The following is a 56,278-nucleotide window of genomic DNA, read 5'->3' on the forward strand; positions in this document are numbered from 1 at the left end:
TGCAACGGACCTCGGCAAAGACATTCTGTTGACGGTCGATGTGCAGACACTGCTTGAGCTGATATCGGCGCTGGGTTCCAGTGGCGACCAGGTACTGGACGGGAAACTTCAGCTCAATCACCAGCTGGTGCTTAAGTCCGTGCAGCAGACCGATGCCAACGTTATCGCATTCTATTTTGGCGAGGATGACGGTGTGATTGACGTCGCTATCAAGGCCACCGGTACTGTCGACAATCGCGGGCAGATCGCGATTAGTGTCCGCGATGATACGGGGAACCTGATTAATGTGATAACGGTCGATGGGAATAGCAAGGCTGTGCTTTTCCATCCTGACTACAAGATTTATATGGGCAGTAGTTCAGTCGACCTCAGCAAAATCACGCCGTTCGGCGGCCAGCTGCTGGCCTGTCAGGATGCAGCTGCGGTGAAAACACTTCTCGGTATTTCGGGGTAATTATGTCAACTGAACGAATCGTCCTGAACCAGACCTGGGCCCAGATTAGTGCTGACACGACCAGTAAGCTGGTGGAGTGCGTATCGGGTACAGGCGTGATCGTCGCCGGTGATTCAGCGCCGCCGCCAGAGCAGACGTGGGGCCATCCATTACGTGGTGGCGATCCCATTCGGGTTACTGAATCTGTCTATGCGCGTGCGTCCGAAAACTCGCCTCAGTGCGTCCTCATCATAACCTGACGTTCCGGTACCAATGAAAAAAACGTTTATTTGTGTCGCCAGTGGCCCGTCGCTGACGGCGAACGACTGCGCACTGGCCTCCGGCTCTGGTTATCCGGTCATTGCGGTTAATTCGAGCTGGAGGGCTGTGCCTGATTGCCAGCACATCTACGCAGCCGACTTTGCATGGTGGGATCACTACCACGATTCACTTCAGACTCGCGCCGAACTCTGGACCCAGAGCAAACGGGCGCACTCCCGGTTCGGCGTTAAGCTTTTCACCCCATCAGATAACGGCCCGTTCAATTCCGGGCAGCGTGCCATTCAACTGGCTGCACACCTCGGCGCTAAGAGGGTGATTCTTCTCGGCTACGACTGCACCCTGGCGAACGGCGCACACTGGCATGGCCGCCACCCGGCAACGATGCACAACCCGGTACCGCGAGAAGTAGGGCGCTGGCACTCCGACTTTTCTTCTCTCGCTGGCGCTTTGCCAGGCGTGGAGATTATCAACGCGTCACGCGAGACCGCGCTGACATGCTTTAAACGTTTACCACTTGAGGCGGCACTTTATGCCTGGAAAACTGTACTTCGACGGGATGCACGGCATCGGTGACAATATTAATCAGCGCTGCTTCATCAAAGCGCTGGCGCAAAAAGGCCACGAAATCTGGCTGAAAACACCTTTGCCGGAAATTTACGCCGGAATTTCTAACCTTCACTTCGTTCACGCAAACTCCCCGCTGCGCACCCAGAAGAAAAGCGAGCAGTCTTCCACCGCGATGTTCGAGCGCGAGCCGCCAGGCATCCCGCGCACCCGGATTTTCTACGGAAATGGTCACCTGCAGACTGGCAGCATCTTCGACGCGATGGAACAGCAGTTCGGTACCGCGCCAGCGCGGATGGATTTGCCCAGCTATGCGCCTGCAGATATCCGCATTCCGGCGGGTAAGCCGGTGGCAGTGATTCGCCCAACAACGGAACGCACCGAATGGCATAACGCAAGCCGCGGCCCACTGAACCAGCACATTGACGACGTTGCGCGTCGCCTGGCCATCTGTGGATTTCACGTCATCAGCGTTGCCGACGTGCAGGAAGGGAAGGAATGGATCCCAGACGGTGAGCCGTTTGCACACCAAAAATTCCACAATGGTGAACTGACCATCTGGCAAATGCTTGCGCTGGTGGAGCGTGCCGACATCGTGCTGACCGGGCCCTGCGTCATCATGCACGCGGCGCTGGCCTACCAGCGACCGATGGTTTGTCTCGCTGGTGGTAATGGCGGTAACAACCACCATCTGAAGGTCACCGACCCGCGCTGTATGGATTTGTCCCGCGCTTTATTCGTCTACCCGGATAATTACTGCCGCTGTCAGGAAATGATCCACGACTGCGACAAAACGATCACCGAACTTCCAGAAAAAGTGGAGGGGTTCATCACCACGGTGTACCAGCAGGCTCGCAGGCGGAACGCAGCATGAAACGTTTTTCTCAGGAAATTAAGCGCGGGCTGGTCTGGCTGCCGGAACTCGGGATGGGCCGGTACCCGGTACCGAAAACACGCCCATACGATGCGGATTATTTTTCCCGTTACCAGGAGATGGCCGACACGGACCTCGGGCGCGAACTGACGGCGGCGCGTATTCGTCTGGTGGCCCGGCACTATACCGGCCCGGTCCTCGACGTAGGGATTGGGGCAGGGCAATTTGTCACGGCCAGACCGGAAACGAAGGGGTTCGACGTAAACCCGGCAGGGATTGAGTGGCTGAAAGAGCGCGGGGCCTGGGCGAACCTGTACCGGGATCGTTATCCTGCGCTGACGTTCTGGGATAGCCTGGAGCACATCGACCGCCCGGACGTCGCCGTCGCACGAGCGGAAAAATGGGTTTTCGTTTCGGTACCCATTTTCTCCGGCGCTGAGCACGTCATCCGGTCCCGCCACTTCCGCCGGGATGAACACATCTGGTACTGGACCCACGACGGTCTCGTGGCCTGGTTCGGAGAGCAGGGCTTCGAGCTGATGGAAAGCAACGGAATTGAGACGCAGCTCGGACGCGAGGGTATCGGCAGTTATGCGTTTGCCAGGGTAGAATAATCTCCTTAACTCAAGGAGATATTGATGAACATAGCGGCAGTTTGGGACATGATTTTATCCTGTGAATGGGGGAAAATTTGGTGGGGCATAACACACGCGCATTGGGCAAATGTATGGGCCTCAATTTCAGCAATTTTTACTGCCTTAGCTGTAATCGTTGCTGGGTGGGCGATGTTTCGCTGGAAGAAGCAAGATGAGTTGAAGGCTAAAATGGAATTTAAGCAGGCTGTTGCTGATTACGTTTATGCGCTACTCAAAATGCCAATACATTTAGGGGCTACTCCGCAGGACAGAGCTAAGCATAAAGAAGCAATAACTGACTTAATCAATAAGTTCAGCCATTGCCGAAACACACTTCTCTACTGTGAAGCTGCCCTGGATAAAGAATTAGACGTTCTAGCCCACTGGAAAAATATTTACGACAGCCATGCTCCTTACCTTGATGGCAAAAAATCTTCGGTTGATTTGGTCTCTGCGGGCGACGGGATTCTGAAAACCAGATTCGTGTTCAAATAAAAGCCGGGTTTCCCCGGCTCCGCTTTAGAACATGTCTAGCTGCGGTGTGGCGTGGGGATTGTACTCTTCAACAGCAATCCCCAGCTCTTTTCTGAACCACCGCGCAACCAGCTGCCGATGGCAAAACTCTCCCGGCGGCTCCCAGCACAGCAGCACAGGCTCACAGCCTGCCAGCAGGTGCAATTCGTTCCACGTCTGTTCCGGATTCAGCTTCGCCAGTATCTCGTTCTCATAGAGTTCGATATAGCGGGAAACTGAAACCGAGTTAAACCATTCCCCCGGTGCCAGCTTTTTAAACGTGTGATATCCCGCCGGGGTATTGCGCGGCGCGTAGCGGGCAATGCTGATTCGGCCATCGCCGCGGTAGAGAGAAAAACAGGACGTTTTCATCGTTACTCCTTCCTATGAAAAACAATAACTTACGTTAATAATTATAGCATAAGTTGCTGATATATAACGGTAAATGTATGTTTATAGGCTCGATTCCGAAGAAATTGATCACCCAGATCCTGGGTAATATCCAGCTGAAACCTCGTATCTTTATAGGCTGCTCAGGCTCGTTTCGTACAGAGCACGCCATTAAAAACCTCATGCCCGACCGGGCGGTGTACGGGAATGACGTTTCGTTGCTGTCCTGCGCCGTCGGCAACCTGCTGACCGGGCAGAAACTCGACGTGGAGTTTTCCGGTCGCCTCGAACCTCTCAACCAGCTGCGCGGCGACGCGGTGGCAAACACCTCTGCGATCTGCCTTGCCATCACCCTGGCCCGGTTCAAAGGGAATAATCAGTACAGTCAGGCCCACTTCGCACACATTATGCGAAACCTTTCTGATTACCACCGCATCGAGCGGGAGAAGCTGTTGCGCTATACCGACGGGTTCACCATTGACGGGTTCCACGCCGGAGACTTCCACCACCAGATTGACGCCGCGCGGGAGCATGACGGCACCGTGATCATGTTCGCGCCGACGTACAAAGGTGGGTATGAAAATATCTATAAATTCGTCAACACCAGTGTTACCTGGGCGGCGCCTGAATATGGCGTCTGGGATCCGGAAGGAACCGAAGCGCTGATTCAACGGCTGCTGGATGAGAACCAGAACTTTGCCATCGTTTCTGATCGGCGCATGGAGAACATCGAACCGCGGATCATGTTCGCCGGCAGCAATAAGCCGATTTACATGTACGCAAATGATGCCCGGTCATCACTTCGGCGTGAGGTGAAAAAATCTCAGCCGTTCCGGTATCGGCTGGTGGACGTCACGGCGATAACAGAAAACAGCAGGGTGGAGATTGCGTTACTCAACGCGCAGCAGCTGAACTTCCTGAAGAATATCTACCTGGCGAAAGGCATCAACCACAAGGCGGGGATGATGAATTTCGCGGTGCTGGTGGACGGCATGCTGGCGGGCGCATTCATTTTCTCGATGGCGCAGTACGGCGACAAGATCCACAACATCTACATGCTCAGTGATTTCTCAACGTCGCGGCACCGGAAGCTGTCGAAACTTATTCCCATGCTGGCAACGAGCCGGGACGTCATTGCTCACGTAAACCGTCAGTACCTCATCGACATTCAGGAGGTGTACACCACTGCGTTCACCACCAAACCGATATCGATGAAGTACCGGGGGATCTACAAACTGGCGAAGCGCGGGGAAGGATTCCTGAATTATTCGTCTGCAGTACGTGAGCTGTCGCCGCAGGAAATCTTCAGAGAGTGGTACCGAAAATATGCCAATTGAAACCGCTATCCGGCGCGTCGCGCTGGCAGAACTGACGCTGCTGGAAAAGAACGCTCACTACATGGACCCGGATGAATTCGCCCGACTGGTGGCGAACATCAAAGCCGACGGCGTGCTTACCAGCCTGCCTGTTGTGTATCGCGGTACCGTGTTGTCCGGTAACCACCGAACCCAGGCAGCTATTAAAGCCGGGCTGGTGGAGTCAGACGTTATCGAGATTGTGAGCGAACTGACCGCCGACGAGCAGCTGGCGATCCAGCTCAGCCACAACTCGATCAAAGGGAAGGATGACAGCAACATCCTCCGGGAGCTGTACGACTCGATCAACAGCCTCGACCTCAAGCTTTATTCTGGCCTGACCGACGATGATTTCAAAATCTCCGACGTTGAGGTGCAGACACTCTCGTTCGTTCAGCCCGTTTATGAAGACCTGGTGATCGCCTTCCTCCCGGAAGAGAAAACCTTGTTTATCGAGGCGCTGGAAAAAGTAGGGAAAAAGGCAAAAGACCGCCTGATTGTGGCCGGACGCGCCAGCGATTTCGACCTGGTTTTCAAAGCCGTCATCAACGCAAAGAGCAAGCTGAACATCATCAACACTGCCGAAGCACTGAAGACAATCGCGGAACTCGCGCTTCAGAAGCTGGAGGACATTCCTGATGAGCCAGCGGATCCATTACGACAAAGCGAAGGCTGAAGCACTGGCTGCGTGCCGGATGACAGCCCAGCAAATCGCTGACGTTCTGGACATCGACTTTGACGTGATGAAGCAGGACAAGGACCAGCTCGATGAGTTTTACGTTGCCATCCGAAAAGGACGTGCACGCGGTGAAGCTGAACTCAGAACGGCGCTCTATAAACTCGCCCGGGAAGGCGATGCGTTTGCGCTGCGCGAACTGCTTAAGGTGGAGAAGAACCAGGAATAATCAATGAGCAAACCGGATCGGGAGGCGCTACAGCAACAATATTCTGCTGCTTACCTGCGCTCCGGTATCTCGCTGGAAGCGTGGTGTGATGAGCAGGGGTTGGTATACAACAGCGTCAGACGCTACGTAAAAAAGCCTCATAAAAATGCGCAAAGCGCAGGTGATAAATCTGCGCAAAATGCGCAAAAAACTGCGCAAAAAAAAGTGCGCAATTCTGCGCAAAAAACTGCGCAAAACTGCCCTGAAAAATCTCCTAAAAAAAAGCCTGAGAAAGTCGTTACCCCTCTCCATTTCGATGAGCAGGAGGAGTCCTTCAACCCCAGTGATTTCGGGCTTTCTGGAGCGGAAGGCAAATTTGCTGAGGCGGTTGCTAAGGGAGCAAAACTCATTGATGCATACCTCGATGCAGGATACAGCGACAATCCCAAAACCGCCTATGCGCAGGCGAGCAGAATGGTTAGAAAACACAACATTTCGCAAGCCATACGCTGGCTGCGCGATCGTCGTCAGAAACGCCTTGCGTTGACCGAGCAGGAAATCATTCATCAGCTCTCTTCCATCGCTTCAGCAGACCCAAACCTGATTTCTCATATCCGTCGCGTTAACTGTCGCTATTGCTGGGGTGATGACCACCACTACCAGTGGCGTGACATTGACGAATACGAGCGCGCCTGTGCCTCGGCACTGGCTGAGAGCCGGACGCCGCCAGCGTTTGACGGCGGGGTAGGTTTCGTTGAAACCACCATACCTAACGAAGCATGTCCGCGTTGTAATGGCGATGGGCAAATGGATCTGTTCTTTGCCGATACCAGCATGCTCGACGGGCCCGAGCGCTGGCTTGTGACAGGCGTCGAACAAACCATGAATGGCCTGAAGGTCAGGATGGCAAGTCCCGAGGCGGCCCGTAAGGAGCTTCTGGCCTACCTCAAAGCCACGAAAGGGAAACTGCCTGCAGGTGGTGCAGGTGGTGCAGGAGCTGCAGGAACTGCAGGCGGCGAATATGAAGACGATTACGATCGCGAATGGAAGCGGCTGCGTAACGAGAAGATTCAGGCCGAGATCGAGCGCATACGTACCGGGGATAAAGAGAGCAGCCTGATTGTGGTTCACAACGCGCTGCAGGTTCCCGGCGCGGTTCAGCCCACGCAGGAGGATATCGACGAGGGCGATGAATAATGGCGGAGATATTCTGCAAAAAGCTTCACACCGCTCAGTCACGCGTCTGGACCGAAGGCAGCCAGCACCAGTACAACGTTGTCCGTTGCGGCCGACGCTGGGGTAAAACTGCCATCCTGGGCAACATCGCGATTTCCTACGCAACGTCACTTTTCAAAGAGACGGGAGGAGAACGGCTGCAGGGGGGCAGGGTTGGTATCTTTACCGCTGAATACCGCCAGCAGCAGGAAATTTTCGATTATCTGGAAGAAGCACTGCTGCCGCTGATCAAAAGCAAATCGCGCAGCGACGGTCGAATCATCCTGAAGAACAAAGGCCGCATTGACTTCTGGGTAACGAACAACAACCCGCTGGCCGGGCGTGGGCGTGAATACGATGTGGTGCTGATCGACGAAGCGGCATTTACCAAATCGCCGGAAATGCTGAAGGAGATATGGCCTAAGTCGATTAAGCCAACACTGCTGACCCGTCGCGGTCGCGCATGGGTGTTCTCCACACCGAACGGCAATGACGACGACAACTTTTTCTACGCCATCTGCAACGATAAATCGCTGGGCTTCCATGAGCATCATGCGCCGACATCGAGCAACCCGTATGTTCCGCCGGATGAACTGGAGAAAGAGCGCCAGGCTAACGACCCGCGCGTCTTCCAGCAGGAATTTCTGGCGGAATTCGTGGACTGGTCAGCGGAGGCGCTGCTCGACGTCAACAAACTGATGATCGACGACCTGCCAGTCGCGATGCCAACCACCTGCGACATGATATTCGCTGTGATGGACACCGCGCTGAAAGGGGGGACTGAGAACGACGGGACAGGCGTTGTCTATTACGCCTACGAACAAACGTACTCAGAGCCGCGTTTAACCATCATCGATTACGACCTCACCCAGATTAAAGCGTCACTGCTGCCGGAGTTTATGCCGGGGGTTTACGCCAACCTGGAGCGCCTGGCGAAAATATGCCGTCCACGTATGGGCAGTCAGGGCGTGTTCATGGAAGACGCCGCGATGGGTGCCATCCTGAACCAGAAAGCAGAGACAGAAGGATGGGACATGAAGCCCATCAAGTCGGCGCTGACCGGGAAGGGCAAGGACGAACGTGCGGTGCTGGCATCCGGCCACCACTACCTCGGTAAATGCAAAATCACGAAGGAAGCCTACGACAAAACGGTCACGTTTAAGCAGGTCACGGCTAACCACCTCATCAAACAAATCGCCGGGTTCCACCTGGCCGATCCGAAGGCGCACAAACGCGCTGACGACCTATTCGATTGCTACACGTACGGCCTGATCATCGTGTTCGGCAACTACGAAGCACTGTAACAGGGAGCCTTATGGCAGAGATTCAGATTGACGCGGCTCTTAGCTCTGCGCTGGCGAAGATACTGGAGTCTGATGAAATTCAGCCCGGTACCGACGTTGGCTATGAGGTCTGTAAGCTGCTCTGGCAGTTCCATCCGCTTGGCGGAAAACTCGTTGAAAAGCCCATTTCTATGGCGATGTGTAAGCCACGGCAATACAGCGTTGACACGGACCCGGATGAACGCGTAGTTCGCCGCTTCCAGGAGGTCTGGGAACGGATGGAGCTAAACGAAAAAATCAAAAATTTCTTCTTCATCTCCCGGTGTTACGGGGCCGCGGCTATCGGCGTGGGAACGACGTCCACACCCTGTAAGGATCCGCTGCCGACTTTTGGGCTTACCGAAGAAGAAGTCTACGTAAACGTGTGGGACCCACTGAATGCTTCCGGCAGCATGGTTACCGACCAGAACCCGAATAGCCGGTACTTTCAGCAGGCGAATGCAACGCTAAAAATAGCCTCAAAAAGCTGGCATTCATCCCGAACGCTGAAGGTTTTCAACGGCACACCAATCTATCTGGAATACCAGAATTCAGCGTTTGGGTTTACCGGGCGCAGCGTGTTCCAACGTGTTCTGTATTCGATGAAATCCTATATCGGGACAATGGTTGCCAATGACCTGGTTAGCCAGAAAGCGGGCGTGTTGGTCGCCAAAGTTCAGCAGAACGGCTCGGTGATGACCGGCATCATGAATGCCGCAACCGGGAAAAAACGCGATTTTGTTAAAGAGTCCAGGAACAAAGGTGTGATCAGTATCGGGCAAAACGACGATATTGAATCTCTTAATCTGCAAAATATCGATAAAGCGCTTACCACATCCCGCGACAGCATCATTTCTGATATTGCTTCCGGTAGCGACGTCCCTGCAATCCTCATCAAAGAAGAGGCTTTTTCCAAGGGCTGGAGCGATGGGGCGGAAGATTCGAAGGCCATAAGCCAGTATATCGACGGTGTACGCCAGCTTATTGAACCTGTCATGGACTACTTCGAGCGCCTGGTTCAGTACATCGCCTGGAGCGAGGATTTTTACAATTCCCTCAAGAACGACTACCCGGACATCATCACAGAGGACTACCAGACAACGTTCTTCATGTGGCGCCGCGAGTTTACAGCGAAGTGGCAAGAGCTTGTCGAAGAGTCACCGGATAAACGCCGCGAGGCCGACAGTAAGGTGATTCAGCAGGCAAAAGACCTTTTCACGGCGTTAACCACCAATATCGATCCAGAGAACCGCGCTATCGTCGCTGAATGGCTGGCGAGCATAGTCAACGCCACTCAGACCTACGGCGATGTTCCTCTCATCATCGATACAGACGCACTGGCGAACTACGTTCCGCCGCCACCCCAGGAGCCACTGAATGACAGCAATCATCCGGGCGGGGAAGAAAAGGAGGAGTAAAAGCCTCTATGAGGTACTGACGGACGCGATCAACTACTACGTGAAAAATGGCTGGGATTCTGAGAAATCATTGCTCGATTGGTCCCGAAAGCTTCGCGTAGCCGCCACACGGGAAGCGCCCGACGCGGATGTCGCCCGTAAGCACCTCACCGCCATTTATAGCCGCCTTGTTGTTGACGGTGGCGCACTCAAAGACCAGCCGCCTGACGGCCCTACGAAAGTCACCCTCGATAAGCTGAAACCGCAGTTCCGCGAAGAACTCAATAAACGCATTTTTTCCAGCGCCAACCTGATCCAGTTAAACAGGGAGCAGGCTATTGAACGCACGGTACAGCGTTTTCAGGGGTGGGTGACGTCGATACCGCCGGACGGCGTTAGCGAAATCGACAAAAACGCCCAGAAACAGGCAATGCGAAAGTCGGTTTCCGATCTCGACTACATCAGCCGCCGGGTGGCAATAGACCAGGGCCATAAACTCGCCAGCAACGTGAAATACCTGCTTTCAGTACAGAGCGGGGCAATCGCCTTTGTTTGGCATTCCAACTGGCGCCGGCCCGGTTACAACTACCGCGTTGACCATAAAGACCGTGACACATTGATTTACCTGCTGCGCGGCTCATGGGCCGTCGAACAGGGTCTGATCAAACCCATGCACGGTTTTTACGACGAAATCACCGCGGCCGGCGAGGAGGTTTACTGCAGCTGCCAGGTATTCCCGATTTATGCGCCTCAAAAACTGCCCATCGAATTTTTAACGGAGAAGGGAAAACGTGAATTTAACCGAGTTTGAAGCAGCGCAGTACATCCGGGACGGCACGCTGGCATCGCCAGTGAAGTTCTCGAACATGTGGCTGGTGAACATGCGTATCACCGGGACAGGCGCCGCGTACCGCTATGGCGAGAAAGAATTCGTATGGCGGGACCCGGACATCTATCTCAATGAAGGATTTCTTCTCCGCTGCAATGGGTTGCCGGTTCTGTGGGACCACGCAGAGAAGGCCCCAATGAGTGAGGAGGAATTCAAAAAGCGCAGTGTCGGTAGCGTAATGCTCCCTTACATCAAGGGGGATGAGGTTTGGGCGATTGTCAGGATCTACGTGAAAGAGGTCGTAGACAAAATCATCAATGAACAAACCTCGACGAGCCCGGCGGTAATTTTTGGGGGTGAATCCGGTTGTATAGAACGAGCAGAAGGAGATTCCAACCTACTGATCGAAGGGGTTCCTTTCCTGCTCGATCACATTGCAGTAGTAACGAAAGACCACGGCTCTCTCGGAGTCTGGGACAAAGAAGGGGTCCCCGAGGGGATCGAGGTAACCAACAAAGGTGACATAGAGATGGACAAAGAAGAACTCCAGAGCCTGCTCCAGAAGGCCGTTTCCGACGCGCTGGGTGGAGTAAACAACAAACTTGAAGCCATGTCAGCACGAATGGACTCTCAGGACAAATGGATTAAGTCCCGCCAGGACGCAGACGAAAAAGCGAAACAGGACGCAGAGGAGAAGGAGAAAGCCGAAGCGGAGGAGAAAGCTAAGCAGGATGCAGCTGAAAAGGAACGGCAGGACGCTGAAGAAGCCGAAGCCAAGAAAAAGGCCGAGGAAGAAAAGGCCAAACAGGATGAAGCGGAAGCAGAGGAGAAGGCCAAGCAAGACGCTGAAGAAAAAGCCCGCGAAGACTCAGCGATGACAGAAGCGCGTGTACGTTGTGACAGCGCCTATTCAGCATGTGGAAAGCGTTCTCCTGAACCTTTTCCCGGTGAAAAATCGCTGGATTTTCGCAAGCGTGCCCTGATTGCCCTTCAGAAATATTCCCCTGATAACAAAGATGTGAACATTCGCGCCGTTTCCGACGCCGCTGTGCTCACAGTTTTGGAAAAAGCGATCTACGACGATGCGCGTAAAGCCATCGACGATGAGATGAATAACACCCAGGGGCATCTGAACAAACGGGTTCGTATGGATGAAGCAGGTCGTCGTATCACTGAATATGCCGGTGATCCAAATGTCTGGCTGGCGGCCTTCAAAACTCCGCCGCGCCGTGTCGCTAAATTCCACACTCAAGGAAGCATGAACAATGTCTGATATCACTTTTAACCCATTCAAAACCCAAGGCTCACCGACAGGCATGTTCAACGTCGAGTCGCGTGGCCTAGTGCAGGGTGATGCACAGGACGATCCTGCAATTCGACTCCAGCTTTGTTCTGGTACGTTCGACAGCACTAACCCTGTATGGGCTGGCGTCGGTGTCATGGAGTGCATTGCTACGGATGCCGCCAACATAGCCGGGGCTAACGTGAAGCCTGCTACCGCAACGGTATGCAACGCGTTCATCGTTTCCAACCAGGCTTACCACGGCATCATTACCGCCGGAAATAATGTTCCGCTCTATGTCGGCGGTGGTTCTGTGCATTACTTCCGTGTTGGCTCCGGGGCGCGTATTCCTCTCCCTGTGAGTGCGGAGGTAGCTGCGCTGGCGAACGGCAGCGAGGCCGTTGGTTCGGATGGTTTCGTATGGGATCTGACGAACAACGTCATCGACGTTTACTCCAGTGCGACGTCTGGCAATCCGAAACTGGATATCAAACTACTGATGGTTTCCCAGCAGGGGAACCTGACAGTGAAGAAAAATATCGATGGTACGGTTGTCTGGGAAAACGACAAACCGTGCGGCCTGTTTTTGATCTAAGGAGTAATAAATGAGCGCTTTCGCACCAGCGATTACCACGGTATCGCCTTCCATGATGTTGCCGGAAATTGTCATGCAATACAGCATGGCTTCCGGCGCATTCGACATTCTTTCGGGCGGGGCACCGACCGTCAAAATTGGGTCTAACGATCTGGTTGTTTACCAACGCTTCCTGCGTGCCCGTACCCAGGCGCATGTCGGCCAGTCTCTGCCTGGCCAGTTGCCATCATCATCCATCGTGCCGAGCTACGACCAGATGATGACTTATCGTATTTCAACACGTTCTCAGTACAGCTATCTCGATACAGAGGCAGCGAGCGCGTGGGGATATTCGTTAAACAACGGGTTACAGCTGGCAAACCGTCAGGGCCATGCCCAGACGCTGCGTAATATGCTGCTGTACGGCGTGAAGGCATCCAACAACGAAGGGATCACTAACTCGCCAAATGCTGTAACGGTCAACCTTGGCAGCGACAGCCAGGGCAATGATTCGTATACCACCTGGGATTCTGGCGAAATGTCAAAATTCCTGCTTGGTACTATCGCCGACCAGAAAACCAGCATGATGTTGCTGGGCCAGACGCTTACCACCGTTGTGCTGTGTCCGCAGCGCTTCATGAAGGCGCTGGAGTGGACGGGGATCGTTGAACTGACCAGTTACCAGCGCCCCGGAGGTGGTACCCAGACCGTTGGAGGGCTGACTAAGACGATCGCTGGCGATGCCACTGGCGACGATGTGATCTTCTGCCAGGACGACACTCTGATTGGCAAAGGCGCTGGCGGTACCGACCTGATCGTTATCACCAACCCGGAAATTGTCGTACCCGAAGCACGTCAGGACATCAACACCAACATCTTCGCAACCCTGATGCCAAACCAGCAGGCCGTGAATGTGATGTTCACCGATGTTGCAGCGCCAACAGAAATCCCGTCTCCAATGCCGGACGGCGGTATTACCACGCTGTACACCGAGCGAGTAACACCGGGCTGGAACTTCCGCCCGGAAGGCGTGACGCTGCTTTCCGCGAAATATTCTTAAACCTCGCTTTACTTCGTGCCTTTTGGGGAGCTTTGGCTCCCTATTTTTTTGAGGAAAAACCATGAAATTATTTATCGCCAACTGCTCCAGCCAGCCACACATGTTCAATTACAAACTGCCGGAAAAACATCAGCCTTTTGGAGTGAAGATCCGTGCTGGTTCCCAGCACATGCTCGAAAACACCGCTGATGTGATTAACCATATCATCAAGCAACATGAGCCCTACGGGTTCCAGCGCTCCGACAAAGTGGATAAGAATTTTTCCGGTATTTGTTATTCCATCGACAAACCAGTCACGGTGGGGCGCATCGAAGAGAACCACGAGCAGAAAGTCGAAAACCTAGATGACATGTCACAGAAAATTCTCGAAGCCAACGCGGTTTCGCTGAATAACACCGTTGATAACGTTGTCATCCAGAACGGTGAAAAGCCAAAAGATGACGGGGTTCAGATCGAAATCGTTGGTGAAGCTGTAAACCCGGATCAGGAGAATCCACCGAAACTGAGTAAAACCGTGAAGGTGCAAAAGTAATGACAATACGCCCGACGCTTGACGGATATATCCGTTTCGTTCGTGGCGTGATGGGTGTTCCTGATACCGCTATTTCTGACGATGATCCGACGCTGGAGTGTTGTTTTCAGTCAGCGCTTGAATTGATCCCGAAACAGCTGGGGCTGGAATGTTTGCCCATTATCTACACGAACACCGTGTACAACGCTGGCGGCTCTCTGCTGCTGCGCTATGCCATCGATACGCCACCCAGTACTTACTTTGTCGACCAACGTAAAAAAATGGAGCTGAACGATCCGGTGTACGGACTGGTCAATTCAGCTGCAGACCAGGGAACCTCAGGTGCACTGTCCATCAGCGATGCGATGAGTAATCTCACACTGGCCGATCTTATGCTGATGCAGGATCTGTATGGCCGTCAGGTTATTGCGGTGCTCATGGAATTGGGGCCGCTTTGGGGGTACACGCCATGAAAGTCTGCCTGGGAGTCATCGATATTCCTTACGACTACGGCGACAACCCGGCAACCACTTACGAAGTCGCTGAAGACCTGCAGGAGCGCTACAAGCTTTTCACCCATTTCTGGGACCTGCATCAGAAGGAAATTATTCCTGAAGTGGGTGAGGCGCTGGCTTGGGCCCTCATCAATCACATCCAGTTCGGTGCGCCAATGCCGGGCGGCGAGCTGCTGGGTGAAACCATGAAAGCGTTCAATATTTTTCTCGAAGGCGAGGAAATGGCGGGATTGTCCGTTGATGGCGTGCCAACTAAGGCGGCGCTGGAAGGGAAGAATTCCCGTCTGAAGATTGAGCGCGGTGAACGTCGCCCATCGTTCATTGATGGTGGTCTGTTCAAATCCTCTTTTGTCGCATGGATAGGTAACGATGCCGAGCCTTGATGAAATTGCCGAGAATACCGGCACTCAACTATCCAGCGTTCTCCAGGCAGCAGTCGAAACCATTTCATCCGGGCAGGAGATCACCTTTCGCCTCTATGTGCGCCAGGTGCTTCCGCTCGATGGTTTCGTGTACTGGATAAACGCTGAGATTATCACGCCTGATGAGCTGGCGCGGATGGGGATCGCAAACCCTCTCGCTACGACGATTAAGGGCAGCCTGCACAGGCAGGTTGTCACTGAGCAGTCGGCCACGTCCTCCCGCGACGTTAACAACATCATTTTCACCCCGATCACCAAAGCCGACGATTTCAACATTGAGGATCCGAACGCTATTTATCTGGGGGAGTACGAGGGGACTCAGTTTGCTTTCTCCCGCATGGAGAGCCGGTACACGCAATCTGGCATTTTCCATTACCGGGGAATGGCAATCCTCCCGACCATGCGCTCGCAGATTATCGACAGCCCGGACGATATCAACGATGAGCAGATTCTATCCAACAGCACACCGATATGGTTGTCACTGAAACAGTTCGCGACGGTTTATCCGTCCTTCCTGGTTCCTTCCAATCTTAAGCCACCGTATATCGCTGCAGACGTAAGAAATACTTTGCCCCTGCAGATGGCGTCGGCGGTGCAGGGCACCAATCGCTATCAGTTCGCTCAGGATTCTGTCCGGGTGACGCTCTACGGTTTCAGCAATCAGATGGCGCTGGACTTTGTTGACTACGTGGTGAACAAGGCGCTCGACGACGAAGAATTCGGCATAACCAACATGCCGATCGTCAGCGACGCGAAATCTAACCAGGTGGAAATCAACGCGCTGGCGAAGAAAAAAATAGTGGATTTCGACGTGAATTATTACCAGGCCACGACGCGGGACATATCGCATCAGCTTATCAAAGAAGTCATTTTTAACTACGAGGTCAGACAATGAGCTACAACATCGTTACTGTGAACGTCTCGCAGACGATTGGCGCCACGCCGTCGAATTTGCAGCAAACGTCCGCCATTCTTTCTTTTGGCGCGACCCTTCAGGAGACAGGTAAACCTGTGCTGCTCACGCAGCCGTCAGATATTTCGGACCTGGTGGACAATCCAATCGGCACGTTAACGGCTGAGGCGTCGTCGTTTGGGTCTGACTTCACCCTTACTCTACCGGCTGGTGACGAGCTGACCCGGGATGATGGAAATGAAGTTGAGATTACGATCAAAAATTGCTCGCCAAACGTCTGGAATGGTACGTATCTGGCAACGGTGGTTGACAGTCACACACTAACCTGGACAGTGGTCGATTCCACACTTGATGGTTCACCAACGTCTGTCGGGCAGTTCTCGGTAACCGGGAGTGACGCGCTTGTAACTGCTGTCGATACGTTTTTTGCCCAGGGTAATTCTGTTGGCACCTATCTCCTGGAGCTGGGGTATCAGGATGATCTGCCAAAGAATGAGGTGGCCGCGCTCAAAACCTACATGCAGGAGCCCCTGAAGCGCTTTTACGCGTATCTGGTCCCGGAAAACTGGAAGGCTAACGCTGACTTCATCAACCTGGCGAAACTCTACACTGCGAACGAAGCGAAGCAGTATTTCTTCGTGCTGGAAGACACGCCAGACGATACCAACTACGTCACGCCGTATGCCGGTATCAAATCCATCATCGCGATGGCCGATGATACTTACCCGGTAACGAACGCCGCGGCGGCGGCAATGTGGAATCTGGTATCCGCGTCGCCGTCTGAAATTAACAAAGTGCCACCAATGGCGTTCCGCTACCTGCAGGCGGTAAACGCGAATGCTGCGAAGGCAAGCATCCTGACCACGATGGTGAAGCAGAATATCAACTATGTGGACACAGGCGCGGAGGGCGGCATTTCGAACACCATGCTGGTGAAGGGTGTTACAAGCGACGGCAACGACATGACGTACTGGTACAGCGTGGACTGGGTACAGATTAACGTCGATATGATGCTGGCCAACGCCGTTATCAACGGCAGCAACAACCCAATCAATCCGCTGTATTACAACCAGGATGGTATTGACCGCCTGCAGCAGGTTGCACAGGGCGTATTCAACACTGGCGTTTCTTACGGCCTGGTCAACGGGCAGACTCCGGTAAACGCGGTACCGTTTAAAACCTACGTTAAAAACAACCCGAACGATTATGCCATTGGCCGTTATGCGGGTCTGTCTGCCACTTACACGCCTATGCGCGGTTTTGTGGAAATCATCTTCAACATCAACGTGACCATGCAGCTTTCCTGAGGAGTTGAACCGTGCCAAATCCAATGATCAATCCGGGCGTATTAAACCGCGTCCGCGCCAGCGTAAAGTTCAATGACTTTCCAGGGCTGAACGTATCGGCATCCTATCTTGCCAAGGAAGGGGTGGAACTATCGTTCCAGGGCAATATGACTGATTTTCTCCCTGCAATGACCGGGGCGGTGCAGTCTCCCCAGCCCTACATGATTATGCAGGCCAGGGTTCACCTGCTTCGTAGTCAGGCTCTCTCTACGCAGTACAAAGCGCAGTGGGAGCTTAACTCAGCCATCGGTGATGCCAAGGTTTATAGCGACAGCACAACTTTCGGTGATTTTGAATTATTCAATACCGCGATAACAAATGTTCAGGACATGACCTTTGCCGGTGGTGATCCGGGTGTGGTCATCACCATTACAGGAACCTATTACATCAACTCGGAAATGTGGAATATCTGATGAAAATCTCTCGAAACATGCACTTAATTATTCCCGTAGATACCGAAATGGGGACGGCTTATATCCATTCAGCGCCTATTTCGAAGGAGGTTTACCGCGAGCATTTCTTCATTCTCAGTAAGACTTTTTCCGCCATTTTTTCTGAAGGTCTCGGCGTGGTTGCCGGGCCGCGAGTCGCTTATCTCATGCTTGAACATATCTGTAAAAAGGATGAGATCTGGGAAGGGACCACTGGAGTGCGTAATACCCTGGTGAACGAAATCATCCGTCTTTCCAACCTGGTCTACCCTGTGGAAGGAAAGGGGTGGGACACCAAGCCTCTTGAAGTTGCTCTCGATCGCGAAATTGTCGAGCTCGACGAAGTTATCGGCGAACTCGTTTTTTTTACATGCGTCTCGTCGATAAACAAACCCGCACAGGCTCAGGGTCTGATGAAAGAAGTCAATGGAATGTGGAACAGTCAAACTACGTCCTTGAGTCTTACGGACTGGATGCGTTCATTGCCGACATTGAAGCCAGCCGACAGTTCTGGCGAGACGGAGAGCACATCATCAGCAGCATCCTCGACTACACAGCAGCCGCAGGATTCTCTGAGATCTGGCTCGATACCGGGCTAAACCTGAAAACAGCAGCTCAGTTTCGTGAGCTGCTGAAGTTCAAAACGCATCGAGGGATCTTTTAATGGCAGGTGATCAATTACCCGTCCTGACTCTCGATATCGATGAGTCGAAAATTGCCGCGCTGAACGAAATTTCAGAGAAATTTAAAGCGGCTTTCTCTATCGGGCCTGGCGGGATCTCAATCAACAACGTTCCGCAACCCAGCCAAACGGTAAAGAAGGAACCTGCCCAGGCTGGCGAAGCGGAAGAGTCACGACAGCGCGATGACAAAGGCCGGTTTTTGCCGGCAAACAACTCGTCACTAACTGACCAGTATCGACCAGAACAGAGCAACCCTAATCCCGGCGCTGAGGGAGACAAATTCCTTAAAAATTTGGGGAAAACAGCGCGAGGAACGCTGAAAACTTTTGGGTTGATCAACAAAACGTTGGGGGTGACCAACCTCGTCCTGAAAAAGTTGTTTACCACAACTGTTTCCTGGGGGGCGCGTATTGCCGCGATTGGCGGAGGCGGGTTATTCGGTTATGGCTATATGGCCCACCGTGCGACAGAGCAGTACAAGTCCGCCCAGGGGCTTGGCGTTTCCACCGGAGAAATGCAGGCGGCCAACAATGTGTATGGCAGCCGCTTTTCTAACACAGGAAACTTACTGCAGGCGCTGGCTGCAGCCCAAAACGACCCTAACAACCCTCATTACGCCGGGCTGAGGAGCCTGGGTATCAATCCGCAGGACGGGGCGGCGGCGAACCTGCCTAAACTGCTGGAAGGGGTTTCCAGCCTGCTCAAACAGTACAAAGGCACCGGGGTTTCACAGGCTGTTCTTAAGGGGCATGGTCTGGACGGGGTCATCGATGTCGCCACCGCTAACCAGGTTCTGGCAAACAGCGATCGGTTGCCTCAGCTTAACCAGCAGTTTGTTGCTCAATCACAGCGACTCGACCGCGATTTAGGCAGTGGCACCCAGCAAAGTTATCAGGAATTATCCTCTCGGTTTGCCATGAACGCAGACCGGATAGGGAATACGTTCCTGAAGACACTCGCGAGGCTCAATGGTCCAATTGGGCGCGTAGCCGACAACCTTACAGCCAGTATTGAAAAATTCCTGAACGGGCGGAACGGGCAGGCGCTTTTTGACTCTCTGGCTAACGGGTTGCAGAAGCTTGGTAACTGGCTGGGTAGCGATGATTTTCAACGTGATCTGGATAGCTTTTCTAAGGCTGTGAAACGCATCGCTCAGGCTATCGGTTCAGCTATCGACTGGCTTTCCGGTTACGGGATTAAAGCCCCCACGTCAGTCGATGAGGCCCGAGGTCAAAGCAGCTTTGACGTTACCCGGTCGAAGGAGGAACTCGCTAAAAAAGGACTGACTGAAAAGCAGGCGGCAGAAGAAAACGCTTCAGGCGCTGGCTTCCTTAGGGCTATGGGAAACACAGTGGTAAGCCTTCTTACTGGCGGTAATGTGACCATAGATGCCGCTGAGGAGCGATGGAAAGCAGGTGGCTGGGCTAACCATGGTGGCAATAAGCAGCCGCGCGGGTTGCGAAACAATAACCCCGGAAACCTGAATTTCGTGGGTCAGTATGGCGCAAAATTAGAAGATGGTCCGAATGCCCGGTTCGCTCAGTTTCCGACGATGCTGGACGGCATTGCCGCGCTTGATAAACAGGTTGGGTTGTATCTGAAGCGGGGCACGAACACCATCGACAAAATCATGGATATTTACGCGCCGAAGTCGGACAAAAACGACACTGCAGCCTACAAATCGTACCTGTCCAGGTTCACCGGGCTGGGCATTAAGGAAGAGATCGACCCGTCCAACAACGAACAAATCAAGCGCCTGATAGTGGGCATCATCAATCATGAGAACGGGCCAGCAGCGAGCACCATCAGCGGTGATGACGTACTTAAAGCAATGGCAATGAACCGTGGCGCTCAGGCTCTACCTGGCCCGGCTTCATCGCACCAGGCAGTTAAAATTGAAGTGGTGCAACAGCCCGGTTCTGATATTTCCGCGCAAGTTAAGGGGATCTACGTCACTCCGAGGTAATCAATGGCATTAAATTATTTTGGCCAGGCATTCAAACTGGCCTTTGAAATTTCCCCCATTCTGCTTGTAGACGGCATTGCCGCTTCCATACCTGGTGGCGCGATGCCGATCGCTGTTTTGACTGAAGGGGTGAGCATCGTCGACGGTCTTCTGCACGGCGAGATCTCGGGACAGTCTGCGGCATTTTCTCCGATGGCCGGCACAACACTCATCCAGCAGGATGTCGGGACTCTGAATTTTTTCAATATGGTGACGGCTGCCAACTCAGTGGTTAACCGTTCTAACCGGGTCGTCATGCAGATGATCCGCCCGGCATCCACGAAAGGAGGCGGATACGCTGCGAAGGGAATAACATTCACGGCGCTTAAACTGGCGCTCGATCAGCATAACCAGAGTGGTGGCTACTATGTGGTAATGACACCAGCTTATATCTATACGGGATGTCTGTTGCGAACGATGATCGACGTGTCAGGTTTCTCAGAACAGAACAAGCAGGTGCAGCACACGTGGCAGCTGGAGTTTGAGCAGCCACTTCTGTCGATCTCCCAGGTTGACGCGGCCCTTGGAAACCTGATGAGCAAATTCGAATCCGGTATGCCGCCGACCACGCCATCTTCAACATTGTCCTGGAGCGGCAACGGCGACCTTATACCCGCAATTCCAAAATTTTAGGCGACTCTATGACAACCACGATTGCCTTTAATCCGGACGGTAAAACGCCATTTTCGTTTCAGGCGACCGTCGGCGGCGCCAAGCTATTCGCGACCGTGCCTTATAACCTCTATGCCAATCGGTATTACGTCAGGCTTACTGACGGGCATGGGCGGATAGTTTCCTACGTTCCCCTGATTGGTTCACCTGATGGATTCGATATCAATCTGGCACTGCCTTACGCGCCGGGATCGCTTGTGTATCGTGTCAGTACGAACCAGTTCGAGGCTACCTGATGAAATATTACCGCCTAGAGATTACCGATAAGGACGGGAACACTCCCCTCGATGCCGCCGGAAACCCGATTGGGCCGTTTGACAGTTCTCTTACCCCTGGTGCAGCGCTTGAGATCCAGTTTGATGCGCTCATCACAGGCTATGATGTTGTAATGAGTGGTACAAATATCGCGATTTACGGCGTTCCGGTAACCATGCTGCGGGAGAGTGCTCAGCTTGCCGGGTGTCAGATAAACTTGACCGCTGGTTTTACCGCAGGTCTGCCGCTCGCAAACCCTAATCAAGCGGGACTTATTTTAAGCGGGCAGATCTACAACCCCTATGCTAACTGGCTGGGAACACATCAGTCGCTGAATTTTATCGTTAACCCCAGCCCATTGCTTAATGACCAGGGGCAGGCTGCGAGTATCACGCTCGATGGTAAAAAGGGAGAGAAATTAAGTGACGTGCTCACACGGGCGCTGACCACTGCATATCCCGGCTTCACGATTGAGATAGCGATAAGCGATCTGCTGGTGCTGGCAGAGGATGGCGTGGGCGTTTACAGCCGTCTTACGCAGTTAGCAGCTACGATACGCAGTCAGTCGTTCTCAATAATAAATCGGGACGATTACACCGGGGTGCAGATGGTCATGCAAAACCGAAAGATCCGGGTGTTCGACAACACAGTGGGTGAGGCTGGGGGGATCCAGATACTTCCACAGGAGTTGATAGGGCAACCAACATGGATCGGCCCGGTAAGCGCGTCTTTCAAGTGCCCTCTCAGGGCGGATTTACGTTGTGGTGATAGGGTTGAGCTGCCGCAAAATATCATTTCCGGGCCGGGTGCGCTGCTGGCCGTCAACTCCGAGCGGTCCTATTCGTCGCTTCGGTCGCAGGTTAATTTTTCCGGCGCATTTCTCATAACTTCTGTGCGCCATGTGGGTGAGTATCTCAACCCGGACAATTCTAATTCCTGGGTAACAATTTACGAGGCCGTCGCGCTGGCGAAAAATACAACATGAGCAACGGACAAAAATTTCCTTTCCTGAAAGCCCTGAACAATGCCATCCATACAGCCAATGAGGACCGCGCAGCGATAGAGGGACGGTCGCTGCCTTGCCATGTGGTTGGCGTTGACGGGCAGATCGTCACGGTACAGTTCGACATGCTGCCTGACGGTACACAGTACCCACAGGTGACGATCCCAATAGCGACATTCGAATACATTCGCTACCCAATTCAAATCGGCGACAAAGGGGTAACAGTAGCCGCTGACGTATCGCTGAGAGGTATTTCTGGACTCGGTACCGGCATCGCAAGCCGTGCGCTAACGCTTTCTCTGGTGCCTATTTTCTTCGTTCCTCTCTCAAACGCAGGGTGGTCCAAAGAGGATCCAAACAAAATCGTGCTGTATGGCCCCGACGGGGCGATCCTGAAAACTGCGGACGGTGCCAGCAGCATTACAGTTGAGCCGGGTAAAATAACCGAAAAGGCTGACTCTATTTATCTCACAGCGAAAAATATCTATCTGGGCGGGGGCACGATTCATCTCAATGGCCCGATTGTCCAGGACGCTGGCGAGATGTCTGATACTTCAGCCAAATTTATTGGCCCTATGGACGTTACAAACGACGTGAAGGCAGGCGGCATCAGCCTCATGAATCACCCTCATGATGTGAAAAACGTTCAGAGCGGTGGTAGCACTGTTCAGTCTGAAAAACCAAAGGCAGGGTAACGATGAGAACATGGGGACGCGTTACAGACGCGAAGGGTAAAAAAACGTGGCAGGTGGTTGAAACGGATGCGAACGGTGATTCGTCATACGTCTGGTTGACCACGCTGATCCAGACCTTAAAGCTTGGCCTGGGAGAATCGCCGTTTTACGCTCAGTACGGCATTCCGGCGCAGCAGTCGATTGTTCAGCAAGTTTATCCTGATTACTACGTCAATATGACTCAGCAGCAATTTGCCGGATACTTTGCATCGCTGGCGATATCGAAAGTAGATGGGGCAGCGAACCCCACCTATACGATCGATGTCGTGTTCAGGAACGGTGTAAGCTACCAAAAAAATGTAGCAGTATAATATATTTACCCCAAGACAATTCCATTAGGGCATTGCTTTTCCATGTTCGATATAGCATTCATTTGAAACTTATGAATCGCATCGTATTCCTTTTGGGATATTTCTTTTTTTATGTATTTCTTATCGGTATCGGCTGCATTGTTTTTCATTGTGTTTATTGTGCTTCTGCATACTTGATGGGATTGCTGCTTTTCTGTTAATCCACCACCAACCTTGATGTAATTGATTGCTTGGTTATAGTCGCTGACGTTATATGAATAATGAATATTGCCAGATGCATCATTAAACACATCAGTAAACCTGATTAAATGACCAGTTGCATTAGGGTTTGTGTTTTCTACCAGCAGTGAAGCATTTGCACTTTCAGCCATGGCATTGCTGGTTTTACAAAAAAATGATTTCCCATATTGTTGCATTACATCACGCATCAATGAAGAACAGGCGGCCTGTACCAGTTTTGCCTGATCAGTTTTTACTTCATATTCATTTGCTTGAGCAAACAAAGGGAGCGCTAATAAAACAAGTAATTTTTTCATTTAAAAATATCCATAACTAAGAGGTAATAATGTGTCAGACCTTCCGATTATTATGACAGAAGCAGGGGCTCAACCCACGCCACCAAAAACATTGCTTGCTAATCTTATCACCAGAGTTTCGCAAAAAGTACCCGATTACACAGCCAACCTGCCGGCTGGCCTGATTACCGACCTCGCAAGCACTGCTACGGGAGCTATCGCTTTAATCGACCAGGCCCGGGTTGATCTTATCAATTCGGTAACGCCATACGGTGCCAACATCCCATTACTGATGCAGCTCGGTACCACCTACGGCGTTCCTCAGGGGGAAGGAACAAACACATCGGTATACATCACATTCTCCGGCCCGCCGGGATTCGCTATTCCGAAAGGTTTCATCGTGGGCGACGGTAACAATCAGTATGCTGTAGTTCGTGATACAGCGATCCCGTCCAGCGGTCAGACCGAGCCAGTGTACAGTCTGGCGATTTCGCCAGGCTCATGGGCTGTGCCGGAAGGCACAGTAACCCAGATAATCACGTCGGTACCACAGGGTTACAACGTTACCTGTACAAATCTCACGGCAGGACTACCGGGGCTTGCAGAACAGTCCTGGGCATCGTATCGCGGCCAGGTAATGCAGTCAGGTATGAAAGCGGTGCAGGGCACGCCGGATTATTTCAGGACGGTACTGGAGGCGGTTGAAGGCGTACAGGAAAACCTTCTTTCTTTTCGCCAGGCTTCATTGGGAAAATGGGTGGCTATCATCGGAGGCGGGGATCCTTATGACGTGGCTTACGCCATTTATAAATCAGTCCCGGATATATCAGTGCTGACAAATGATGTCAGTAATCCATCCGGCGCAGCTGTTGATAAAAAAACGATACAGATCGATGTTTATCCCGATTCCTATCAGGTGCCGTTTGTTGTCCCTGGTTCTCAAACCGCTGCGGTTTTCATTACCTGGAACACCGCTTCAACGAATTATATCGATCCTGCTGGCATCTCTATGGCCGTTCAACAGCCGGTAGCAGATTACATCAACACTATCGCTGTGGGCGAACCTATCAACATCCTCCAGATTCAGGAAATTTTCCTCGAAGCGGTGCAGGGGCTTGTTCCGCCATCACTGGTATCGATGATCGATATTCAGATTGGTATCAACGGGGAGATTGTACCACCGGAAGATAATTCAAAACTGGTTTATGGCGACACCTACGGTTACTTCTCAACGACGGCCGGGCAGATTCAGGTAGAGAAATATGGCAGCACCAGTTAACAAAATCATCCCTTCTTATCCCTTCGTTCAGTACCGCGATGACCCAAATATCGTGGCATTCTTTGACGCTTATAACGAAATGGCTCAGGAGTACCTGGACGATATTAACGCTCTAAGCATTCCTTACTGGCCTTCTCCAGCTCTGTCGGGGAAATTGCTTGATTGGGTTGTTGAGGGAATCTACGGGGAAACCCGTCCGCTGCTGCAGGTATCCCAGGATGCTATCGCGAAAGGGGCCTACAACACCATCGACTACAACACGATCCCGTATGCAGGGATGAAGAACTTCGTACCCGGCGCAACGACTTACGTTGTAGACGATTATTTCAAACGCATACTGACCTGGAATTTCTACAAAGGTGACGGTGTGCAATTCAATATCGACTGGCTGAAGCGCCGTATAGCACGCTTTTTGCGGGGCCCAAATGGTATTGATCCCCCCGTTACGGACACCTTCGATATTTCGGTTGTGCCTGCAAACGGAATTTTCGCAATTCTGCTGCCTGATTCGAACGACAACGTGGGGCAATTTCTCAAAGATGCGATAGAACAACGCATAGTCAAATTACCGTTCATGTACAGCTTTACAGTCGATTTCGCTAATTAAACTTTATCACTGAAAATGGTGAAAAAATGATACTGGGTTTCGGTAACAACGTGGTCTCTTCACTGGCATCGGACATCACAGCCAGTCAGACAACTTTTTCTGTACTGCCAGGAGACGGGCCATTATTCGCGGCACTCCTGACTTCTGATTTCAGCAATAAATCCACAACGTTAAAAAACTACGCAAAAATTACGCTGACCGACTCCGGCGAAACCGCATTCGAGGTGTGTCATCTTACTGCAGTCAATGGCGACACGCTGACGGTTATCCGCGGACAGGAAGGAACGACGGCGAAGGGCTGGGCGCTGAAGGATGCAGTAGCCAACTTCGCTACCCGCGGCTCGGAAAACTCATTTCCTCAGATCGCTCATATCCAGAGCGGGTTTTATACATCTGGTACCGCTGGTGGTACGGCGAACGCATTGACACTTGAGCTGCCTACCACCTTTTTCCTCAATGGTTCGGCTGATTGGGTATTGAAAACACCCATCGTTGTATACCCGTCCCAAAACAATACCGGCGCTGCCACGCTGCAGTTGACGATGGGAGGGCGTGTTCTCGGTACATTTCCATTATACAAGGGCAACAAAGCCGCGCTGGTAGCGAACGATATTCTGAAAGACGTGGCTCTGGTTTGTCTGATGGATAACACCAAAACATTTTTCAATGTGGCTAACCCAGGGGCAATTTACGCGGGGCTGGGTACGGCAGCGTTCGCTAATCTTGTTACCTCCATGACCGATACGACAGCTGGGCGTGTTCCGATAGTGGGCTGGCAGGGGCTGGGTTCTGTCGCTCAAATTCGCATGGGGCAGGTATCGCAATTCCTCGCATATGCGGCCACTGATTTCAAAGAAGTACCAGCTAATGGTGCCGGATGGCAATCAGCATATGGTGCATCACGTCGCGCACAAATTTTCATGACCACCGGCGGGAACGTATATTCAAGATTTTCTCTTTCTGATGTGGCATTTGATGTTGATACACCGTGGGCTATTCATTATACGACATTAAACAAACCCACTGCTGCGGATGTAGGTGCGGTTGCCAAAGCGGGCGACACTATGACGGGAGCGTTAACGGCTCCGGGAGTCACTAACACTGGGGATTACTCTCTACGTAACCTGGCAAACCGCCACATTCGTTTCGAATACCTCAAAAATGATGGTACCTGGGCTGTTGACGGCTATGTCTATAAAGATGGTGTTGATGCCCCGAATCGTCGCCCCGGCGTCAGAATTAATTGCGGCACACCCAACAAAGACAAAGGGAATACATCTAATTCAGGGGACTGGGTATTTGGTGAGGATGGGATGTTGAGCTGTCCGGGCGAAATCACAGGTGCCTATAAAGGTACTTTCGCATGGGCAGACCAGTACAACACCAGAGCGCCTTTTTATCACGATTTCACCTCTGCCGGGGCCAGTGAATACCACCCTCTTATCAAACAACGTGCACGCCTGAGCAATAACGCATGGGTATTCACTCAGGGGGTTCTGGTCGGTGGAACGGAATTAACCTGGCATCTGTATATGCGGGGTAGTGCTGGTCAGGATATCAACCACCAGTGGGACACCAAAGGAAACTATAACTGTCCCGGACAGGTTGTCCCTGGAAATTACACCAATTTTGATTCCCGCTATCTGACGAAATCAGAAAATCTCCCCGTGGGTATTCCTTTGCCGTGGCCGACAGCAACGCCGCCGTCTGGCTGGCTGATTTGCAATGGCTCCGCTTTCAACAAGACCAGTTGCCCTAAGTTGGCGGCGGTGTATCCGTCAGGCAACTTGCCTGACCTTCGCGCGCAGTTTATCCGCGGCCTTGATAACGGCAAAAACATCGATACCGGGCGTGCCATCCTCAGCACACAGGCGGGGCAGTCTCCATACTCCTCAGTCGGCAGTACCTACGGAAATACATCATGGAACAGCCGCGCAACGGTCAAAACGGGGTACTACATGACTACCGGCACAGACAATGACGGCACCTATCAGATTATGTCCGAGTCGCAGGCACAGCGTGAAACCCGCCCAACCAACGTCGCATTTAACTACATCGTGAGAGCAGCATAATGACTGAAAAATATAACCTTGATTTTGAACATGCCATTCCTGGCGCTGAAGGCTGGGCAACAACGGCGGGCTGGGTACTGACGTATCAGTGTGCTTACGACACGACTCGCGAATACACGTCCTGCTACTGGCAGTATTGTGCCGAAGGGGTGGGTATCGCGGCAGGCTCTTACACCGATAAACCCGCCGAACTGGACGATAATACCAAAGCCATTCGCCGGACTGCTGACGGTTCAGCCTGGGAAGTGGTTGATGACCTGCGCGGACAGCTTGCTTACAGCACCGAAACCGGAGAAGCGAGCACGGTTGATTTTATCGGCCCGCTTCCTGATGGCTGGACACTTCTTGCACCGGCGTCCCCGTTTGATAAATGGGATGGGGATAAATGGGTGACGGACACTGACGCACAGCAAGCGGCTGAAGTCGCTGCGGCGCAGGAAAAGCTTGAAGCCCTGAATCAGGAAGCAGACAGGATTATAGCCAGCCTCGAGCGCGTCATGAAGTACGACCCCACCGACGAAGAAAAAGCCCTGCTGGAAGCCTGGGAAAAATACAGCGTGTTGCTGAGCAGAGTGGACCCTGAGAAACCGGACTGGCCGGAAAAGCCTGAATAAACTAACGCTTCGTTATTCGCCCTGACATTAATATTATCGGGGCGAAAGGTTACTATTGATGATTTATCATTTTGATAAAAATGAGAAAAGATATCTCAACCACCAACAATATTTCCAGTAAGGATGTTTTTTCATTTCAGGTGAGGGGAGAGCAATGCGCTTAACAATGCACCATTCAAAATTGAGAAAAGTACGGCTGTGTCCTTTTTCATAACCATACTTACAAATTTCATGGTGTTTTTTTGTGTCTACAGGGGTATTCGCTGTGAGGTCGCGAGTTAGAGAGTGATAGGATTTTTTCCTGTCAATGTTGCGTTCAGTACAATAGTAAGGCTTTGGGAGATACCTCTGTCTTGAACCGTGATATTTATGAAATTTTACGAAACGGTAATCTTCTGCTCCGTAGTTTCCTGAAAACTCCTCATCATAACCGAAAAAACGCATAAATCTAGCCCTTGACATAAAAAACATGTTGCTGTGGCCTTTGATTATGGAGTTGTTTTCCATGCGATAAATTTTGAAAAAATCACGACCAGGATTTTTTACTTTAACGAGATATTTGAATGTATGCTCGGGAAGTACATGATCAAGGTCTGTGATAATTATTTTATCTGACTTGGCATAGGTTACACCAAGGTTTCTGGCCCCACCTTGATTCCATTGTATGTCACTATTAATTCTTAACCATGTTATGTTTAGGTCAAATTCAGGTATCGAATATTTTGCAGGCGAGCAATCATCGACGATGATAAACTCTATTTGCTTCAGTAGTTCTGAGTCCATTTTCTCATACTGCGCCAACAGAGAAATAACAGAATCAATATTCTCTTGATTGCAATAGAAATGAGTAATATAACTTAGCTGTATATGCTGTTTGTCTACAATTGGTGATTGCATGCTGAAGTACTCAGGTTGGTGCTTTTTTTTGGGGTGATTTTGTTTCTGATTTTTTGTTGCGAATTTCAAGATTAAAATCCATCAAACAGTTGTCATGAAAGCCTTTCTCTAGCGGAAATATCCTCTCAAGAAGCCCAATTTTTCTTTGGCATATTTGGCAAAGTTTTTTCATCATCACCCTTCTTTTGGACAAGAAACAAATGTGGCCCTGGGTGTGTAAAAATTCTTGCTGACGGGCTATCGACATTTTTCTATGGCTTTAATCCAGATCTGGTTTGAATGGAACTGCTAGTACTGCTCGGCAATGAAGTAGCAAGCAACGTCTAGGAAACCGGTATAAAAACCAGACGGCGCAGATACTCATAACGGGAGATACTTACGTCAATAGGGTGGCGGAGCTACTCAGTAACGACTGTGCGGGCGGCACCGTCGAAGGGGTATGAGAAGCTCCGCCATAATTTTTTGGTGGCACAGCGTCAATAGCCCAGAGACGCTGTGCCATGTCTGGGAAACCGACGAAGGAACCAGACATTGGAAAGTTACTGAACGGGAGTTGTTTAGTGCAAGGAAAAAATGGTGATGGCGCTAACCAGACAGCAGATAACGATGCAGAAACAGGAATCTTGAAAGCGCCACCATTGAGGGTGGCGGTGCAGTTGCTGTGATAACCACTCTTCGGAAAAGCCAGGTTAAACTGCACCGCCATGTCTGGAAACCGACGAAGGAACCAGACCAGAGCAAATATCGAAACGGCTGCGCTATTTGTCAATGCGCTTTAATGTCTGAATTATGGTGGTTCAGGCCATTTTTATTTCTGAGGATTTGGGGGCAAATTTGGGGGCAAAAAGACGTTGGGGGCAAAATTTGGGGCATCACATTTGCTGCTATTTTACGCTATTGTCTGACCAGCTAAAGTTATAAGTCTCTGATTTTTATATAAGTCATTGATTCTGAAACGAACAAAAAAAGCACAATATAAAAGGCCTCCTTATATATTCAGTGGGTTAATGGATGAAAGGAGTGTAGCGGGGGAAAGGCGGTTTGGCTAGGGGGGACGAATGTAATTCCCTCTCCCGGTGGGAGAGGGAAAGGTCGGAACACAATGTTAGATCGAAGTACGACGGTAGCTGCGGTATTCCGGCATCCAGAAGTTGTCGTCGATGGCCTGCTGCAGCGCATCGGCAGAGGTTTTCACTGCCACACCCTGCTGCTGGGCCATTTTCCCGACCGCGAACGCGATAGCACGCGACACCTTGTGAATGTCTTTCAGCTCTGGCAGCACCAGTCCTTCGCCATCGTTCACCAGCGGCGAGTGGCCCGCCAGGGTTTCGCTTGCCGACATCAGCATCTCATCGGTAATGCGCGACGCGCCGGAGGCGATCACACCCAGACCAATGCCCGGGAAAATATAGGAGTTGTTGCACTGGGCAATAGGATAGGTTTTGTCCTTCCACACCACCGGATCGAACGGGCTGCCGGTTGCGACCAGCGCGTTCCCTTCGGTCCAGGCAATGATGTCCTGCGGCGTTGCTTCCACGCGCGAGGTCGGGTTGGAGAGCGGCATCACGATAGGGCGTTCGCAGTGCTTGTGCATCTCACGAATGATCTCTTCGGTGAACAGCCCCGTCTGACCGGAGACGCCAATCAGGATATCCGGCTTCACGTTGCGCACTACGTCCAGCAGAGAGAGCACTTCGTTGTCGGTGTCCCAGTTCTTCAGGTTCTCACGTTTCTGCACCAGCTTGGTCTGGAACGGCAGCAGGTTTGGCATGCCGTCGGTCAGCAGGCCGAAACGGTCGACCATGAACACGCGGGAGCGCGCCAGCTCTTCGCTTAGCCCTTCACGCTGCGTCTGGGCGATAATCTGCTCGGCGATACCACAACCCGCAGAGCCTGCGCCCAGGAAGACAATTTTCTGATAGCTCAGTTGGCTGCCTGCCGCGCGACTGGCGGCAATCAGCGTGCCGACGGTGACCGCGGCGGTGCCCTGAATATCATCGTTAAAAGAGCAGATCTCATCGCGATAGCGGTTCAGCAACGGCATCGCGTTTTTCTGCGCGAAGTCTTCAAACTGCAGCAGCACGTCCGGCCAGCGGTGCTTGACCGCCTGGATGAAATCATCGACAAACTGATAATACTCGTCGTCGGTGATACGCGGATGACGCCAGCCCATATACAGCGGGTCGTTAAGCAACTGCTGGTTGTTGGTGCCCACATCCAGCACCACCGGCAGGGTATACGCCGGGCTGATGCCGCCGCAGGCGGTATACAGAGAGAGCTTACCGATTGGGATCCCCATGCCGCCAATACCCTGGTCACCGAGACCCAGAATACGTTCGCCATCGGTCACCACGATCACTTTGATATTGTGGTTCGGCACGTTCTGCAGAATATCGTCCATGTTGTGGCGGTTCTGATAAGAGATAAAGACGCCACGGGAGCGACGGTAGATCTCTGAGAAGCGTTCACAGGCGGCACCCACCGTTGGGGTGTAGATCACCGGCATCATCTCTTCGAGATGATTTTGTACCAGACGATAGAAGAGGGTTTCGTTGGTATCCTGAATGTTGCGCAGGTAAATATGTTTGTCGATTTCGGTTTTGAAACCCTGATACTGGATCCACGCGCGCTCTGCCTGTTCTTCAATGGTTTCCACCACTTCTGGCAGCAAACCGAGCAGGTTGAAGCTGCTGCGCTCTTCCATGCTGAAGGCGCTACCTTTGTTGAGCAGGGGGAATTCGAGTAATACCGGGCCGGCATAAGGGATATATAGGGAACGATGTTTTTTCAGTTTGTTGTCCATGTCACTCACTCTTTTTTTGAAGATCCGTCCCTGACACTGCTGTTTGTCATCTTTCTGGCCTGTGCGATGGGGTGCGGTCAGGCGGTATTATAAAGGAGCTAAAGATTAATTACCGCAACACATAAACAAAAACACCATCGGTTTTGCCGATGGTGTTGAGGATCTCTCCTGGGAACTTACTTGCCCGCGTGGCGTTTTCTGCCGGTGGCGTGAGTGACCTGTGTTTCACTGTCGCCTTCAATCACAACTTTACGTTGGTTAGAAAGCTTATAGTTCAGTCCCAGTATATGGCGTGCCTGACGGTTCGATTTCATGTTAACTCCTCAATCCTGTTGATAGTTTTAAGGACCAGTTCGCTTACGCAAACGAAATGTAACCCCTTAGGTTGCAGATCCAGCTTAGCAGGTTTTTACAAAGGTGCGTTTTGCCCGCTGACGACGTAGTTAATGGTCTGCTGGTAGATGTCACTGAGGATGTCATTGTCTGTGGATTCCACCCACTTGGTCAGTTCCATCAAAATGTCATCTTCAGTCACAGCACCATGCTCGGCGTGAAGACCCTGTGCAATCGCGTTAACGAGTTCAGGTTGTGCTGCTGCAGTATTGGCCGGGTAATAAGTAAACATGCTGCCTCCGTGTCGTTGTCTGTTTAATGGTACGGCTCGCAAAAAATTTAATTCACAAACAGAATGGCAAATATTTTGGCCGCTGTGTCTAAGATTCATCTTAGAAATAAAAATGACATAAGTGCATGCTTTTATGCGCTTTTAGAATGGGAGGATATATTGAGGGTTTGCCGCGAGGATATTTTGCAGGCGCTCCTGCTATCACTGAAATATAGCAGGAGCAGATTTTACATTACCACTTCATTTCGCCGGTATTCACTTTGGCGCTTAATTCCAGCGAGCTCTCTTCAGCCAGACCCGGATACTGTTTTTTCATGGCGCTGATCACGCCTGTCGATGTTTTATGTTCTGACAACGCCTGTTCGAAGCGCTGGAGATAATCACGGGTAAAGTCGAGAGCACCGCTGCCTGCCGGTGGTGTTCCCAGATAGTGACCCGGGATCACGCGTTCAGGCTTATGTGCCGCCATGCTTTCCAGCGTCTGTTGCCACTGCTTGCGGCTGGCTGGCGTTTGGGTGTCTGCCGTCCAGACGTGGATGCCCCAGGCGACACCGGTACCACCGAGGATAGTTTTAGCCGAAGGGATCCAGACATAGGCGGCGTAGCTTTCTGGCTGCTCGATATCAATCTTCTCGCCGTCCACCATGAAGGTAGTGGATGCCAGCACCTGCGGAACGATAAGTTCGGTTGGTGCACCGTTTTTCATTTGCGGTCCCCAGAAGGCAAGTTTTGCGTCTTTGGTGGCCTTGATATGGTCAACCACCTGCTGTGTGGCCACCACTTTGGCATTCGGGAAGGCTTTCACCAGCGGTTGCAGACCAAAATAGAAATCCGGATCGCCAGAGGTAATGACGATTTTGTTCAGGGTTTTCCCGCTTTTGCGAATTTTGTCGACCAGCGCTTCGCCATCTTTGACGCTGAACTGGGCGTCAAACAGCACGGCCTCTTTTGGACCAGAGACCAGCGTGGAGGAGACCGCAAACATCCCTTTGTCCTGCGGGTTATAGGTATCAATGGTTAATGGCGCAGCCAACACCGCGGGCGTGATAAGCGTGGAAAGCAGTGCAAGGTGAGTGAATTTCATTCTGATGTCTCTGTTGTTCAGGAAAGTCTTTATTGTACGGATATTCGCATTTGCCAGAATTCCTGAAACAAGACATGCTTTGTTTCATAAATCGAGCAAATGGGGTGTTATATGGATCGCGTTATTGCCGCTCAGGTCTATAACCGGATATGCGAGCTGGGAAGCCTGAGTGCAGCAGCCCGGGCGTTGGGTATCTCCCGTCCGATGGTGAGCCGCTATCTTGAGCAAATGGAGAAGTGGGCCGGTACGCGGCTGGTAAACCGCTCGACGCGCAAGCTGACGCTGACGGCGGCCGGAGAGAAGGTGCTGCTAAAAACGCGAACGCTGTCCCAGCTGTCGCAGGAAATTGAGGGCCAGTCGGAGAAAGATCTCCCTTCAGGCACGCTACGGGTGGCCTGCGCCCATTTTACCGCCATGCATCTGATTGCCCCGGTGCTGCCCGGCTTGCTTTCGCGCTACCCGCAGCTGCGCATTGAGCTGGATGTGAACAACCACCCGGTGAGCCTGGTAGGGGAACGCATTGATGTGGCGATCCGCATCACGGATAACCCAGAGCCCGGGATGATCGCCCGCAGGCTCGGGGAGTGTCGTTCCGTGCTGTGCGCGTCGCCGCAGTATCTTGCAACCCACGGCACGCCAGAGCAGGTGGAGGAGTTAGCGCAGCACAACTGTCTGCACTACAGCTTTTTCGCCGGTCAGGCGTGGCACTTCCTGACGCCGGAAGGGGAAAACGTCAGCGTCGCCGTGAGCGGCAACCTCAGCGCCAGCATCTCGTCATTGTTGATGGAGGCGGCGGTGAAGCATTGCGGCATTGCCATGTTGCCGGAGCAGGAAGCACATGCCGCGATTGAACAGGGCACGCTGCTCCCGGTGCTGAGCAGCCTGACGCCCAAAGCGTTAGCCATTCACGGTATTTATCAGTCCCGGGAGTATCAGCCCGCGGCGTTGCGCGTGTTTCTTGATGAGATAGCGCACCATCTGTCAGGCGACGCGCAGCGGGTATAGGTTACAGAATTGTCTGTGTTCCTAGGTGTGCCGGAACCATCGTCTATACTTACCCCTTTGTAAGCCAAAAGGAGAGCAAGAATGACGATTCATAAGCACGGTTCGGCACACTGGTCTGGTGATATCAAAAATGGCAAAGGGACGGTCTCAACGGAAAGTGGCGTCCTGAATCAACAACCTTACGGCTTTAACACCCGCTTCGAAGGCGCTAAAGGCACTAACCCGGAAGAGTTGATTGGCGCAGCCCACGCCGCCTGTTTCTCAATGGCGCTGTCGCTGATGATTGGTGAAGCGGGCTATACCGCCGATTCCATTGATACCACGGCGGATGTCTCGCTGGATAAAACCGATGGCGGCTTCGCGATCAGCAAAATTGCGCTAAACAGCAAGGTCACCGTACCGGGTATCGATCCGCAGAAATTCGACGGCATCATCCAGAAAGCGAAAGCAGGATGCCCGGTGTCGCAGGTACTGAAAGCGGAAATCACGCTGGACTATAAACTTAACTAAGTCTGAGCCGGGCGAAGGCCCGGCTATCCCTTCAGCGCAGCAGGAAAAACCGCTGCCAGCCATGCAATAAACGCCTTAAGGCGATGCGTCAGATGCCGGTTTTGCGGGTAAACCACGTGAAACGGATACGCCGCCGGGTGCCAGTCGCTTAAAATTTCTTGTAACGTACCCGCCTGAAGATATGTCTTTGCTGAATACGTAAACGTCTGAATGATGCCCAATCCTGCCACCGCCGCTGCCAGGTGCGCATTGCTTTCATTAACGCCGAGATAGTGCGAAATGCCGATCTCCTGCACCTCGCCGCCTTTCCTGAAGCGAAACGGAAAGGGCCGCCCGGTGACCGGGGAGAGATAGCTTATAAGTTTATGTCCGTTACGCAACTCTTGGGGATAAGCCGGAACGCCGTGCTTTTTCAGATAGCCCGGCGTTGCGCAGGTCACCATGTCGGCGTCGCCCAGATGACGGGCGATAAGGGTGGAATCGTTCAGCGGACCGCCTCTGATCACACAATCCACGTTGCCGCTGATCAAATCAACAGGACGATCCGCCACGCCAAGATCGATGCGAATATCCGGGTAGCGCTGCATGAAATCCGGGAGCAGGGGGATGAGCACGTCGCGGGCAGTCGAACCGCCAATATCCACCCGCAGATGTCCTTTCGGTGTGGCGTGAGAGACGCGAAACGAGGTATCGATATCTTCGATATCAATGAGCACCCTGACCGCTTTTTCATAATACTCCGCGCCTTCCGGCGTCGTGACCACCCGGCGGGTGGTACGGTGCAGCAGCCGTATTTCAAGATGCGCCTCAAGCGCTTTCACAAGCTTGCTCAGTGTGGCAATGGGCATGTTTAGCGAATCAGCCGCTCGGGTAAAGCTCCCGGTTTCCACAACCCGCGTGAAGGCGCGCATCGCCATGAGCTGGTCCATCTTTTTCTCTCGATTATTTCTGTCTGTGAATAGTCATTTTCAGTTTTGCTGGTTTTTCACTAATCCGGCAAGGGCTAATGTGTCTCCAGCGCAAGCAAAAACGCGCACCGCAAACCCAACAAAAGGTAAATGACATGAACACAACGCTCTTCGAAAAAATCGCACTGGTCACTGGCGGCAGCACCGGTATTGGTCTTGCCACGGCGCAGGAGCTGGCGGCTCAAGGCGCCAAAGTTTATATCACCGGTCGTCGACAGGCCGAGCTGGATGCCGCCGTCGCACAAATTGATTCCCGTGCGGTGGGTATTCGTGCCGACGTCTCACAACTCGCCGATCTGGATCGAGTCTATGCGCAGATAGCAAAAGAAGAAGGGCGTCTCGATATTTTGTTCGCCAATGCGGGTGGCGGAGATATGCTGCCGCTGGGAGCAATCACCGAGGAGCAGTTTGACCGTATTTTCGGCACAAACGTGCGCGGAGTGCTGTTTACAGTACAAAAAGCGCTGCCGCTGTTATCTGCCGGGTCGTCCATTATTCTGACCGGTTCAACGGTGTCGATAAAGGGAACGGCAAACTTTAGCGTCTACAGCGCCAGCAAAGCCGCCGTGCGCAACTTTGCCCGCTCCTGGGCGCTGGATCTGCAGGGCCGTGGGATCCGTATCAACGTGGTCAGTCCTGGCCCCGTCAAAACCCCGGGACTCGGCGAACTGGTGCCAGAAGAACATCGTCAGGGGCTGTACGATGCGCTGGCTGCACAGGTTCCGTTAGGACGTTTAGGTGCGCCGGGCGAGGTGGGGAAAGTGGTGGCGTTTCTGGCCTCTGACGCGGCCAGCTTTATTAACGCCACCGAGCTGTTTGTTGATGGTGGGATGGCGCAAATTTAATCCACATTACGCCAGCAGCGCACGCTACGGCCCTCGTGTGAAGGCTGTAGCGGCTGCGGGCGTTCACACCCCTGCGTGGCCTGCGGACAACGGTCGCGGAAATAGCACCCCTCGGGCAGATGGCGGTTCCCCGGGAGATCCGTTTTACGCAGCGCCAGGTTTTCATCCAGCGGCTCACCGGTTCTGGGAACGGAATCGAGCAGCAGCCGGGTGTAGGGATGACGCGGCGTAACCAGCACCTGTGCCGCCGTGCCCAGTTCGACAATCTGCCCCAGATACATCACCGCCACGCGATCGCTCATGTGCCTGACAACCGAGACGTTATGGGATATCAGCACATAGGTCAGGTTGCGTTCCTGCTGCAGCTTCACCAGTAAATTGAGGATCTGCGCCTGTACGGAAATATCCAGCGCGCTGGTGGGCTCATCCAGCACGATGATGTCCGGGTCAGAGGAAAGAGCGCGGGCGATAGCAATACGCTGGCGCTGCCCGCCGGAAAAGGCGTGCGGCAGGCGGTCGAGGTATTCCGGGCGGATACCGACCTGCTGCGCCAGGTTTTCAGCAAGCTGACGTCGTTCCCGTTCGCTGCTGCGTTTTTGCACCCACACCGGCTCGGTGATAATGCGCCAGACCGGCAGACGCGGGTCAAGCGACGAGAGCGGATCCTGGAACACCATCTGCATACCGCCCGCGTGGTTTGTCCGTGCACACAGGCCGGCACTGGGTTTGAGCATCCCCATTAAAAGCTGCGCCAGTGTGCTTTTACCACAGCCGGATTCGCCAACAATCCCCAGCGTTTCGCCGCGATGGATCTGAAGATCCAGCCCGTTAAGAGCATGCACCTGTTCCGTGACCCGCCCCAGCCAGTTTTTGCGTGCGGGAAAGTTAACGTGCACGCGATCCAGTTCCAGCAGTACGTCAGACATGGGTTTTCTCCTGTTGCGGATACCAGCAGGCCGCCCGCTGGCCTTCGGCCCCCTGAGGCAGTAAGCGCGGCGTTTCAGTGCATTTTACGCCCGCAGCAAAACAGCGCTCCCGAAAAGCACACCCGCGCGGAAGCTGGCTAAGGTTGGGCACCGTACCGGGGATGGCAGGCAGCATCTCGCGCGGCTCGCCGTTTTCAGGCGCACACTGCAGCAGGCCGATGGAATAGGGATGAACGGGATGGTGGATCAGCGTTTGCGTGGTGCCGCTTTCAATCACGCTCCCGGCGTACATGACATACATCCGATCGCAGAGCTGTGAAACCACCGCCATATCGTGACTGATAAACAGTACCGAGGTTCCGCTGGCCCGCGCTTTATGCTTCAGCAATCGCAGTACCTGTAGCTGGACGGTGACGTCCAGTGCGGTGGTCGGCTCATCGGCAATAATCAGTTCAGGCTCGCAGGAGAAGGCCAGCGCAATCATCACCCGCTGGCGCATGCCGCCGGACAGCTCGAACGGATAACGTTCCATGACCTCCGCCGCATCCGGGATCTGCATCTCTTCCAGCAGGGTGATCGCTTTTTTCCCGGCATCACGCCGTGAAAGGGGCTGATGCTGGCGGATCACCTCCACCATCTGTTTGCCAATTCGTCGCGTTGGGTTCAGCGCTGTCATCGGCTCCTGAAAAATCATCGCCACTTTGGCACCGCGCCACTGGCGGAGCTGTTTCTCGGATGCATTCAGGACATCTTCACCCAACAGTTTTACCTGCCCGCGATGGATCCGGTAACTGCCCTCCGGCAGCAGACGCATGGTCAGCATCGCCGTTACCGATTTTCCGGAGCCGGATTCGCCCACTACGCCAACAATCTCGCCGCGTTTGATCTCCAGCGATACGTGGTTCAGGGCGTGAACTTCGCCGCGAAATATCGGGAAGCTCAGGTGTAAATCTTCAATGGTTAATACTGCTTCGCTCATGCCTGTTTTCCTCCCGATTTCGGATCCAGCAGGTCGCGAATGCCGTCACCAAATAGATTAAACCCGACGGCAGTGATCAGAATTGCCGCACCAGGAAAGGCGCAGTACCACCACTGGTCGAGCACATAGTTGCGGCCCACGGCCACCATCGCTCCCCATTCGGCGGTGGGCTGCTGTGCCCCAAGGCCGATAAAGCCCAGCGTGGCGGCCATCAGAATGGCGCTGCCAATATCCAGTGAGGCCTGCACGATCAGCGGTGGCAGGGCGTTACGCAGAATGTGCCAGCTGATCAAATGCCAGCGCGACGCGCCAAATGTACGGGCGGCCTGCACATAGGTAAACTGGCGCACCACCAGGGTTTGCCCGCGCGCCAGGCGAACGTAAAACGGGATACGCACAATCGCAATCGCCAGCATGGCGTTAAACAGACTCGGCCCAAGCGCCGCCGCCAGTGCCATGGTCAGTACCAGGGAAGGAATGGAGAGCATAATGTCCATCACCCGCATAATGATGGCATCGCCGCGCCCGCCCAGCACGCCGGACAAACAGCCCAGCAGCGAGCCGATACTCCCGGCAATCACCACCACCGCCAGCCCGGCGGTAATGGATTGCTGGCTACCGACCAGCACGCGGCTGAACAGATCGCGTCCGACTTCATCGGTACCAAACCAGTGTTGCGCAGACGGGGCCTGCAACCGGGCAGTGAGATCCAGCGCGTTCGGATCATGGGGGACGATCCACGGTGAAGTTACCATCAGCAACAGCATCACCAGCATAATCACCCCGCCGATCAGCGTGAGCGGGCTTTGACGCAGCATCCAGAACAGCCTTGGCCAGTCGATGCCCGGTTTCGTTGTGTTTACGGGGACGGGCGTTTCCTCAGTCAACATCATTCGGCACCTCCGCGCCCGATACGAGGGTCAATCCACAGATAGAGCAGATCAACCACCAGATTGACGACCACATAGGCCAGTGAAACCACCACGGCGAAGCCCATGACGGCAGGGAAATCCAGTGCCTGAATGGAGGTCACCACCCAGGCGCCCATGCCTGGCCAGGCAAAGACGGTTTCGGTCAGTACCGCACCATAAAGCAGATCGCCCAGCGCCAGCCCGAGTACGGTAATGGACGGGATCATCGCATTCGGCAGGGCATACCGCAGGACGATATACCAGCCCGGCAAGCCGCTGGCGCGGGCGGTGCGAATGTAATCTTCGCTGAGCTGCTCCAGCATGGCGGAACGTACCTGACGCGCCACGATGCCAAGATGAACAAACGCCAGCGTCAGTGACGGTAAAATCAGGTGTTGCAGGGCGTTGAAAAAGACCTCGCCGTTACCCTCCAGCAGGGCATCCAGCAGATAAAAGCCCGTCACGTGGGCAGGCGGGTCGAGCCAGTCGTCCAGCCTGCCGCCGCCGGGCAGAAGCTGCAGATGGCCGTAGAACAAGACGATGACGCCCAGACCCAGCCAGAAGGCCGGTGTGGAGATCCCAGTCATCGCCATCAGCCGTACCAGATGATCCAGCCAGCGGTTGCGGTAGACCGCCGATAAAATCCCCAGCGGAACGCCGATCACCAGCGCCAGCAGCAGGGAACAGAACGCCAGCTCCAGCGTGGCAGGGAAGAAGGCTTTTAAATCTTCCGCCACCGGCCGCCCGGTACGGATAGAGGTCCCTAAATCGCCGTGCGCCAGGGCGTCCACATAGCGGCCAAACTGGATATAGAGCGGCTGATCCAGTCCCAGTTGCTGGCGAATGTTCTGCACAATATCGTCGCTGGCACGGTCACCGGCCAGCAGGCGGGCCGGATCGCCGGGGATCAGGTGTGAAATGATAAAGGTGATGATACAGACACCGGCTACTACCAGGATTAACCCCCAGCAGCGCTGGCGCACAATGCTCCAGAACGTCATACACTTTCCCCCGGCGAAACCGTTACTTGCTCATGGTGGCGATGTTGAACACCTGCTCGAGCATTGGATTAAAGGTGAAGCCTTTGACCTCTTTGTTCATTGCCAGCTGGTAATTCTTCTGGAACAGATAAACGTAGGCCGCTTCGTCAATTACAATCTTCTGCGCCTGCTGGTAATCGCGGGTGCGCTCCGCCTGGTCCGTGGTTTTCAGCGCCGCCTGCAGCAGGGAATCGACCTCTTTGTTCTCATAGAACGAGCGGTTGCCCGGCAGACCTTTTTTGTCCGACTCAAACCAGTAGTTCATGAACATGTACGGGTCGGCAAAGTCCGGGCTCCAGTTGCCAATGGCAATGTCATAGTCGCCTTTACCCACGCGGTCGCGCATAGTGGCGTTAGCCAGTTTTTCCAGCTTGACGTTGATACCGAGCTTGCCCAGGCTGGCCTGAGTGGAGAGGGCGATAGGCTCCCAGTTCGGGTCGTTGTCCGAGTAGAGGAACGTCAGGCTGGCCGGTTTATCTTTGACTTTCTCCAGCGCCGCTTTCGCTTTGGCCTCGTCAAAGCTGTACTGCATGGCGGTGGCGTCAAAGCCCCACATGCCATCCGGGATCGGGCCGCGCATCTGCTTGCCGTTACCGCTGAGAATGCCTTTCACCATCCCCTGATAATCGGTTGCCCAGGAGACGGCCCGACGCAAATCCACCTGATTCAGCGGCGCTTTGCTGTTGTTGAGATAGAGATAGGTCACGCGCAGGGACGGATACTCCGCCACGGCGACTTTGCCCTCCTGCTTGAGCGCAGAAAGCTGATCGACAGGCAGGGAGTCGGCAATATCCAGATCGCCACGGGAAAGCTGCAGGCGACGCGACGCGCTTTCACCGATAATTTTCACCGAGACGCGCTTAAAGTGGGGCTTATCTCCCGCCCAGTGCGGGTTAGGCACCAGCACCAGCTGCTGACTTTTTTGCCAGTTCTTCAGCATAAATGGCCCGGAACCGGCGGTGTTCTGCGCCAGATAAGCCCGCGCATCATCGGCGGCATTGGCCTTTAGTACGGCCGGGTTAATAATCGATGCACCGTCATTCGCCAGGGTATAGAGGAAGGGAGCAAACGGCTGGCTGAGGGTGAACTTCACCGTGTGGTCATCAACGGCATCAATTTTGAGATCTTTCGGGAACGCTTCAGACGGCCCTTGGCTGAGCTTCAGCAGGCGCTCAAACGACAGTTTTACCGCTTCAGCGGTGACCGGCGTGCCGTCAGAGAATTTCGCGTTGTCCGTCAGGGTGAAGGTCCACTCTTTCTGATCCTCAGATGCCTTCCAGCCCGTGGACAGATCGCCTTCGACCTCCGTGGTGCCAGGCTTGTACTTCACCAGACGCTGATAGGACGGATAGGTGACGGTCCAGTCGTTGTTATCAATGGTGATTGCCGGATCGAGGGTTTGCGGGTCGGCGGCTTTACCTATCACCAGCATGTCTTTCGGAACGGCGGCCTGCGCAGCAGGCATGCTCAGGGCCAGCGTGGCGGCGATAAGCGTCGTGAGAAGCGTTGTTTTCATGGCAGTGCTCCAGGTTTAAAGAGGGGTGTGCGTCAACGGAAAACAGGCGAAACGATCGTCAAGAAGGGGATAACTGGCGGCGTTTGGCAACTCGAAGTGCCACCATTCGCTGCCGATCCCCACAAAGCCGCCGCCAAACATGATGGCGTTAAGCAGCAGGCGGTTGCGCTGGGCGTGCGGCGGCACAGAGGGATGATACGGATGAGAACGGTCATCCATCTCATCAAACCCGGCCCCCATATCCAGCACGTTGTTATGTTCATCCATCAGGGTGACGTCGATGGCCGTGCCGCGGCTGTGATTGGAGCCAATGGCTACATCCACCACATATTCCGGGTTCGGGCACGCATCCCACAGCTGCGCCTGGGCCTGCTGAGGGCGATAGGCGTCGTAGACCACCAGTTTCAGTCCGGCGAGCGTGGCGATGCCAATCGATTTCGCCAGCGCGGTGGCGGCATCGGTATGCAGCAAACACAGCGCCTCCTGATAAATGGGACGGCCAGTCAGGTTGTCGGCGGTGGCGTATTTCAGATCGATATGCAACTCAGGAAACATTCTGGCGACATCAATCAGTTCACTCTCTTCGGGCATAGCTCCGCTCCTTTAGCGTTCGAATTGTCCAAACTCTTGTTGTAATTCACGGTTTATCGTCAGACGGTCTGCAAGCGCATCACCCAGCGCCTGGACCACGCCTGACAGCAGCAGGTTGAAAAGACAGCTCACAGGGGCCAGCGAATCCCAGAAGTGGCCGGTATCGGTTTTAACCTGCAATAAATCAATAGGGTAATCCCGCGCCCACGGACACCAGATATCGGTGATCAGGGCCATCGGAATACTTTTCTCACTTGCGACACGACAGTACTGCCGGGCAATGGCGGAATAGGCGCGGGTATCGGTCAGCACCACATAAGGGTGGTCAAAACCGGAGTTGAGCGATTCAACCCAACTGCCGGATAACCCCTCGGAGTAGCTCACGCGCGGGCGCAGATATTCCAGGTGGCTGAAGAAGGCGTTGGCAATCCCGCGCGTTGACTGAATACCCAGCACAAACACCGCCTCAGCATGGGTGAGCTGATGGACGATTTGCTTAAAGACATCGGTTTGTGCCAGCTGATAAACATGGGTGATTGCGTCCACCTCCAGTGAAAGGGAGTGCTGGAGGCGATCCGAGAGCGGACGCTGCTGTTGCCAGGAGTCCAGGCGTTCGTTCATTCCCCAGGGCTGATAAGGATCGCGCAGGCTTTTTTTGGCATCGTCCAGATTGCGATACCCCAGCTTGCGCAGGAAGCGCCCGACGGTGATCCCGCTGGTGCCGGTAGTCAGCGCCACGCTCTCTGCCGTCTCAAACGGTATCAGCGCGGCGTGCGCCAGCATCCAGCTTGCCACACGCTTTTCGCTGGGCGTCAGCTGGCTGAAGGTGGCTTCGATACGGTTCAGCATTTCAGGTTTGGTGGTCATTACCGCCTCGCTGTTAACCGGCTGTCAATGGCCGGAATTCTGTTACCTGGTTAACAATGCATGACGCGTGCCATGTTCACATGACGGCGAAAAGCCGCTGTGCTGTAAATTTCATGCAATATTTGATTAACCAATGATCAACATTTGTGCAGCGTAGTTCACTTTTGGTGCATTGTCGGATACGACAGAGATGAATTTGGTGAATACCTCAGCCCCTTCACATTTTTGATAAGATACAAACACAGTGACTAAGAGAAGGAACCCGGCATGGCGAATCTGCCCTGGCGTGTCAGCGTGCGCCTGATGGCTCTCGCAAAGAAAGTGGCGATGGTCATAGGGATTATCGTGGTTGTGCTGCTGGCAGTGCGGGTATATCTCTCGCAGCAGGGGCCGGCGTTACATCTCTGGCATACCAGGCGTGCGAATGAAATGAGCGTAAGCGAGCTGGATAAGGCGAACTTTGCTGACTATCTCGACCGGGAAAAGGCCATCTTCACCGACCTGGATAACGCGGTCACGGCAAAAACGAAGGGGGAGGAGCGTACCGCCTTAAACCGCTACTACCGTCAGAGCCTGGTTTGGCCCGGAAAATTTACTCCGGATGCAAATCGCTCGTTTGTGCTGATGCCTGCCGGTAAACCGCGTGGTGCAGTAGTTTTACTGCACGGACTCACCGATTCGCCCTATAGCGTTAAGCACCTTGCCGTTGATTATCAGCAGCGCGGATTTGTGGCCGTGGTGCCGCGCCTGCCCGGACACGGGACGGCGCCGGGGGCGCTGACAAACGTTGACTGGGAGATGTGGCTGGCGGCGACGCGTCTTGCCGTGCGCGAAGCCACCCGCCTGGCGGGGGATAACGTTCCTTTGCATCTGGTGGGTTATTCCAACGGCGGGGCGCTGGCGATGAAATACACCCTGGACGCGCTGGAGTCGCCTTCGCTGCGAAAACCTCAGCAACTGGTGTTGTTGTCACCGATGATCGGCGTCACGGCGTTTGCCCGCTTTGCCGGATTCGCAGGCTTACCGGCACTGTTACCGGCGTTTGCGAAAGCGGCTTGGCTGAATATCGCGCCGGAGTATAACCCTTACAAATACAATTCTTTCCCGGTAAACGCGGCGCGTCAGTCGTGGCTGTTGACGAAGGCGCTGCAGGAGCAGATTGGCCGCGCTGCACCAAACCACACGCTGGATCGGTTGCCGCCGGTACTGGCCTTTCAGTCGGTGATGGATTCCACCGTCAGTACCCGTGCGGTTGTCACGGGGTTATTCGACCAGCTTCCGGCCAATGGCAGTGAACTGGTGGTGTTTGATATCAACCAGGCGGCGAGTTTCCGCCCGTTATTCCGGCCGTCGTCGTGGACGGCCCTCTCTGAGTTGTTGCCGTCTGCGCAAAGACGTTACAGTGTCACGATTGTTACCAACGCCAGTGCGGAGCGTTTCGCCACGGTCGCGAAGCACATCCCCGCAGGCAGCACAGAGGAGACCGTGGAGCCGCTGGCGCAGCAGTATCCGCCGGAGGTCTATTCGCTTTCGCATGTCGCCGTACCTTTCCCGCCTGATGACGATCTGTATGGCCGGCATCCTGCCGTGAAAAACCGCTATGGTATCAGCCTGGGCACCATTGCGTTGTGGGGAGAGACCTCCGTACTGAGCGTGGGTAAAGATGCCCTGATGCGGGTGACCTCAAATCCGTTTTACGACTACATGAAGATGCGGATCGACAACCGCATCGGGACGGAGGAAAAAGGGTGATCCCTTAAGCCGTTAATTTATTAGGTAGCGCTGGTGAAGTATGTTAAACAGTAACTTCCCCGGCGCCTCCCTTATTCTGGAACCCATTCCTGTGCTCACCACGCTGATTTATCGAAGCCAGTTACATTTATCCTGCCGGTCCGCAGAATTAAGCGCGCTGGTAGAACGAGCACGAAGCCGCAATGCCAAACTGAACATCACGGGTGTCCTGCTCTCGAACGGCTGTGACGTCATGCAAATTCTTGAGGGCGCGGAAGAGAGCGTCGTGAAGTTGTTCCACAAAATTCGCGATGATGAGCGCCACAGTGGCGTCGTCGAACTGATGCGGGATTACGGCCCCCGCAGACGGTTTGACAATGTCGGCATGCTGCTGTTTGACCTGCAGGTCCAGTCCCCAAAAGAGGTGCTTGAGTCGGTTTTGCATTACAGCCAGCTGGAAAGCTATCTCATATCCGATGATCGGGTGTTCAAATTCATTCAGACCTTTATCACCGGGAAACATACCGGCCAGACGAGGAACCCGGTGGATGCGGGAAAATGGACGCTCGCATGTGAAAAAGCGCCCTTCGGTGAGGCCATGGGGTTGATAGCCGGTCAAATCTGTCAGTTTGCGCTGCAGCCGATAGTCGAGCCTTCGGAAGGGAAAATCAGTTCACTTGAAGCGCTTATTCGTGGCAACGATGGCGGGAGCCCGGAACATTTCTTCAAAACGCTCGATCAGGACAAGCTCTACGAAGTGGATCTGCAAACCAAAGCGTATGCCTTTGCGCTTGCGGAGAAACTGGGTATCGGCAGCCATAAAATTGCGGTGAATTTACTCCCCATGTCGCTGGTCAAGGTGCCCGGGGCGGTCGAGTTTCTTGTGGAGCAAATCAGACAACACGGGCTTCAGCCGGAGCAGGTGGTCATAGAAGTGACTGAAAACGAGATGATTTCCGGCTTTAACAAGTTCAACAGCGCGATCAAACAGCTTCGGGGTGAAGGTATTGGCCTGGCGATCGATGATTTCGGCTCCGGGTATGCGGGGCTTTCGCTGCTTACCCGCTTCCAGCCGGATAAAATCAAGATCGATCGGGAAATAGTCAGCAATATTCATCTCAGCGGCCCAAAACAGGCGATTGTCCGATCGATAGTGAGCTGCTGCACCGACCTTGAGATCACGCTGGTGGCGGAAGGCATTGAGAAGCTGGAGGAGTGGTGCTGGCTGGAATCCGCCGGTATTCGCCGTTTCCAGGGGTTTCTGTTTGCCCGGCCGCAGCTTAACGGGGTGGGCGATATTCACTGGCCACACCTGGTACGATAACGCTTTTTCCTTCCTGATTATTTCCCCTTTGGTCAGCCTGTGTTTAAATAGCTAAAACGGTTTAACATAGTTTAGCTACGGGGATGACATGGATAAAATCTGGGTACTCGGTGATGCAGTGGTGGATTTACTGCCAGAGGGGGACGGCAAATTGCTGCAATGTCCCGGCGGCGCACCGGCAAATGTGGCGGTCGGCATCGCCCGACTGGGCGGAAAAAGTGCCTTTATTGGCAGGGTTGGCGACGATCCGTTTGGCCGCTTTATGCAGAAAACGCTGGCGGATGAGCAGGTTGATGTGCAGTGGATGCGCCTCGATCCGGCTCACCGCACCTCAACGGTGGTGGTTGATCTGGACGAACAGGGCGAACGCTCGTTTACGTTTATGGTTCGGCCGAGCGCCGATCTGTTTCTCGATTCCACCGATCTGCCGCCTTTCAGGGCCAAAGAGTGGCTGCACGTCTGCTCCATTGCACTCAGCGCGGAGCCGAGTCGCTCTGCCACTTTTCAGGCGATGGATGCAATTAAAAAAGCCGGTGGTTTTGTCAGCTTCGACCCCAACATTCGCCCCGACCTCTGGCAGGATGAGGGCGAGCTCCGCCGTTGCCTCGAACTGGCGCTACAGCGCGCGGACGTGGTGAAGCTCTCCGTTGAAGAGCTGACGTTTTTGACCGGCGAATCCCATATCGAAACCGGTCTGGCGGCGCTGATGCAACATTGTCCGGCCCGACTGGTGCTGGTGACGCTGGGTAAAGAGGGGGTAATGGCCTGGCATGAGGGCATCACGACACACTATCCGGCCACACCTGTAGCGTGTGTTGATACCACCGGCGCAGGCGATGCGTTCGTCGCAGGGTTGCTGTTCGGCCTGGCCTCGTCAGGCCAGGATCTGGCAACAACCCTTGCACTGGCCCAGCGCTGTGGTGCACTGGCCACGACGGCCAAAGGGGCAATGACCGCGCTGCCGTACCGTCACAACCTGTAATTCCTTCCTGGCCGCCGACCGGCGGCCTGAATTGTCGCCTCGATCACACTTACTAAAACGGTTTAGCAAAAAGTATTGCCGATCCAAATTTCACGGGTTTAGTATCAGCAACCTAAACCGGTTTAGCAATTTAGCATTATCAAAACACTTTTTTTAGGGATGCGACAAAATGTATAAAAAACGCAGACTTGCCGTGATGATTGGCATGCTGGCCGGTAGTACCTCTGTTTTTGCCCAGACCGATATGACAAGCATTGAATCGCGCCTGGCGGCGCTGGAACAGCGTCTTCAGGATGCGGAAATGCGCGCCCAGAATGCGGAGAAACGCGCGACGGCAGCAGAACAAAAAACGCAGCAGCTGGTTGCCGCCCAGCAGCAAACGCAGACCACCACCCAGGAGGTGGCCCAGCGTACCACAATGCTGGAAAAGAAAGCCGATCAGAGCAGTGGTTTTGAATTTCACGGTTATGCCCGCTCAGGCCTGCTGATGAATGATGCGGCGTCCAGCAGCAAAAGCGGTCCGTATCTGACACCTGCCGGGGAAACCGGGGGCGCGGTCGGTCGTCTGGGTAACGAAGCGGATACCTACGTTGAGCTGAATGTGGAACACAAACAGACGCTGGAGAGTGGGGCGACCACGCGCTTTAAGGCCATGTTAGCCGACGGGCAGAAGACCTATAACGACTGGTCAGCCGATACCAGCGATCTTAACATTCGTCAGGCCTTTGCCGAGCTGGGCAATCTGCCTGATTTCACTGGCGCGCTGAAAGGGAGTACCTTCTGGGCCGGCAAACGCTTTGACCGCGATAACTTTGATATTCACTGGCTGGATTCTGATGTCGTGTTCCTCGCCGGTACCGGCGGCGGTGTCTACGACGTGAAGTGGAATGATACGCTGCGCAGCAACTTCTCGATTTACGGGCGCAACTTCGGCAGCGAAGAGCAGATCGACAACAACGTTCAGAACTATATCCTCAGCATGAATCACTTTGCCGGGCCATTCCAGCTCATGGTGAGCGGCCTGCGGGCGAAGGATAACGACGAACGCAAGGACAGCAATGGCGATCTGATTAAAACCGATGCGGCGAACACCGGCGTGCATGCCCTGGTGGGTCTGCACAATGACAGCTTCTACGGACTGCGGGAAGGCTCAGCGAAAACGGCGCTGCTGTATGGTCACGGCCTGGGGGCAGAAGTTAAAAGCATCGGCTCTGATGGCGCGCTGCTGTCAGAAGCCGATACCTGGCGCTTCGCAAGTTACGGTGTCACGCCACTCGGCGGTGGCTGGCATATCGCGCCTGCTGTACTGGCCCAGAGCAGTAAAGACCGCTACGTCAAAGGCGACAGCTACGAGTGGGTTACGCTCAATACCCGCCTTATCAAAGAGGTTACGCAGAATTTCGCCCTGGCGTTTGAGGGCAGCTATCAGTACATGGATTTGAACCCGGAAGGCTACAAAGATCGCAACGCCGTTAACGGCAGCTTCTACAAGCTGACCTTCGCACCGACCTTAAAGGCGGGCAAAATTGGCGATTTCTTCAGCCGTCCTGAACTGCGCCTGTTTGCCACCTGGATGGACTGGAGCAGCAAACTGGATAACTACGCCAGCGATGACGCCTTTGGCAGCAGCGGCTTTAACGCTGGCGGGGAATGGAACTTTGGGGTCCAGATGGAAACCTGGTTTTAACCCTTCACGCTCCCGCCAGGCGGGAGCGTATCAAACATCATAAAAATGAAGTCAGGCAGAGGTAACTATGGATTTTGATAATATTTCCCGTGCGCTCATTCCGCTGCTCGGTGGCAAAGAGAACATCGCCAGTGCCGCGCACTGCGCAACGCGCCTTCGTCTGGTGCTGGTCGACGATGCGCTTGCTGACCAGCAGGCCATCGGCAAGGTCGAGGGGGTGAAAGGCTGTTTTCGTAACGCGGGCCAGATGCAGGTGATTTTTGGCACCGGCGTGGTGAATAAGGTTTACGCGGCTTTTATTCAGGCGGCAGGGATTGGTGAATCCAGCAAGTCAGAAGCGGCAGATCTCGCGGCGCGTAAGCTCAACCCGTTCCAGCGCATTGCCCGCCTGCTTTCCAATATTTTCGTACCGATCATTCCCGCCATTGTTGCGTCCGGTTTGCTGATGGGCCTGCTCGGAATGGTGAAAACCTACGGCTGGGTGAATGCCGATAACGCCATCTACATCATGCTGGATATGTGCAGCTCGGCGGCGTTTATTATTTTACCGATCCTGATTGGTTTTACCGCCGCGCGTGAGTTTGGCGGTAATCCCTATTTAGGCGCCACGCTAGGTGGCATTCTGACCCACCCGGCGCTGACCAACGCCTGGGGCGTGGCGTCCGGCTTCCACACCATGAACTTTTTCGGCCTTGAGATTGCCATGATTGGCTATCAGGGAACGGTGTTCCCGGTGCTGCTGGCCGTCTGGTTTATGAGCATTGTGGAGAAAAATCTGCGCAAGGTCATCCCGGATGCGTTAGACCTGATCTTGACGCCGTTCCTGACCGTCATTCTCTCCGGTTTTATCGCGCTGCTGATTATCGGCCCGGCGGGACGCGCGTTAGGCGATGGCATCTCCTTTATTCTGAGCACGCTGATTACCCACGCGGGCTGGCTGGCCGGTCTGCTGTTCGGCGGGCTCTATTCCGTGATTGTTATTACCGGCATTCACCACAGCTTCCACGCGATTGAAGCCGGGCTGTTGGGGAATCCGTCGATTGGCGTTAATTTCCTGCTGCCCATCTGGGCCATGGCGAACGTGGCGCAGGGTGGTGCGTGCCTGGCGGTGTGGTTTAAAACCAAAGACGCAAAAATCAAAGCCATTACCTTACCGTCGGCGTTCTCGGCCATGCTCGGCATTACCGAAGCCGCTATCTTTGGTATCAACCTGCGTTTCGTGAAACCGTTTGTGGCCGCGCTGATTGGCGGTGCGGTGGGCGGCGCATGGGTGGTGTCGGTGCATGTCTACATGACGGCGGTAGGGCTGACGGCGCTGCCGGGGATGGCCATCGTGCAGGCCAGTTCGCTGCTCAACTATATTATCGGCATGGTGATTGCCTTTGGCGTGGCGTTTACCGTCTCGCTGCTGCTGAAATATAAAACGGACTCTGAATAATGACATTACCTTCCCGCTGGCCTGCCATGCTGCAGGCCGTGATGAAAGGCCAACCGCGCGCGCGTGCCGACCGCCACTACCCGCAGTGGCACCCGGCACCAGTGACGGGGCTAATGAACGATCCGAACGGTTTTATCTGGTTTGCCGGGCGCTACCATCTGTTTTATCAGTGGAACCCGCTGGACTGCGATCACCGCTATAAATGCTGGGGGCACTGGAGTTCGCACGATCTGCTGCACTGGCAGCACGAGCCGATGGCGCTGATGCCAGATGAAGAGTACGACCGCAGCGGTTGCTATTCCGGCAGCGCCGTGGACAACAACGGGATGCTGACGCTGTGCTATACCGGCAACGTTAAATTCGATGACGGCAGCCGCACCGCCTGGCAGTGCCTGGCGGTGGAACAACCGGACGGGACCTTTAAAAAACTGGGGCCGGTGCTGGCGCTGCCGGATGGCTACACCGGCCACGTGCGCGACCCGAAAGTGTGGCAGCACGACGGGCAGTGGTACATGGTGCTGGGCGCGCAGGATGTGCAAAAGCGGGGCAAAGTGCTGCTGTTCAGGTCTGCCGATTTGCACACGTGGGAATCGTGCGGAGAAATCGCCGGTCACGGCGTCAACGGACTCACGGATGCGGGATATATGTGGGAGTGCCCGGACCTGTTTGCCCTCGACGGGACGCACGTTCTGATCTGCTGCCCGCAGGGGCTGGCCCGTGAGCCGCATCGTTATCTCAACACCTATCCGGCGGCCTGGATGAGCGGGGCGTTTGACTATCAGCGCGGCGCATTTGAGCACGGTGCGTTACACGAACTGGATGCCGGTTTTGAATTCTACGCACCGCAAACGACGCTGGCGGAAGATGGCCGGCGGATCCTGATTGGCTGGATGGGCGTGCCTGACGGGGAAGAGATGCTGCAGCCCACCCGGGCACAGGGCTGGATCCATCAGATGACCTGTCCGCGAGAGCTGCGCTACCGCGACGGCAAGCTCTGGCAGACTCCGGTGCGTGAGCTGGAAATGCTGCGTGAAGAGGAACTGCACTGGCAGGGCAACGCCTGCGATGCGCCGGAGCTTGATGCCTCGCGCCTTGAGTTCGAGCTGAGCGCTGCCTGCGCGAAACTGGATTTTGCCGGTGCGCTGCACCTCACGGTCGATGGCAATGGCCTGCGTCTGGAACGTGCCAGCCTGCAAACGGGTGAGACGTTAACCCGCTACTGGCTGGGTGAGGTTCACCATCTGCGCGTTCTGTGCGACCGCTCCAGCGTCGAAATTTTCATCAACCACGGCGAAGGGGTGATGAGCAGTCGCTATTTTCCTGACCAACCGGCCCGTGTGCGATTCGAAGGTGCGTCCGACATCACATTACGCTACTGGTCGCTGCGCGGCTGCATGGTAGAATAGCGGTTTTGGCAGCCGGATCTAAGTCGTTGTGAGAAAAACAAAACGCGTCACCATTAAAGACATCGCGGAGCTGGCGGGAGTGTCAAAAGCCACCGCCAGCCTGGTACTGAACGGACGCAGCAAAGAGCTGCGCGTGGCGGAAGAGACCCGTGAGCGCGTGCTGGCCATTGCGAAAGAGCATCACTACCAGCCCAGCATTCACGCCCGCTCGCTGCGCGATAACCGCAGCCACACCATTGGTCTGGTGGTCCCGGAGATCACCAACTACGGGTTTGCCGTGTTTTCTCACGAACTGGAGACGTTGTGCCGCGAGGCGGGCGTTCAGCTGCTCATCTCCTGTAGCGATGAAAATCCGGGGCAGGAGACCGTGGTGGTCAACAACATGGTGGCGCGTCAGGTCGACGGGCTGATTGTTGCCTCCAGCATGCTCAACGATGCGGATTACCAGAAACTGAGTGAACAGCTGCCCGTGGTGCTCTTTGACCGCCACATGAATGACAGCTCGCTGCCGTTGGTGATCACCGATTCCATTACCCCGACAGCCAAACTGGTGGCCGACATTGCCCGCCAGCACCCCGATGAGTTTTACTTCCTCGGTGGGCAGCCACGGCTTTCCCCCACGCGCGACCGCCTTGAAGGGTTTAAACAGGGTCTGCGCGACGCGAACGTTACGCTGCGCCCGGAGTGGATCATTCACGGAAATTATCACCCGAGTTCCGGTTACGAGATGTTCGCCGAACTCTGTGCTCGCCTGGGGCGTCCGCCAAAAGCCCTGTTCACCGCCGCCTGCGGCCTGCTGGAAGGGGTGCTGCGCTACATGGGGCAGCACAATCTGTTGCAAAGTGACATCAGGTTAGCGAGCTTTGACGATCACTATCTTTACGACTCGCTCACGATCCCGGTGGATACCGTGCGCCAGGATAACCGTCAGCTTGCATGGCACTGCTTTGATCTGATTGGGAAATTGATTGACGGTGAAACGCCGGAGCCCGTGCAGCGGAAACTGGATGCCACCCTGCAGCGGCGCTATAAAGCGGCAGAATAGCCCTGCCGGACGACGGGATACATCAATAACTTTAATTAATTTAAGTTTTGGTTTAGCCGATAACCATAAGGAATAATTTTCTTTGAGGTATCGGTTCATGTCGTTAAAAAAATCATCCCTGATTGTCTTTTTCTCGCTGCTTTTCTTCTTTATCGCCAGCACCCTCACCAGCGTTGGCCTCATCATCAAAAGTAATAACTCCCTGGATAACGTGAACAAAGAGATCCAGGTGGTGCTGTCAATTATTGATCCCATCAACCATAGCCGCACGTTGCGCGTCCGGGTGATGGAGTATGTGAAGATGGTAGAGGCGGGCGCATCAGCGGATGAATCTGCGAAGCTCGCCGCAGTTAAAGAGGCACTGACCAAAGCCGATCGCGCCTTTGCTGCCTTTATGGCGTCTCCCCGTCTGACGGATGAAGCGCCGCTGGTAAGCGCTTATCAGGATGCCTGGCAGAATTACCGTAACCAGGGGCTGGCACCGCTCATTGATGCTGCCGCCGCGCACGATATTGCCAAATTCAACGCCCTGATACCGGAAGTCTCGCGCCTCGATCGTCAGTATGAGATTGTCCTCGACCAGGTTCTGGCCGTACACCAGGCCTATGCCAAAAGCCTGAACGAAGATGCGAGCAGCAACTTTGTTTCTGGCCTGGCGATTATCGCCGCTATCGCACTGCTGTTTATGCTGGTGATCGCCGCCGTCAGCCTGCTGATGAAACGCCTTGTTCTGGCACCGGTTAATCTGGCACGTGAACATTGCAGCCAGATTGCCGCAGGCAAACTCGATATTCCGGTGCCGGTGAAGGGGAATTCCGGCAATGAAATTGATCACCTGATGGGCTCTATGGAGCAGATGCGCCAGGCGCTGCTGGCAACCATCGCCCAGGTGCGTGACGCGAGTCATACCGTGACCCATGCCGCACAGGAGATTGCCTCCGGGAATATCGACCTGGCTTCGCGCACCGAACAGCAGGCTTCTGCGCTAACCCAGACGGCGGCCAGCATGGAAGAACTGACCGCGACCGTCGCCAATAACACCGATAACGTCTATCAGGCCGGAAAACTGGTGCAGGACGCGGTGAAAAATGCCCACACCGGGGAGGCCGTCACGCGTGAAGTGATTGAAACGATGAATACCATCGCCGCAAACTCGAAGCGCATCGAGGACATCACCAGCGTGATCAACAGCATCGCTTTCCAGACCAACATTCTGGCGCTCAACGCGGCGGTAGAAGCGGCGCGCGCCGGTACCCAGGGGCGTGGTTTTGCCGTGGTAGCCAGCGAAGTTCGCACGCTGGCGCAGAAAAGCGCGGTGGCGGCCAAGGACATCGAAAGCCTGATTGCCCAGTCGGTTTCCAGCGTCAAAAACGGTGCCGAACTGGTGGGGCGCTCAGGGGAGGTCATTGACTCGATTATCAGTTCCGTCAATAAAGTGAACACGCTGATGGAGCAGATCTCTGTGGCCTCTGAAGAGCAAAGCCGCGGGATTAGTCAGGTCGGGCAGGCAGTGACGGAGATGGATGGCGTGACCCAACAGAACGCCGCGCTTGTGCAACAGTCCGCCGCGGCGGCCGCGTCGCTGGAAGAGCAGGCCCAGCAGCTCACGCGGAGTATTTCGAGTTTTAGTTTGCCAGTGCAGGCTTGATATTATTGTGAATTGTAAGCCGGGTAAGCGTAGCGCCACCCGGCAATAAACGCGGCTAAGTAGTTGGTTTCAGCTTAATTTTGCCAGGTGTTTTGATTCAACAACCGGTGCGACGGGCATTATCTTTGGCGATGTTTCGCTGATAGCCGATGTAGCCGAAGGCATACCAGTAGCGCCGGGAATAAAAAGAAAATTAATCCTGTCAGGAATGCGTCATCCCCATGAAAATGCAGTATGGCATTAAAAAATACGCCAGCAGCCACGCCGACCACTAATAAAAATATAAACACCCAGACAGTGTGGTACCAGAGGATATAATTCGTCAGTCTGCCTATCATTACCGGATTGCTCCTTTTTAATGTGTCTGTTTCTATTTCCTGCTGCAGGGCATGACGCTATGAATAATAGACAGAGATGTAATGATTACAAACCTTTAACTAAAAATAGTTAATTAAGCCTCGCTTTAGATTATTGTTAAATGGAAGTTTTTTTGGATGATTATAGGAATAATCTCAATAACTGGAATGGGGCATTTAAAAAGCATCAATATCAAACCTGCTGAATAAATAACCTGGTTTAAAAGCGCGAACAGATCGGCATTATTACGGGTTCTAATTTTTATGCTGTTTCCATTCGTCAGTCGCGAAAAGCGTAAACCACATTGACTACGATGTTTTGAAAAATTTTTAGCAATATTCTTGTTCCTCATCCGTCTACCTCATCACAAGCCATAATCAGTTACTGTAAACGAGGTCAACACCATGAGAGAGTTTGATATGCACGGCAGAGGTCACGGGCGCGGATTCGGTCGCCACCGTATGGGCAAGGGCTTAGTCATCGGCGCGGTCATTTTTATCGTGCTCGGCCTGCTGGTGATGTCCCTGTGGAACGCCTTACTCCCGGCGATCCTCGGCGTGAAAGCCATTGGCTTCTGGCAGGCGCTGGGCATTTTG

General features: G+C 53.9%; 60 protein-coding genes and 1 pseudogene (1 of these 61 cut by a window edge). 46 read left to right on the top strand and 15 right to left on the bottom strand.

Annotated elements, in window-relative coordinates:
• The 6 genes from VF709_RS16970 to VF709_RS16995 form a co-directional block, all read left to right on the top strand.
• Positions 1-454: hypothetical protein (locus tag VF709_RS16970; protein WP_440231988.1), on the top strand; the 454-nt coding region annotated here is incomplete at its 5' end.
• 2 nt (positions 455-456) lie between these two features.
• Positions 457-693: a hypothetical protein gene (locus VF709_RS16975; RefSeq protein ID WP_336242002.1), complete on the top strand. Its 237-nt coding sequence runs from the start codon at positions 457-459 to the stop codon at positions 691-693.
• A gap of 13 nt (positions 694-706) precedes the next feature.
• Positions 707-1,288 (top strand): hypothetical protein, encoded by a 582-nt coding sequence (locus VF709_RS16980; RefSeq protein ID WP_336242001.1) that lies wholly within the window; start codon positions 707-709, stop codon positions 1,286-1,288.
• Complete coding sequence (locus tag VF709_RS16985; protein WP_336242000.1) at positions 1,245-2,153, top strand: hypothetical protein; 909 nt, start codon at positions 1,245-1,247, stop codon at positions 2,151-2,153. Before VF709_RS16980 ends, VF709_RS16985 begins: the two co-directional genes overlap by 44 nt.
• Positions 2,150-2,767, top strand: coding sequence for a methyltransferase domain-containing protein (locus tag VF709_RS16990; protein WP_440231991.1), 618 nt, complete (start codon positions 2,150-2,152; stop codon positions 2,765-2,767). The genes VF709_RS16985 and VF709_RS16990 overlap by 4 nt, the downstream gene beginning before the upstream one ends.
• Positions 2,768-2,791: 24 nt before the next feature.
• Positions 2,792-3,283, top strand: a complete 492-nt coding sequence (locus tag VF709_RS16995; RefSeq protein ID WP_336241998.1) for a hypothetical protein — start codon at positions 2,792-2,794, stop codon at positions 3,281-3,283.
• 24 nt (positions 3,284-3,307) lie between these two features.
• Here the strand turns inward: VF709_RS16995 and VF709_RS17000 are convergent, their stop codons facing one another.
• Positions 3,308-3,673: a DUF488 family protein, N3 subclade gene (locus VF709_RS17000; protein ID WP_440231992.1), complete on the bottom strand. Its 366-nt coding sequence runs from the start codon at positions 3,671-3,673 to the stop codon at positions 3,308-3,310.
• 77 nt (positions 3,674-3,750) lie between these two features.
• On the opposite strand from VF709_RS17000, the gene VF709_RS17005 reads away from it, so the two are divergent.
• The 23 genes from VF709_RS17005 (at position 3,751) to VF709_RS17115 (ending at position 23,410) form a co-directional block, all read left to right on the top strand.
• Positions 3,751-5,028 carry a putative antirestriction adenine methyltransferase gene (locus tag VF709_RS17005; protein WP_440231994.1) on the top strand — a complete coding sequence of 426 codons (1,278 nt, stop codon included), beginning with the start codon at positions 3,751-3,753 and terminating at the stop codon, positions 5,026-5,028.
• Positions 5,018-5,722: a ParB N-terminal domain-containing protein gene (locus tag VF709_RS17010; protein WP_440231996.1), complete on the top strand. Its 705-nt coding sequence runs from the start codon at positions 5,018-5,020 to the stop codon at positions 5,720-5,722. Before VF709_RS17005 ends, VF709_RS17010 begins: the two co-directional genes overlap by 11 nt.
• Positions 5,685-5,951 (top strand): hypothetical protein, encoded by a 267-nt coding sequence (locus tag VF709_RS17015; protein ID WP_440231998.1) that lies wholly within the window; start codon positions 5,685-5,687, stop codon positions 5,949-5,951. The genes VF709_RS17010 and VF709_RS17015 overlap by 38 nt, the downstream gene beginning before the upstream one ends.
• 3 nt (positions 5,952-5,954) lie before the next feature.
• Positions 5,955-7,127, top strand: coding sequence for a terminase small subunit (locus VF709_RS17020; protein ID WP_440232000.1), 1,173 nt, complete (start codon positions 5,955-5,957; stop codon positions 7,125-7,127).
• Entirely contained in the window at positions 7,127-8,449 is a 1,323-nt protein-coding gene (locus VF709_RS17025) for a terminase (RefSeq protein ID WP_213322348.1), read from the top strand. Before VF709_RS17020 ends, VF709_RS17025 begins: the two co-directional genes overlap by 1 nt.
• 11 nt (positions 8,450-8,460) lie before the next feature.
• On the top strand, positions 8,461-9,885 hold the full coding sequence (locus VF709_RS17030) for an anti-CBASS protein Acb1 family protein (protein WP_440232002.1): 1,425 nt from the start codon (positions 8,461-8,463) through the stop codon (positions 9,883-9,885).
• Positions 9,845-10,675: a hypothetical protein gene (locus tag VF709_RS17035; protein ID WP_440232004.1), complete on the top strand. Its 831-nt coding sequence runs from the start codon at positions 9,845-9,847 to the stop codon at positions 10,673-10,675. The genes VF709_RS17030 and VF709_RS17035 overlap by 41 nt, the downstream gene beginning before the upstream one ends.
• Positions 10,656-11,966: an NUDIX hydrolase gene (locus tag VF709_RS17040; protein ID WP_440232006.1), complete on the top strand. Its 1,311-nt coding sequence runs from the start codon at positions 10,656-10,658 to the stop codon at positions 11,964-11,966. The genes VF709_RS17035 and VF709_RS17040 overlap by 20 nt, the downstream gene beginning before the upstream one ends.
• Positions 11,959-12,570: a hypothetical protein gene (locus tag VF709_RS17045; protein WP_440232008.1), complete on the top strand. Its 612-nt coding sequence runs from the start codon at positions 11,959-11,961 to the stop codon at positions 12,568-12,570. Before VF709_RS17040 ends, VF709_RS17045 begins: the two co-directional genes overlap by 8 nt.
• 10 nt (positions 12,571-12,580) lie before the next feature.
• Positions 12,581-13,609, top strand: a complete 1,029-nt coding sequence (locus tag VF709_RS17050) for a hypothetical protein (protein ID WP_440232009.1) — start codon at positions 12,581-12,583, stop codon at positions 13,607-13,609.
• 61 nt (positions 13,610-13,670) lie between these two features.
• Entirely contained in the window at positions 13,671-14,141 is a 471-nt protein-coding gene (locus VF709_RS17055) for a hypothetical protein (RefSeq protein ID WP_440232011.1), read from the top strand.
• Complete coding sequence (locus VF709_RS17060) at positions 14,141-14,593, top strand: hypothetical protein (protein ID WP_440232012.1); 453 nt, start codon at positions 14,141-14,143, stop codon at positions 14,591-14,593. The genes VF709_RS17055 and VF709_RS17060 overlap by 1 nt, the downstream gene beginning before the upstream one ends.
• Complete coding sequence (locus tag VF709_RS17065; RefSeq protein WP_440232014.1) at positions 14,590-15,018, top strand: hypothetical protein; 429 nt, start codon at positions 14,590-14,592, stop codon at positions 15,016-15,018. The genes VF709_RS17060 and VF709_RS17065 overlap by 4 nt, the downstream gene beginning before the upstream one ends.
• Positions 15,005-15,952, top strand: a complete 948-nt coding sequence (locus VF709_RS17070) for a hypothetical protein (protein ID WP_440232016.1) — start codon at positions 15,005-15,007, stop codon at positions 15,950-15,952. Before VF709_RS17065 ends, VF709_RS17070 begins: the two co-directional genes overlap by 14 nt.
• Positions 15,949-17,277: a hypothetical protein gene (locus tag VF709_RS17075; RefSeq protein ID WP_440232018.1), complete on the top strand. Its 1,329-nt coding sequence runs from the start codon at positions 15,949-15,951 to the stop codon at positions 17,275-17,277. Before VF709_RS17070 ends, VF709_RS17075 begins: the two co-directional genes overlap by 4 nt.
• A 23-nt stretch (positions 17,278-17,300) precedes the next feature.
• Positions 17,301-17,729, top strand: coding sequence for a hypothetical protein (locus VF709_RS17080; protein WP_320734122.1), 429 nt, complete (start codon positions 17,301-17,303; stop codon positions 17,727-17,729).
• Positions 17,729-18,346 (top strand): hypothetical protein, encoded by a 618-nt coding sequence (locus VF709_RS17085; protein ID WP_440232020.1) that lies wholly within the window; start codon positions 17,729-17,731, stop codon positions 18,344-18,346. Before VF709_RS17080 ends, VF709_RS17085 begins: the two co-directional genes overlap by 1 nt.
• Positions 18,347-18,410: 64 nt before the next feature.
• Positions 18,411-20,396, top strand: coding sequence for a lytic transglycosylase domain-containing protein (locus tag VF709_RS17090; RefSeq protein ID WP_440232023.1), 1,986 nt, complete (start codon positions 18,411-18,413; stop codon positions 20,394-20,396).
• Positions 20,397-20,399: 3 nt separating this feature from the next.
• Positions 20,400-21,068, top strand: a complete 669-nt coding sequence (locus tag VF709_RS17095) for a hypothetical protein (protein ID WP_320734072.1) — start codon at positions 20,400-20,402, stop codon at positions 21,066-21,068.
• 8 nt (positions 21,069-21,076) lie between these two features.
• A complete protein-coding gene (locus tag VF709_RS17100; RefSeq protein WP_440232025.1) occupies positions 21,077-21,343 on the top strand; it encodes a hypothetical protein in 267 nt (88 codons plus the stop codon).
• Positions 21,343-22,347, top strand: a complete 1,005-nt coding sequence (locus VF709_RS17105) for a hypothetical protein (RefSeq protein ID WP_440232027.1) — start codon at positions 21,343-21,345, stop codon at positions 22,345-22,347. The genes VF709_RS17100 and VF709_RS17105 overlap by 1 nt, the downstream gene beginning before the upstream one ends.
• Positions 22,344-23,060, top strand: a complete 717-nt coding sequence (locus VF709_RS17110; protein ID WP_440232028.1) for a phage baseplate protein — start codon at positions 22,344-22,346, stop codon at positions 23,058-23,060. The genes VF709_RS17105 and VF709_RS17110 overlap by 4 nt, the downstream gene beginning before the upstream one ends.
• Before the next feature lie 2 nt (positions 23,061-23,062).
• Positions 23,063-23,410: a hypothetical protein gene (locus VF709_RS17115; protein WP_440232030.1), complete on the top strand. Its 348-nt coding sequence runs from the start codon at positions 23,063-23,065 to the stop codon at positions 23,408-23,410.
• Between the two features lie 5 nt (positions 23,411-23,415).
• Here the strand turns inward: VF709_RS17115 and VF709_RS17120 are convergent, their stop codons facing one another.
• Complete coding sequence (locus VF709_RS17120) at positions 23,416-23,946, bottom strand: hypothetical protein (protein ID WP_440232032.1); 531 nt, start codon at positions 23,944-23,946, stop codon at positions 23,416-23,418.
• A gap of 31 nt (positions 23,947-23,977) precedes the next feature.
• Between VF709_RS17120 and VF709_RS17125 the strand changes: the two genes are divergently transcribed.
• The 5 genes and pseudogenes from VF709_RS17125 (at position 23,978) to VF709_RS17145 (ending at position 28,497) form a co-directional block, all read left to right on the top strand.
• The gene (locus VF709_RS17125) at positions 23,978-25,204 is read left to right on the top strand and encodes a baseplate J/gp47 family protein (RefSeq protein ID WP_440232034.1); all 1,227 of its coding nucleotides are present in this window, start codon (positions 23,978-23,980) and stop codon (positions 25,202-25,204) included.
• Positions 25,188-25,811, top strand: a complete 624-nt coding sequence (locus VF709_RS17130; protein ID WP_320734004.1) for a hypothetical protein — start codon at positions 25,188-25,190, stop codon at positions 25,809-25,811. The genes VF709_RS17125 and VF709_RS17130 overlap by 17 nt, the downstream gene beginning before the upstream one ends.
• A 26-nt stretch (positions 25,812-25,837) precedes the next feature.
• Positions 25,838-26,506: pseudogene (locus VF709_RS17135) on the top strand (phage tail protein); the annotation flags it as partial.
• Positions 26,507-27,343: 837 nt separating this feature from the next.
• On the top strand, positions 27,344-27,883 hold the full coding sequence (locus VF709_RS17140) for a phage tail protein (RefSeq protein ID WP_440232073.1): 540 nt from the start codon (positions 27,344-27,346) through the stop codon (positions 27,881-27,883).
• On the top strand, positions 27,883-28,497 hold the full coding sequence (locus tag VF709_RS17145; protein WP_440232037.1) for a tail fiber assembly protein: 615 nt from the start codon (positions 27,883-27,885) through the stop codon (positions 28,495-28,497). Before VF709_RS17140 ends, VF709_RS17145 begins: the two co-directional genes overlap by 1 nt.
• A gap of 66 nt (positions 28,498-28,563) precedes the next feature.
• Here the strand turns inward: VF709_RS17145 and VF709_RS17150 are convergent, their stop codons facing one another.
• From VF709_RS17150 to VF709_RS17170, 5 genes are all read right to left on the bottom strand, one after another.
• On the bottom strand, positions 28,564-29,394 hold the full coding sequence (locus tag VF709_RS17150) for a glycosyltransferase family 2 protein (RefSeq protein ID WP_440232074.1): 831 nt from the start codon (positions 29,392-29,394) through the stop codon (positions 28,564-28,566).
• A gap of 1,105 nt (positions 29,395-30,499) precedes the next feature.
• Positions 30,500-32,197 carry an NAD-dependent malic enzyme gene (locus VF709_RS17155; RefSeq protein ID WP_013096532.1) on the bottom strand — a complete coding sequence of 566 codons (1,698 nt, stop codon included), beginning with the start codon at positions 32,195-32,197 and terminating at the stop codon, positions 30,500-30,502.
• Between the two features lie 176 nt (positions 32,198-32,373).
• The gene (gene sra, locus VF709_RS17160) at positions 32,374-32,511 is read right to left on the bottom strand and encodes a stationary-phase-induced ribosome-associated protein (protein ID WP_013096533.1); all 138 of its coding nucleotides are present in this window, start codon (positions 32,509-32,511) and stop codon (positions 32,374-32,376) included.
• A 95-nt stretch (positions 32,512-32,606) separates the two neighbouring features.
• Entirely contained in the window at positions 32,607-32,822 is a 216-nt protein-coding gene (gene bdm / locus VF709_RS17165) for a biofilm-dependent modulation protein (RefSeq protein WP_013096534.1), read from the bottom strand.
• 232 nt (positions 32,823-33,054) lie between these two features.
• Positions 33,055-33,906, bottom strand: coding sequence for a Vmh family MBL fold metallo-hydrolase (locus VF709_RS17170; RefSeq protein ID WP_148790937.1), 852 nt, complete (start codon positions 33,904-33,906; stop codon positions 33,055-33,057).
• 111 nt (positions 33,907-34,017) lie between these two features.
• Between VF709_RS17170 and VF709_RS17175 the strand changes: the two genes are divergently transcribed.
• Together VF709_RS17175 and VF709_RS17180 are read left to right on the top strand one after the other, a co-directional pair.
• Positions 34,018-34,911, top strand: a complete 894-nt coding sequence (locus VF709_RS17175; RefSeq protein WP_072205113.1) for a LysR family transcriptional regulator — start codon at positions 34,018-34,020, stop codon at positions 34,909-34,911.
• An 81-nt stretch (positions 34,912-34,992) separates the two neighbouring features.
• Complete coding sequence (locus tag VF709_RS17180) at positions 34,993-35,421, top strand: OsmC family protein (RefSeq protein WP_020690322.1); 429 nt, start codon at positions 34,993-34,995, stop codon at positions 35,419-35,421.
• A 23-nt stretch (positions 35,422-35,444) separates the two neighbouring features.
• On the opposite strand, the gene VF709_RS17185 is transcribed toward VF709_RS17180, so the two are convergent.
• Positions 35,445-36,350: a LysR family transcriptional regulator gene (locus VF709_RS17185; RefSeq protein WP_013096538.1), complete on the bottom strand. Its 906-nt coding sequence runs from the start codon at positions 36,348-36,350 to the stop codon at positions 35,445-35,447.
• A gap of 134 nt (positions 36,351-36,484) precedes the next feature.
• Here VF709_RS17185 and VF709_RS17190 point away from each other — a divergent pair, with 134 nt between their 5' ends.
• A complete protein-coding gene (locus VF709_RS17190) occupies positions 36,485-37,234 on the top strand; it encodes an SDR family NAD(P)-dependent oxidoreductase (RefSeq protein ID WP_029883329.1) in 750 nt (249 codons plus the stop codon).
• Here the strand turns inward: VF709_RS17190 and VF709_RS17195 are convergent.
• From VF709_RS17195 to VF709_RS17225, 7 genes are read right to left on the bottom strand one after another with little or no spacing between them, the layout of a single operon-like run.
• Positions 37,231-38,160, bottom strand: a complete 930-nt coding sequence (locus VF709_RS17195; protein WP_029883328.1) for an ABC transporter ATP-binding protein — start codon at positions 38,158-38,160, stop codon at positions 37,231-37,233. The two genes, VF709_RS17190 and VF709_RS17195, sit on opposite strands and share 4 nt — an antisense overlap.
• A complete protein-coding gene (locus VF709_RS17200; RefSeq protein WP_020688688.1) occupies positions 38,153-39,139 on the bottom strand; it encodes an ABC transporter ATP-binding protein in 987 nt (328 codons plus the stop codon). The genes VF709_RS17195 and VF709_RS17200 overlap by 8 nt, the downstream gene beginning before the upstream one ends.
• A complete protein-coding gene (gene ddpC, locus VF709_RS17205) occupies positions 39,136-40,032 on the bottom strand; it encodes a D,D-dipeptide ABC transporter permease (RefSeq protein ID WP_095455249.1) in 897 nt (298 codons plus the stop codon). The genes VF709_RS17200 and ddpC overlap by 4 nt, the downstream gene beginning before the upstream one ends.
• Complete coding sequence (locus VF709_RS17210) at positions 40,029-41,051, bottom strand: ABC transporter permease (protein WP_149896704.1); 1,023 nt, start codon at positions 41,049-41,051, stop codon at positions 40,029-40,031. Before VF709_RS17210 ends, ddpC begins: the two co-directional genes overlap by 4 nt.
• A gap of 22 nt (positions 41,052-41,073) precedes the next feature.
• Positions 41,074-42,606 (bottom strand): ABC transporter substrate-binding protein, encoded by a 1,533-nt coding sequence (locus tag VF709_RS17215; RefSeq protein ID WP_440232043.1) that lies wholly within the window; start codon positions 42,604-42,606, stop codon positions 41,074-41,076.
• A 15-nt stretch (positions 42,607-42,621) separates the two neighbouring features.
• Positions 42,622-43,197, bottom strand: coding sequence for a D-alanyl-D-alanine dipeptidase (gene ddpX, locus VF709_RS17220; RefSeq protein ID WP_013096545.1), 576 nt, complete (start codon positions 43,195-43,197; stop codon positions 42,622-42,624).
• A 12-nt stretch (positions 43,198-43,209) separates the two neighbouring features.
• On the bottom strand, positions 43,210-44,064 hold the full coding sequence (locus VF709_RS17225) for a MurR/RpiR family transcriptional regulator (RefSeq protein ID WP_013096546.1): 855 nt from the start codon (positions 44,062-44,064) through the stop codon (positions 43,210-43,212).
• A gap of 267 nt (positions 44,065-44,331) precedes the next feature.
• On the opposite strand from VF709_RS17225, the gene VF709_RS17230 reads away from it, so the two are divergent.
• From VF709_RS17230 to VF709_RS17270, 9 genes are all read left to right on the top strand, one after another.
• Positions 44,332-45,816 (top strand): alpha/beta hydrolase, encoded by a 1,485-nt coding sequence (locus VF709_RS17230; RefSeq protein ID WP_440232046.1) that lies wholly within the window; start codon positions 44,332-44,334, stop codon positions 45,814-45,816.
• Positions 45,817-45,907: 91 nt separating this feature from the next.
• Positions 45,908-47,119 (top strand): diguanylate phosphodiesterase, encoded by a 1,212-nt coding sequence (locus tag VF709_RS17235; protein WP_038420913.1) that lies wholly within the window; start codon positions 45,908-45,910, stop codon positions 47,117-47,119.
• 88 nt (positions 47,120-47,207) lie between these two features.
• Positions 47,208-48,101 carry an aminoimidazole riboside kinase gene (locus tag VF709_RS17240; protein WP_038981781.1) on the top strand — a complete coding sequence of 298 codons (894 nt, stop codon included), beginning with the start codon at positions 47,208-47,210 and terminating at the stop codon, positions 48,099-48,101.
• A gap of 169 nt (positions 48,102-48,270) precedes the next feature.
• Positions 48,271-49,788 carry a carbohydrate porin gene (locus VF709_RS17245; RefSeq protein ID WP_139936505.1) on the top strand — a complete coding sequence of 506 codons (1,518 nt, stop codon included), beginning with the start codon at positions 48,271-48,273 and terminating at the stop codon, positions 49,786-49,788.
• 67 nt (positions 49,789-49,855) lie between these two features.
• Positions 49,856-51,226 (top strand): sucrose-specific PTS transporter subunit IIBC, encoded by a 1,371-nt coding sequence (locus VF709_RS17250; RefSeq protein ID WP_029883319.1) that lies wholly within the window; start codon positions 49,856-49,858, stop codon positions 51,224-51,226.
• Complete coding sequence (locus tag VF709_RS17255) at positions 51,226-52,632, top strand: sucrose-6-phosphate hydrolase (RefSeq protein ID WP_149896701.1); 1,407 nt, start codon at positions 51,226-51,228, stop codon at positions 52,630-52,632. The genes VF709_RS17250 and VF709_RS17255 overlap by 1 nt, the downstream gene beginning before the upstream one ends.
• 28 nt (positions 52,633-52,660) lie before the next feature.
• Positions 52,661-53,677, top strand: a complete 1,017-nt coding sequence (locus VF709_RS17260; protein ID WP_020688679.1) for a LacI family DNA-binding transcriptional regulator — start codon at positions 52,661-52,663, stop codon at positions 53,675-53,677.
• 97 nt (positions 53,678-53,774) lie between these two features.
• Positions 53,775-55,325 carry a methyl-accepting chemotaxis protein gene (locus VF709_RS17265; RefSeq protein WP_013096554.1) on the top strand — a complete coding sequence of 517 codons (1,551 nt, stop codon included), beginning with the start codon at positions 53,775-53,777 and terminating at the stop codon, positions 55,323-55,325.
• A 761-nt stretch (positions 55,326-56,086) separates the two neighbouring features.
• A protein-coding gene (locus VF709_RS17270; RefSeq protein WP_013096556.1) for a hypothetical protein crosses the window boundary here: on the top strand, positions 56,087-56,278 show its 5' portion. The gene runs 228 nt beyond the window's last position; only the first 192 of its 420 coding nucleotides appear in the window; its start codon is at positions 56,087-56,089; its stop codon lies beyond the right edge, outside the window.

The organism is Enterobacter sp. Lyrl_3 (assembly GCF_051948675.1).
In the GTDB taxonomy this organism is placed as follows: domain Bacteria; phylum Pseudomonadota; class Gammaproteobacteria; order Enterobacterales; family Enterobacteriaceae; genus Enterobacter; species Enterobacter cloacae.

What these genes read in the sequence shown, in the direction of transcription:
- VF709_RS16975 (WP_336242002.1), top strand. Translation starts at nt 457, where the DNA reads ATGTCAACTGAACGAATCGTCCTGAACCAGACCTGGGCCCAGATTAGT.
- VF709_RS16980 (WP_336242001.1), top strand. Translation starts at nt 707, where the DNA reads ATGAAAAAAACGTTTATTTGTGTCGCCAGTGGCCCGTCGCTGACGGCG.
- VF709_RS16985 (WP_336242000.1), top strand. Translation starts at nt 1,245, where the DNA reads ATGCCTGGAAAACTGTACTTCGACGGGATGCACGGCATCGGTGACAAT.
- VF709_RS16990 (WP_440231991.1), top strand. Translation starts at nt 2,150, where the DNA reads ATGAAACGTTTTTCTCAGGAAATTAAGCGCGGGCTGGTCTGGCTGCCG.
- VF709_RS16995 (WP_336241998.1), top strand. Translation starts at nt 2,792, where the DNA reads ATGAACATAGCGGCAGTTTGGGACATGATTTTATCCTGTGAATGGGGG.
- VF709_RS17000 (WP_440231992.1), bottom strand. Translation starts at nt 3,673, where the DNA reads ATGAAAACGTCCTGTTTTTCTCTCTACCGCGGCGATGGCCGAATCAGC.
- VF709_RS17005 (WP_440231994.1), top strand. Translation starts at nt 3,751, where the DNA reads ATGTTTATAGGCTCGATTCCGAAGAAATTGATCACCCAGATCCTGGGT.
- VF709_RS17010 (WP_440231996.1), top strand. Translation starts at nt 5,018, where the DNA reads ATGCCAATTGAAACCGCTATCCGGCGCGTCGCGCTGGCAGAACTGACG.
- VF709_RS17015 (WP_440231998.1), top strand. Translation starts at nt 5,685, where the DNA reads ATGAGCCAGCGGATCCATTACGACAAAGCGAAGGCTGAAGCACTGGCT.
- VF709_RS17020 (WP_440232000.1), top strand. Translation starts at nt 5,955, where the DNA reads ATGAGCAAACCGGATCGGGAGGCGCTACAGCAACAATATTCTGCTGCT.
- VF709_RS17025 (WP_213322348.1), top strand. Translation starts at nt 7,127, where the DNA reads ATGGCGGAGATATTCTGCAAAAAGCTTCACACCGCTCAGTCACGCGTC.
- VF709_RS17030 (WP_440232002.1), top strand. Translation starts at nt 8,461, where the DNA reads ATGGCAGAGATTCAGATTGACGCGGCTCTTAGCTCTGCGCTGGCGAAG.
- VF709_RS17035 (WP_440232004.1), top strand. Translation starts at nt 9,845, where the DNA reads ATGACAGCAATCATCCGGGCGGGGAAGAAAAGGAGGAGTAAAAGCCTC.
- VF709_RS17045 (WP_440232008.1), top strand. Translation starts at nt 11,959, where the DNA reads ATGTCTGATATCACTTTTAACCCATTCAAAACCCAAGGCTCACCGACA.
- VF709_RS17050 (WP_440232009.1), top strand. Translation starts at nt 12,581, where the DNA reads ATGAGCGCTTTCGCACCAGCGATTACCACGGTATCGCCTTCCATGATG.
- VF709_RS17055 (WP_440232011.1), top strand. Translation starts at nt 13,671, where the DNA reads ATGAAATTATTTATCGCCAACTGCTCCAGCCAGCCACACATGTTCAAT.
- VF709_RS17060 (WP_440232012.1), top strand. Translation starts at nt 14,141, where the DNA reads ATGACAATACGCCCGACGCTTGACGGATATATCCGTTTCGTTCGTGGC.
- VF709_RS17065 (WP_440232014.1), top strand. Translation starts at nt 14,590, where the DNA reads ATGAAAGTCTGCCTGGGAGTCATCGATATTCCTTACGACTACGGCGAC.
- VF709_RS17070 (WP_440232016.1), top strand. Translation starts at nt 15,005, where the DNA reads ATGCCGAGCCTTGATGAAATTGCCGAGAATACCGGCACTCAACTATCC.
- VF709_RS17075 (WP_440232018.1), top strand. Translation starts at nt 15,949, where the DNA reads ATGAGCTACAACATCGTTACTGTGAACGTCTCGCAGACGATTGGCGCC.
- VF709_RS17080 (WP_320734122.1), top strand. Translation starts at nt 17,301, where the DNA reads ATGATCAATCCGGGCGTATTAAACCGCGTCCGCGCCAGCGTAAAGTTC.
- VF709_RS17085 (WP_440232020.1), top strand. Translation starts at nt 17,729, where the DNA reads ATGAAAATCTCTCGAAACATGCACTTAATTATTCCCGTAGATACCGAA.
- VF709_RS17090 (WP_440232023.1), top strand. Translation starts at nt 18,411, where the DNA reads ATGGCAGGTGATCAATTACCCGTCCTGACTCTCGATATCGATGAGTCG.
- VF709_RS17095 (WP_320734072.1), top strand. Translation starts at nt 20,400, where the DNA reads ATGGCATTAAATTATTTTGGCCAGGCATTCAAACTGGCCTTTGAAATT.
- VF709_RS17100 (WP_440232025.1), top strand. Translation starts at nt 21,077, where the DNA reads ATGACAACCACGATTGCCTTTAATCCGGACGGTAAAACGCCATTTTCG.
- VF709_RS17105 (WP_440232027.1), top strand. Translation starts at nt 21,343, where the DNA reads ATGAAATATTACCGCCTAGAGATTACCGATAAGGACGGGAACACTCCC.
- VF709_RS17110 (WP_440232028.1), top strand. Translation starts at nt 22,344, where the DNA reads ATGAGCAACGGACAAAAATTTCCTTTCCTGAAAGCCCTGAACAATGCC.
- VF709_RS17115 (WP_440232030.1), top strand. Translation starts at nt 23,063, where the DNA reads ATGAGAACATGGGGACGCGTTACAGACGCGAAGGGTAAAAAAACGTGG.
- VF709_RS17120 (WP_440232032.1), bottom strand. Translation starts at nt 23,946, where the DNA reads ATGAAAAAATTACTTGTTTTATTAGCGCTCCCTTTGTTTGCTCAAGCA.
- VF709_RS17130 (WP_320734004.1), top strand. Translation starts at nt 25,188, where the DNA reads ATGGCAGCACCAGTTAACAAAATCATCCCTTCTTATCCCTTCGTTCAG.
- VF709_RS17140 (WP_440232073.1), top strand. Translation starts at nt 27,344, where the DNA reads ATGCGGGGTAGTGCTGGTCAGGATATCAACCACCAGTGGGACACCAAA.
- VF709_RS17145 (WP_440232037.1), top strand. Translation starts at nt 27,883, where the DNA reads ATGACTGAAAAATATAACCTTGATTTTGAACATGCCATTCCTGGCGCT.
- VF709_RS17150 (WP_440232074.1), bottom strand. Translation starts at nt 29,394, where the DNA reads ATGCAATCACCAATTGTAGACAAACAGCATATACAGCTAAGTTATATT.
- VF709_RS17155 (WP_013096532.1), bottom strand. Translation starts at nt 32,197, where the DNA reads ATGGACAACAAACTGAAAAAACATCGTTCCCTATATATCCCTTATGCC.
- sra (WP_013096533.1), bottom strand. Translation starts at nt 32,511, where the DNA reads ATGAAATCGAACCGTCAGGCACGCCATATACTGGGACTGAACTATAAG.
- bdm (WP_013096534.1), bottom strand. Translation starts at nt 32,822, where the DNA reads ATGTTTACTTATTACCCGGCCAATACTGCAGCAGCACAACCTGAACTC.
- VF709_RS17170 (WP_148790937.1), bottom strand. Translation starts at nt 33,906, where the DNA reads ATGAAATTCACTCACCTTGCACTGCTTTCCACGCTTATCACGCCCGCG.
- VF709_RS17175 (WP_072205113.1), top strand. Translation starts at nt 34,018, where the DNA reads ATGGATCGCGTTATTGCCGCTCAGGTCTATAACCGGATATGCGAGCTG.
- VF709_RS17180 (WP_020690322.1), top strand. Translation starts at nt 34,993, where the DNA reads ATGACGATTCATAAGCACGGTTCGGCACACTGGTCTGGTGATATCAAA.
- VF709_RS17185 (WP_013096538.1), bottom strand. Translation starts at nt 36,350, where the DNA reads ATGGACCAGCTCATGGCGATGCGCGCCTTCACGCGGGTTGTGGAAACC.
- VF709_RS17190 (WP_029883329.1), top strand. Translation starts at nt 36,485, where the DNA reads ATGAACACAACGCTCTTCGAAAAAATCGCACTGGTCACTGGCGGCAGC.
- VF709_RS17195 (WP_029883328.1), bottom strand. Translation starts at nt 38,160, where the DNA reads ATGTCTGACGTACTGCTGGAACTGGATCGCGTGCACGTTAACTTTCCC.
- VF709_RS17200 (WP_020688688.1), bottom strand. Translation starts at nt 39,139, where the DNA reads ATGAGCGAAGCAGTATTAACCATTGAAGATTTACACCTGAGCTTCCCG.
- ddpC (WP_095455249.1), bottom strand. Translation starts at nt 40,032, where the DNA reads ATGATGTTGACTGAGGAAACGCCCGTCCCCGTAAACACAACGAAACCG.
- VF709_RS17210 (WP_149896704.1), bottom strand. Translation starts at nt 41,051, where the DNA reads ATGACGTTCTGGAGCATTGTGCGCCAGCGCTGCTGGGGGTTAATCCTG.
- VF709_RS17215 (WP_440232043.1), bottom strand. Translation starts at nt 42,606, where the DNA reads ATGAAAACAACGCTTCTCACGACGCTTATCGCCGCCACGCTGGCCCTG.
- ddpX (WP_013096545.1), bottom strand. Translation starts at nt 43,197, where the DNA reads ATGCCCGAAGAGAGTGAACTGATTGATGTCGCCAGAATGTTTCCTGAG.
- VF709_RS17225 (WP_013096546.1), bottom strand. Translation starts at nt 44,064, where the DNA reads ATGACCACCAAACCTGAAATGCTGAACCGTATCGAAGCCACCTTCAGC.
- VF709_RS17230 (WP_440232046.1), top strand. Translation starts at nt 44,332, where the DNA reads ATGGCGAATCTGCCCTGGCGTGTCAGCGTGCGCCTGATGGCTCTCGCA.
- VF709_RS17240 (WP_038981781.1), top strand. Translation starts at nt 47,208, where the DNA reads ATGGATAAAATCTGGGTACTCGGTGATGCAGTGGTGGATTTACTGCCA.
- VF709_RS17245 (WP_139936505.1), top strand. Translation starts at nt 48,271, where the DNA reads ATGTATAAAAAACGCAGACTTGCCGTGATGATTGGCATGCTGGCCGGT.
- VF709_RS17250 (WP_029883319.1), top strand. Translation starts at nt 49,856, where the DNA reads ATGGATTTTGATAATATTTCCCGTGCGCTCATTCCGCTGCTCGGTGGC.
- VF709_RS17255 (WP_149896701.1), top strand. Translation starts at nt 51,226, where the DNA reads ATGACATTACCTTCCCGCTGGCCTGCCATGCTGCAGGCCGTGATGAAA.
- VF709_RS17265 (WP_013096554.1), top strand. Translation starts at nt 53,775, where the DNA reads ATGTCGTTAAAAAAATCATCCCTGATTGTCTTTTTCTCGCTGCTTTTC.